Origin of the sequence: Pseudomonas sp. GV047 (assembly GCF_003058245.1) — a bacterium.
Lineage (GTDB): Bacteria > Pseudomonadota > Gammaproteobacteria > Pseudomonadales > Pseudomonadaceae > Aquipseudomonas > Aquipseudomonas marginalis.
In genome coordinates, this window is the sequence record NZ_QCWA01000001.1 from 1 (window position 1) to 57,083 (window position 57,083).

General features: G+C 62.8%; 50 protein-coding genes (1 of these 50 running past the window's edge). 21 read left to right on the forward strand and 29 right to left on the reverse strand.

The window, feature by feature from the left end; all coding sequences use genetic code 11:
• The first annotated feature begins 139 nt into the window (after positions 1-139).
• On the forward strand, positions 140-397 hold the full coding sequence (locus tag C8K58_RS32185; RefSeq protein WP_133822091.1) for a hypothetical protein: 258 nt from the start codon (positions 140-142) through the stop codon (positions 395-397).
• Between the two features lie 8 nt (positions 398-405).
• Here C8K58_RS32185 and C8K58_RS00005 read toward each other — a convergent pair whose 3' ends face one another.
• A complete protein-coding gene (locus C8K58_RS00005) occupies positions 406-1,440 on the reverse strand; it encodes an AraC family transcriptional regulator (protein ID WP_027606250.1) in 1,035 nt (344 codons plus the stop codon).
• 4 nt (positions 1,441-1,444) lie between these two features.
• The gene (locus C8K58_RS00010; RefSeq protein WP_027606251.1) at positions 1,445-2,575 is read right to left on the reverse strand and encodes a carbon-nitrogen hydrolase family protein; all 1,131 of its coding nucleotides are present in this window, start codon (positions 2,573-2,575) and stop codon (positions 1,445-1,447) included.
• Positions 2,576-2,786: 211 nt separating this feature from the next.
• On the opposite strand from C8K58_RS00010, the gene C8K58_RS00015 reads away from it, so the two are divergent.
• Together C8K58_RS00015 and C8K58_RS00020 are read left to right on the forward strand one after the other, a co-directional pair.
• Complete coding sequence (locus C8K58_RS00015) at positions 2,787-4,826, forward strand: NADPH-dependent 2,4-dienoyl-CoA reductase (RefSeq protein WP_027606252.1); 2,040 nt, start codon at positions 2,787-2,789, stop codon at positions 4,824-4,826.
• A 57-nt stretch (positions 4,827-4,883) separates the two neighbouring features.
• Complete coding sequence (locus C8K58_RS00020) at positions 4,884-5,774, forward strand: 1-aminocyclopropane-1-carboxylate deaminase/D-cysteine desulfhydrase (RefSeq protein WP_027606253.1); 891 nt, start codon at positions 4,884-4,886, stop codon at positions 5,772-5,774.
• On the opposite strand, the gene C8K58_RS00025 is transcribed toward C8K58_RS00020, so the two are convergent.
• From C8K58_RS00025 to C8K58_RS00035, 3 genes are all read right to left on the reverse strand, one after another.
• Entirely contained in the window at positions 5,764-6,321 is a 558-nt protein-coding gene (locus C8K58_RS00025) for a cytochrome b (RefSeq protein ID WP_092357678.1), read from the reverse strand. The two genes, C8K58_RS00020 and C8K58_RS00025, sit on opposite strands and share 11 nt — an antisense overlap.
• Positions 6,322-6,434: 113 nt before the next feature.
• Entirely contained in the window at positions 6,435-7,262 is an 828-nt protein-coding gene (gene phnX / locus C8K58_RS00030; RefSeq protein ID WP_108572642.1) for a phosphonoacetaldehyde hydrolase, read from the reverse strand.
• Positions 7,263-7,289: 27 nt separating this feature from the next.
• Positions 7,290-8,399 (reverse strand): 2-aminoethylphosphonate--pyruvate transaminase, encoded by a 1,110-nt coding sequence (locus C8K58_RS00035; protein ID WP_108572644.1) that lies wholly within the window; start codon positions 8,397-8,399, stop codon positions 7,290-7,292.
• Positions 8,400-8,511: 112 nt separating this feature from the next.
• Between C8K58_RS00035 and C8K58_RS00040 the strand changes: the two genes are divergently transcribed.
• Both C8K58_RS00040 and C8K58_RS00045 read left to right on the forward strand, forming a co-directional pair.
• Positions 8,512-9,369, forward strand: a complete 858-nt coding sequence (locus C8K58_RS00040) for a LysR substrate-binding domain-containing protein (RefSeq protein ID WP_027606257.1) — start codon at positions 8,512-8,514, stop codon at positions 9,367-9,369.
• A 98-nt stretch (positions 9,370-9,467) separates the two neighbouring features.
• Complete coding sequence (locus tag C8K58_RS00045) at positions 9,468-10,175, forward strand: YebC/PmpR family DNA-binding transcriptional regulator (RefSeq protein WP_027606258.1); 708 nt, start codon at positions 9,468-9,470, stop codon at positions 10,173-10,175.
• Between the two features lie 76 nt (positions 10,176-10,251).
• Here the strand turns inward: C8K58_RS00045 and C8K58_RS00050 are convergent, their stop codons facing one another.
• From C8K58_RS00050 to C8K58_RS00065, 4 genes are all read right to left on the reverse strand, one after another.
• Positions 10,252-11,556: a protein kinase gene (locus C8K58_RS00050; RefSeq protein ID WP_108573301.1), complete on the reverse strand. Its 1,305-nt coding sequence runs from the start codon at positions 11,554-11,556 to the stop codon at positions 10,252-10,254.
• Between the two features lie 39 nt (positions 11,557-11,595).
• A complete protein-coding gene (zapE, locus tag C8K58_RS00055; RefSeq protein WP_092357670.1) occupies positions 11,596-12,690 on the reverse strand; it encodes a cell division protein ZapE in 1,095 nt (364 codons plus the stop codon).
• A gap of 62 nt (positions 12,691-12,752) precedes the next feature.
• On the reverse strand, positions 12,753-13,490 hold the full coding sequence (locus C8K58_RS00060; RefSeq protein ID WP_098479148.1) for an anti-sigma factor: 738 nt from the start codon (positions 13,488-13,490) through the stop codon (positions 12,753-12,755).
• The gene (locus tag C8K58_RS00065) at positions 13,487-13,993 is read right to left on the reverse strand and encodes an RNA polymerase sigma factor (RefSeq protein ID WP_027606262.1); all 507 of its coding nucleotides are present in this window, start codon (positions 13,991-13,993) and stop codon (positions 13,487-13,489) included. The genes C8K58_RS00060 and C8K58_RS00065 overlap by 4 nt, the downstream gene beginning before the upstream one ends.
• 169 nt (positions 13,994-14,162) lie before the next feature.
• Between C8K58_RS00065 and C8K58_RS00070 the strand changes: the two genes are divergently transcribed.
• Positions 14,163-15,245, forward strand: coding sequence for a catalase family peroxidase (locus C8K58_RS00070; RefSeq protein ID WP_108572646.1), 1,083 nt, complete (start codon positions 14,163-14,165; stop codon positions 15,243-15,245).
• On the forward strand, positions 15,242-15,781 hold the full coding sequence (locus C8K58_RS00075) for a cytochrome b (RefSeq protein ID WP_027606264.1): 540 nt from the start codon (positions 15,242-15,244) through the stop codon (positions 15,779-15,781). The genes C8K58_RS00070 and C8K58_RS00075 overlap by 4 nt, the downstream gene beginning before the upstream one ends.
• 18 nt (positions 15,782-15,799) lie before the next feature.
• On the opposite strand, the gene C8K58_RS00080 is transcribed toward C8K58_RS00075, so the two are convergent.
• The gene (locus tag C8K58_RS00080; protein WP_027606265.1) at positions 15,800-16,951 is read right to left on the reverse strand and encodes a M14-type cytosolic carboxypeptidase; all 1,152 of its coding nucleotides are present in this window, start codon (positions 16,949-16,951) and stop codon (positions 15,800-15,802) included.
• A 464-nt stretch (positions 16,952-17,415) separates the two neighbouring features.
• Positions 17,416-17,766, reverse strand: a complete 351-nt coding sequence (locus C8K58_RS00090; RefSeq protein WP_027606266.1) for a DUF6124 family protein — start codon at positions 17,764-17,766, stop codon at positions 17,416-17,418.
• Between the two features lie 131 nt (positions 17,767-17,897).
• Here C8K58_RS00090 and C8K58_RS00095 point away from each other — a divergent pair, with 131 nt between their 5' ends.
• Complete coding sequence (locus C8K58_RS00095; RefSeq protein WP_092357664.1) at positions 17,898-18,533, forward strand: LexA family transcriptional regulator; 636 nt, start codon at positions 17,898-17,900, stop codon at positions 18,531-18,533.
• Here C8K58_RS00095 and C8K58_RS00100 read toward each other — a convergent pair.
• The 4 genes from C8K58_RS00100 to C8K58_RS00115 are packed head-to-tail and all read right to left on the reverse strand — an operon-like array spanning position 18,530 to position 24,055.
• Positions 18,530-20,455 carry an acetyl/propionyl/methylcrotonyl-CoA carboxylase subunit alpha gene (locus C8K58_RS00100; protein WP_092357662.1) on the reverse strand — a complete coding sequence of 642 codons (1,926 nt, stop codon included), beginning with the start codon at positions 20,453-20,455 and terminating at the stop codon, positions 18,530-18,532. The genes C8K58_RS00095 and C8K58_RS00100 overlap by 4 nt on opposite strands.
• A complete protein-coding gene (locus tag C8K58_RS00105) occupies positions 20,452-21,258 on the reverse strand; it encodes a gamma-carboxygeranoyl-CoA hydratase (protein WP_027606269.1) in 807 nt (268 codons plus the stop codon). The genes C8K58_RS00100 and C8K58_RS00105 overlap by 4 nt, the downstream gene beginning before the upstream one ends.
• Before the next feature lie 14 nt (positions 21,259-21,272).
• Positions 21,273-22,880 (reverse strand): carboxyl transferase domain-containing protein, encoded by a 1,608-nt coding sequence (locus C8K58_RS00110; RefSeq protein ID WP_108572649.1) that lies wholly within the window; start codon positions 22,878-22,880, stop codon positions 21,273-21,275.
• A gap of 11 nt (positions 22,881-22,891) precedes the next feature.
• Positions 22,892-24,055 carry an isovaleryl-CoA dehydrogenase gene (locus C8K58_RS00115; protein WP_027606271.1) on the reverse strand — a complete coding sequence of 388 codons (1,164 nt, stop codon included), beginning with the start codon at positions 24,053-24,055 and terminating at the stop codon, positions 22,892-22,894.
• A 150-nt stretch (positions 24,056-24,205) separates the two neighbouring features.
• Between C8K58_RS00115 and C8K58_RS00120 the strand changes: the two genes are divergently transcribed.
• Positions 24,206-25,843 (forward strand): AMP-binding protein, encoded by a 1,638-nt coding sequence (locus C8K58_RS00120; protein ID WP_108572651.1) that lies wholly within the window; start codon positions 24,206-24,208, stop codon positions 25,841-25,843.
• A 541-nt stretch (positions 25,844-26,384) separates the two neighbouring features.
• Here C8K58_RS00120 and C8K58_RS00125 read toward each other — a convergent pair.
• The 3 genes from C8K58_RS00125 to C8K58_RS00135 form a co-directional block, all read right to left on the reverse strand.
• The gene (locus tag C8K58_RS00125; RefSeq protein WP_027606273.1) at positions 26,385-27,284 is read right to left on the reverse strand and encodes a hydroxymethylglutaryl-CoA lyase; all 900 of its coding nucleotides are present in this window, start codon (positions 27,282-27,284) and stop codon (positions 26,385-26,387) included.
• Positions 27,285-27,300: 16 nt separating this feature from the next.
• Positions 27,301-27,693 (reverse strand): MerR family DNA-binding transcriptional regulator, encoded by a 393-nt coding sequence (locus tag C8K58_RS00130; protein WP_027606274.1) that lies wholly within the window; start codon positions 27,691-27,693, stop codon positions 27,301-27,303.
• A gap of 114 nt (positions 27,694-27,807) precedes the next feature.
• A complete protein-coding gene (locus tag C8K58_RS00135; RefSeq protein WP_027606275.1) occupies positions 27,808-28,743 on the reverse strand; it encodes a LysR family transcriptional regulator in 936 nt (311 codons plus the stop codon).
• Positions 28,744-28,894: 151 nt separating this feature from the next.
• Between C8K58_RS00135 and C8K58_RS00140 the strand changes: the two genes are divergently transcribed.
• On the forward strand, positions 28,895-30,124 hold the full coding sequence (locus C8K58_RS00140) for an acyl-CoA dehydrogenase (protein ID WP_027606276.1): 1,230 nt from the start codon (positions 28,895-28,897) through the stop codon (positions 30,122-30,124).
• A 122-nt stretch (positions 30,125-30,246) separates the two neighbouring features.
• Here C8K58_RS00140 and C8K58_RS00145 read toward each other — a convergent pair whose 3' ends face one another.
• Both C8K58_RS00145 and xthA read right to left on the reverse strand, forming a co-directional pair.
• Positions 30,247-31,581 (reverse strand): substrate-binding domain-containing protein, encoded by a 1,335-nt coding sequence (locus C8K58_RS00145; protein ID WP_108572653.1) that lies wholly within the window; start codon positions 31,579-31,581, stop codon positions 30,247-30,249.
• Between the two features lie 149 nt (positions 31,582-31,730).
• Complete coding sequence (xthA, locus tag C8K58_RS00150) at positions 31,731-32,543, reverse strand: exodeoxyribonuclease III (RefSeq protein WP_027606278.1); 813 nt, start codon at positions 32,541-32,543, stop codon at positions 31,731-31,733.
• Positions 32,544-32,711: 168 nt separating this feature from the next.
• Here xthA and C8K58_RS00155 point away from each other — a divergent pair, with 168 nt between their 5' ends.
• From C8K58_RS00155 to C8K58_RS00185, 7 genes are all read left to right on the forward strand, one after another.
• Positions 32,712-33,356, forward strand: coding sequence for an N-acetyltransferase (locus C8K58_RS00155; RefSeq protein ID WP_027606279.1), 645 nt, complete (start codon positions 32,712-32,714; stop codon positions 33,354-33,356).
• Positions 33,357-33,420: 64 nt separating this feature from the next.
• The gene (locus C8K58_RS00160; protein WP_108572655.1) at positions 33,421-35,148 is read left to right on the forward strand and encodes an autotransporter assembly complex family protein; all 1,728 of its coding nucleotides are present in this window, start codon (positions 33,421-33,423) and stop codon (positions 35,146-35,148) included.
• Positions 35,148-38,819 (forward strand): translocation/assembly module TamB domain-containing protein, encoded by a 3,672-nt coding sequence (locus C8K58_RS00165; RefSeq protein ID WP_108572657.1) that lies wholly within the window; start codon positions 35,148-35,150, stop codon positions 38,817-38,819. The genes C8K58_RS00160 and C8K58_RS00165 overlap by 1 nt, the downstream gene beginning before the upstream one ends.
• A 205-nt stretch (positions 38,820-39,024) precedes the next feature.
• A complete protein-coding gene (locus C8K58_RS00170) occupies positions 39,025-39,498 on the forward strand; it encodes a MarR family winged helix-turn-helix transcriptional regulator (protein ID WP_027606282.1) in 474 nt (157 codons plus the stop codon).
• Complete coding sequence (locus tag C8K58_RS00175; protein WP_027606283.1) at positions 39,495-40,946, forward strand: efflux transporter outer membrane subunit; 1,452 nt, start codon at positions 39,495-39,497, stop codon at positions 40,944-40,946. Before C8K58_RS00170 ends, C8K58_RS00175 begins: the two co-directional genes overlap by 4 nt.
• Positions 40,947-40,961: 15 nt before the next feature.
• The gene (locus C8K58_RS00180) at positions 40,962-42,161 is read left to right on the forward strand and encodes an efflux RND transporter periplasmic adaptor subunit (protein WP_065927031.1); all 1,200 of its coding nucleotides are present in this window, start codon (positions 40,962-40,964) and stop codon (positions 42,159-42,161) included.
• A complete protein-coding gene (locus C8K58_RS00185) occupies positions 42,161-43,690 on the forward strand; it encodes a DHA2 family efflux MFS transporter permease subunit (protein ID WP_027606285.1) in 1,530 nt (509 codons plus the stop codon). The genes C8K58_RS00180 and C8K58_RS00185 overlap by 1 nt, the downstream gene beginning before the upstream one ends.
• Positions 43,691-43,844: 154 nt before the next feature.
• Here C8K58_RS00185 and lpxH read toward each other — a convergent pair whose 3' ends face one another.
• Both lpxH and C8K58_RS00195 read right to left on the reverse strand, forming a co-directional pair.
• Positions 43,845-44,594 carry a UDP-2,3-diacylglucosamine diphosphatase gene (gene lpxH / locus C8K58_RS00190; RefSeq protein WP_027606286.1) on the reverse strand — a complete coding sequence of 250 codons (750 nt, stop codon included), beginning with the start codon at positions 44,592-44,594 and terminating at the stop codon, positions 43,845-43,847.
• Entirely contained in the window at positions 44,591-45,094 is a 504-nt protein-coding gene (locus C8K58_RS00195) for a peptidylprolyl isomerase (RefSeq protein ID WP_027606287.1), read from the reverse strand. Before C8K58_RS00195 ends, lpxH begins: the two co-directional genes overlap by 4 nt.
• Before the next feature lie 249 nt (positions 45,095-45,343).
• Here C8K58_RS00195 and C8K58_RS00200 point away from each other — a divergent pair, with 249 nt between their 5' ends.
• Complete coding sequence (locus C8K58_RS00200) at positions 45,344-47,044, forward strand: glutamine--tRNA ligase/YqeY domain fusion protein (protein WP_027606288.1); 1,701 nt, start codon at positions 45,344-45,346, stop codon at positions 47,042-47,044.
• 20 nt (positions 47,045-47,064) lie between these two features.
• Positions 47,065-48,453 (forward strand): cysteine--tRNA ligase, encoded by a 1,389-nt coding sequence (gene cysS / locus C8K58_RS00205; RefSeq protein ID WP_027606289.1) that lies wholly within the window; start codon positions 47,065-47,067, stop codon positions 48,451-48,453.
• A 389-nt stretch (positions 48,454-48,842) separates the two neighbouring features.
• On the opposite strand, the gene C8K58_RS00210 is transcribed toward cysS, so the two are convergent.
• The 7 genes from C8K58_RS00210 to C8K58_RS00240 all read right to left on the reverse strand — a co-directional run bounded on the left by C8K58_RS00210 (position 48,843) and on the right by C8K58_RS00240 (position 55,936).
• Entirely contained in the window at positions 48,843-49,181 is a 339-nt protein-coding gene (locus C8K58_RS00210) for a Na+/H+ antiporter subunit G (protein ID WP_027606290.1), read from the reverse strand.
• Entirely contained in the window at positions 49,178-49,456 is a 279-nt protein-coding gene (locus tag C8K58_RS00215) for a K+/H+ antiporter subunit F (protein ID WP_005789171.1), read from the reverse strand. Before C8K58_RS00215 ends, C8K58_RS00210 begins: the two co-directional genes overlap by 4 nt.
• The gene (locus C8K58_RS00220) at positions 49,453-49,941 is read right to left on the reverse strand and encodes a Na+/H+ antiporter subunit E (RefSeq protein WP_108572659.1); all 489 of its coding nucleotides are present in this window, start codon (positions 49,939-49,941) and stop codon (positions 49,453-49,455) included. Before C8K58_RS00220 ends, C8K58_RS00215 begins: the two co-directional genes overlap by 4 nt.
• Positions 49,938-51,620: a monovalent cation/H+ antiporter subunit D gene (locus C8K58_RS00225; protein ID WP_108572661.1), complete on the reverse strand. Its 1,683-nt coding sequence runs from the start codon at positions 51,618-51,620 to the stop codon at positions 49,938-49,940. The genes C8K58_RS00220 and C8K58_RS00225 overlap by 4 nt, the downstream gene beginning before the upstream one ends.
• The gene (locus tag C8K58_RS00230; protein ID WP_003192163.1) at positions 51,617-51,961 is read right to left on the reverse strand and encodes a Na+/H+ antiporter subunit C; all 345 of its coding nucleotides are present in this window, start codon (positions 51,959-51,961) and stop codon (positions 51,617-51,619) included. Before C8K58_RS00230 ends, C8K58_RS00225 begins: the two co-directional genes overlap by 4 nt.
• Positions 51,961-54,882, reverse strand: a complete 2,922-nt coding sequence (locus C8K58_RS00235; protein WP_027606293.1) for a monovalent cation/H+ antiporter subunit A — start codon at positions 54,880-54,882, stop codon at positions 51,961-51,963. The genes C8K58_RS00230 and C8K58_RS00235 overlap by 1 nt, the downstream gene beginning before the upstream one ends.
• A gap of 124 nt (positions 54,883-55,006) precedes the next feature.
• Positions 55,007-55,936, reverse strand: a complete 930-nt coding sequence (locus tag C8K58_RS00240; RefSeq protein ID WP_027606294.1) for a DMT family transporter — start codon at positions 55,934-55,936, stop codon at positions 55,007-55,009.
• A 92-nt stretch (positions 55,937-56,028) separates the two neighbouring features.
• On the opposite strand from C8K58_RS00240, the gene C8K58_RS00245 reads away from it, so the two are divergent.
• Both C8K58_RS00245 and C8K58_RS00250 read left to right on the forward strand, forming a co-directional pair.
• Positions 56,029-56,592 (forward strand): helix-turn-helix domain-containing protein, encoded by a 564-nt coding sequence (locus C8K58_RS00245; protein WP_108572662.1) that lies wholly within the window; start codon positions 56,029-56,031, stop codon positions 56,590-56,592.
• Positions 56,593-56,746: 154 nt separating this feature from the next.
• Positions 56,747-57,083: the 5' portion of an SfnB family sulfur acquisition oxidoreductase gene (locus tag C8K58_RS00250; protein WP_092357640.1), read on the forward strand. The gene runs 860 nt beyond the window's last position; the window shows 337 of its 1,197 coding nt (coding positions 1-337); the start codon lies at positions 56,747-56,749; its stop codon lies beyond the right edge, outside the window.

The following is a 57,083-nucleotide window of genomic DNA, read 5'->3' on the forward strand; positions in this document are numbered from 1 at the left end:
GAGGCTTGGACGAGGTATGACCCGCGTCCAGGCCTCAAATGTGTAAACGATGTCCCCGGTTTCAGATGTAAACGATGTCTACGGTTCTACACCCCTCCCACATTGGAATGCATTCCCGTCCATTTCCGTGCATCCCTGATTGCAATCGCGCCTCAAAACCCCGGTGCTAAATTCGTACAACGCTGCTACGTTTAATCCTGGAGTGCAGGAACGTCATGACGTCGACATTTTTTCGTCATCACGGCACTTTAGGCTGGCTGTGCAGGTCATTTATCTGCAGCCGCTTTTAATTCAAAACAAGGAGCCCACCATGGACGAATACCAGGAAGAACTGCTGGAGTACCAGGCCTTTGAACTGGATCCTCTGGATCCGGCCGATGACGCCACCGAGCTATAAGACCGACTTCAGGCGGAATGCCGCTGACTGCGGCGAAATTCCCCTGGGGTCTGGTTGTTCCATCGCCTGAACGCCCGTTGAAACGCCTGGGCCGAGGCAAAACCGAGCAAGTACGCGATTTCGCCGAATGCCAGTTCCGTATCGCGAATGTAGGTCATGGCCAGGTCGCGGCGGGTATCGTTGAGAATCGCGCGAAACTGTGTGCCTTCTTCGGCCAGTTTGCGGCGCAGTGTCCAGGTCGGCAGCTTCAAGCGCGCCGCCACTTCTTCCAGGTCGGGTTCCCGGCCGCCATTGAGCATCGGCCCGAGCAAGCGGGTAATGCGCTCGCGCAGGCTGCGGGTGCGGGTCAACTGCTCCAGTTCCCGTTCACACAGTTGCAGCAACAGGTGCCAGGTACTCGGACAATGCTGCGGGTTGCGCAGGGCCAGGGTTTGCTGGCTCAGGCGCAGTTGATTGGCGTCGGCGCCGAACTGGATCGGGCCATCGCCCAGCAGCGCGTACTGTTCGCTGTAGTCCGGCGCTGCAAATTCGATTTCAATCCGTTGCGCCTGTACCGTTTGCTGGGCCAGGCTCGAGAGTTGCTGCAGCCAGCCGGCGATGATCGAGTCCACCACGAAGCGGTTGTAGGCGTTATAGGGGCTGATGGAATAGAACCGCAGCCAGGCGCCTTCGGCGTCCTCGTGGAAACTCGATTGCCCGCGATAGTTGGAGCCGTACAGCGCCTCGAAGCGGGTCAGGGTGCGCGCTGCCTCGCGCACATTGGGCGCCTGGGCGGCGGTGACCCCGGCCAACCCGGCCTGGCTCAGGCGGCTGAGCTGGCCCATGCGCAGGCCCAGGCCGGGGTCGCCGGTGAGTTGGATGGCCCCATGGCCCAGGCGCATATAACGCGGGATCGACAAGCGTGCACCCGCTTCGGCGAGGCGCGCGGGGTCGAGGCCGTATTGCAGCAGCAGCGGTTGCGGGTCGAGGCCGTGGCTGTGGATCGCGTCGGCCAGGGTGTGCACGAAGCCCACCGACAAATCACCCAGGCGCACCGGCTTCACGGGGCTACAGCCAGATATTCAGCAGGCGCGCGCCACGGGCGTCGCCGTCGGCGCTGATCTGCCCGTTGCTGCTGAGAAAACTGTGCCCGGCCGTGCCCAGGTCCCAGAACTGCCCACGCAGGAATACGCTCATGCCCGCGGTTGCCTGGCTGACGGGTTGTTGGCTGATCAGGGTGAGGCGTCGCCAGGCCTCACCTTCGCTGAGCTCTTCAGGCTTGAGGCTGATTTCCGGTGGCGTGGACACGCTCTTGAAGCCGCGCCATGGTCGATCCCAGGTATCGCGACCCAGCACAAAGGCCGGCACCGCAATCAATTGCGCACCTTGCTCGTTGAGCTTGCGATAGTTGTCCGGGTACCAGCTGTCACTGCCGACCAACACGCCGAGGCGCCCGGCCGGGGTGTCGACCACGCTGACGATGTTTTCGTCACCGGGTTCGATAAAGCCGCGTTCATCGTAGATCGGATAAAGCTGGCGCTGGGGATCGCCGAGGGGTAAGCCGTCCGCCGCGAACACCACGCTGGCGTTGTACAAGGCGCCATGGCCGACCTGCAGTTGGCCCTGGCTGACGCTGGGGTTGGGCAGGGCGATGGAGCCGGCCACCAGCGTGACGCCAAACTCCTTGGCCAGGCCGCCGAACAGCACCTGGTAGTCCCGCGCCATGCCGGAGGCTTTCATACGCAGGTAGGCGTCATCGGTGCGGTTATCGCCGGTTGCGCTGATCCAGGCACGGGCAAACAGCAGCGGGTTGCTGACCGATAGCCAGTTCATCGCATCCTTCACGTGCAGCGCCTGGTACACCTCATTTTTTTCACCGGTCAACATCAGCCAGGTACCGATATGTTCAGGCAGCACTACGATGGTTTTTTCGTTGATCAACCCCTGGTCCCGGGCCTTTTGCAGATAGGCCGCGAGCTTCAGGTGCAGGCGTTCCAGGCTCTGGTAATCGGCGGGAAACAGCTCCGGCTGGATGCCCAGCAAGTTGCCGCGATCGGCGGGCAGGCCTTCGTTGACGGCGAGGGTGATGCGCAGGTCCGACAGGTAATGCGCCACAGGGCGCTCCTGGGTCCAGACCAGATACGCGGCGACGGCGGCAACCAGGGCCATGGAGACGGTAAAAGCGAGAAGTTTACGCATGGGGCAACAGACAACAGACCGGGTGCAGGGTTCGCGACTAGGGTAGGGCCCCTGCAACGGCTTGCCAAGGGGCGCTGTGCATTTGGATCAATAACTTGTCAGTTTCAGTCATTGAGCCGTCGTCCACCGCCTCTTAGTCTGTGGGACATAAACCGATGAGGTGCCATTCGAGCCCCTCACGTCCCGTGATGATCCGTTGTGGAGCTGTACCATGACCGCTGCTGCCTACCCGCACCTGCTGGCCCCGTTGGACCTGGGTTTTACCACCTTGCGCAACCGCACCCTGATGGGCTCGATGCACACGGGCCTGGAAGAAAAGCCCGGTGGTTTCGAACGCATGGCGGCCTACTTTGCCGAGCGCGCCCGTGGCGGCGTGGGCCTGATGGTCACTGGCGGCATTGGCCCGAATGATGAAGGCGGGGTGTATTCCGGCGCGGCCAAGCTCACCACCGAAGAGGAAGCGCAGAAGCACAGGATCGTCACACAGGCCGTGCATGAGGCGGGCGGCAAGATCTGCATGCAGATCCTCCACGCCGGCCGTTACGCCTACAGCCCAAAACAGGTGGCGCCGAGTGCGATCCAGGCGCCGATCAACCCGTTCAAGCCCAAGGAGCTGGACGAGGAAGGCATCGAGAAGCAGATCCAGGATTTCGTCACCTGCTCGCTGCTGGCCCAGGTCGCCGAGTACGACGGCGTGGAAATCATGGGTTCCGAAGGTTACTTCATCAACCAGTTCCTCGCCGCCCACACCAACCATCGCACCGACCGTTGGGGCGGTAGCTACGAAAACCGTATGCGCCTGGCGGTGGAGATCGTGCGCCGGGTGCGCGAAGCCGTTGGCCCGAACTTCATCATTATCTTCCGCCTGTCGATGCTCGACCTGGTGGAAGGCGGCAGCACCTGGGAAGAAATCGTGCAGTTGGCCAAGGCCATCGAGCAGGCCGGCGCGACCATCATCAACACTGGTATCGGCTGGCACGAAGCGCGTATCCCGACCATCGCCACCAAAGTACCCCGTGGCGCGTTCAGCAAAGTCACGGCCAAATTGCGCGGTGCGGTGCAGATCCCGCTGATCACCACCAACCGCATCAACACACCGGAGATTGCCGAGCAGATCCTCGCCGAAGGCGATGCCGACATGGTCTCGATGGCGCGGCCGTTCCTCGCCGACCCCGAGTTCGTCAACAAGGCCGCCGCCGGCCGCGCCGATGAAATCAACACCTGCATCGGCTGCAACCAGGCCTGCCTGGACCACACCTTTGGCGGCAAGTTGACCACCTGCCTGGTCAACCCACGCGCGTGCTACGAGACCGAACTCAACTACCTGCCGGTCAAGCAGATCAAGAAAATCGCCGTGGTCGGCGCCGGCCCCGCAGGCCTGGCCGCCGCGACCGTGGCGGCTGAGCGTGGCCACCAGGTGACCTTGTTCGATTCGGCCAGTGAGATCGGCGGCCAATTCAATATCGCCAAGCGCGTACCGGGCAAGGAAGAGTTTTTCGAGACCCTGCGCTACTTCAATCGCAAGTTGCAGACCACCCACGTCGAGCTGTGTCTCAACACCCGGGTCGACACCGCGCAGCTGGTGGCGGGCGGTTACGACGAGATCATCCTGGCCACGGGCATTGCGCCACGCACGCCGGCGATTGCGGGGATTGAAAACCCCAAGGTGCTGAGCTACCTGGACGTGATCCTCGAGCGCAAGCCGGTGGGCAAGCGCGTCGCGGTGATCGGCGCCGGCGGCATTGGTTTTGACGTGTCGGAATTCCTTGTGCACCAGGGCGTGTCCACCAGCCTCGACCGCGAAGCGTTCTGGAAGGAATGGGGCATCGACACCCAGTTGCAAGCCCGTGGCGGCGTGGCCGGGATCAAGCCTCAGCCCCATGCCCCGGCCCGTGACGTGTTCCTGTTGCAACGCAAGGCTTCCAAGGTCGGCGACGGCCTGGGCAAGACCACCGGCTGGATCCACCGTACCGGCTTGAAGAACAAGCGCGTGCAGATGCTTAACAGCGTCGAGTACCTGAAGATCGACGATGACGGCCTGCATATCCGCATCGGCTCCGAGGGTGAGCCGCAGCTGCTGGCCGTGGACAATATCGTCATCTGCGCCGGGCAAGACCCGCTGCGCGAACTGCAGGACGGCCTGGTCGCCGCCGGGCAGAACGTGCACCTGATCGGCGGCGCCGATGTGGCGGCCGAGCTGGATGCCAAGCGCGCGATCAACCAAGGCTCGCGCCTCGCCGCCGAGCTGTAAGACGACGCAAGGGGCGGTGTTAGACTACCGCCCCTTTTTCCATGCAGATGCCGCCCGATGGGTCCCTTTGACTGGCTTCCCCACACGCCCCTTGAAGCCATGCGGCTCGATTGGTTGAACGGCGTCGAACTGGCCGTGCTGCGCCTGGACCGCATCGACCCGCTGATCAGCGGCAACAAGTGGTTCAAGCTCACCAAACATCTGGCCCAGGCACGACAGGCCGGTGCCAGCGGCGTCATCAGCCTTGGCGGGGCGTACTCCAACCATCTTCACGCGCTGGCAGCGGCGGGCAAGCGTTTTGGTTTCGCCACTGTCGGCCTGCTGCGTGGCCATCCCCAGGACACCCCCACCGTCCTCGACCTGAAAGCCTGCGGCATGCACCTGCATTGGCTGGGCTACGGCGGTTATCGCGCGCGCCATGAGCCGGGTTTCTGGCTGCCGTGGCGCGAGCGCTATCCCGATCTTTACCCCGTGCCCGAAGGCGGAGGCGGGATGGCCGGGGCATTGGGTTGCGGGGTCTTGGTCGAGCAGGCACGCCGGCAATTGAGCACCGTGGGCTGGGCCGATTACGACGCCTGGTGGCTGGCGGCGGGCACCGGTACGACGTTGGCGGGGTTGGCGCTGGCGGAGGCGGGCGCGCATCCGGTGTATGGCGCAATGGCGGTACCGGATGATCATGGCGTGGCGCAGAACGTGAGTGCCCTCGTGCAGGGCGGTTATGAATTGCTGGACGCCAGCCGGGGTGGCTTTGGGAAGGTTGATCCGCTATTGCTCGAGTTTATCGAGAGCACTGAACAGGCCTGCGGTGTACCGCTGGAGCCGCTCTATACCGGCAAGGCGTTGCTGGCGTTGAAGCAGCAGATCGAGGCCGGGCGTTTCGTGCCCGGCACTCGCCTGATCTTCGTGCATACCGGTGGCTTGCAGGGCCGCCGAGGGTTTACAGCCTAGCGCGCTTACCCGGCATCATCCGCAACGCCGTGTTATCACGCATCACATAATGATGAAAGATCCCCGCCAACGCATGCAGGCCGATCAGCCAGTAACCGATCTTGCCGAACAGCACATGCCAGCCCTCGATCTGCTTGGCCAGCGCCTTGTTTTCAGCAATCAGCGGCGGCAACTCGATCCCATAGAACATCACCGAATGCCCCTCGGCACTGACGATCAGCCAACCGGCAATCGGCATGCCGATCATCAAGGCGTACAGCGCGAAGTGCATCAGCGTGGCCAGCAGGCTTTGCCATTGTGGCGGGGCGGGGACGATCTTGGGTGCAACCCCCAGGCTGCGCGCGAACAGGCGCAGCCACACCAGCACAAACACGGTGAGGCCGAACATGAAGTGCATCTCGACGATCAACGTCCGTGCACCGCTGCCTTTGGGGAACTGGCCGCGTAACTCAATGCAGGCGTAGACCACCGCCAGCAGCACCACCATCAACCAGTGCAGCGCAATCGACATGGTGCTGTAGCGCGTATCGGAATTTTTCCACGGCATCGCTGGGTTCCTCACTCATCAGGGCGAACCTTCGTTCTTTGGCGACGAAGTCCTTTTACTGTAAGCCTGTTTTGCGCGGTTTGCCCGACGCGATGCCGTTGTCTTGACCTCTATCAGTCGCTTTGCGGCATTTCACCGCGGGCCAGGCGCTGGTTGATGTCGGCGATGACGGCCGGCAGGTCGGTAATGGTGTCGATCAGGTAATGGGGGCGCGAGCCTTCGAACATCGCTTCGATACGCGTGCGTTCGCTGGCCAACGTGGCACTGTCGAGGGCGCGAAACTGCGCGTAGGTCAGGCCCAGGGCATTGCCGGAGCAGGTCAGGGCCACGGTCCACATCCCGGCGCGGCGGCCTTCGAGGATGCCTGGCACGGTGTCGTCGACCTTGACGCACGCCGCCACATCGTCGATGCCCAGGGCGATCACGTTGGCGAGTGCCTGGGCTGGCCATGGGCGGCCGTTGGGCACTTCGTCGGTGGCGACCACGTGGTCGGCGACGTAGCCGTTGGTGGCGGCCAGGGCGACCACTTTGTCCATGACTTGCTTGGGATAGCCCGAGCAGGAGCCGATTTTGATACCTTGCCCGCGCAGCTGGCCGATGGTGTCGAGGGCACCGGGGATCAGCGCCGAGTGCTCGGCGATTTTCTCGATCTGCAACGGCATGAAGCGCTGGTAGATGGCGGTCACGTCGTCATCGGTGGGCGTGCGGCCGAATGCCTGGCGGTAGCGCTCGGCGACTTGCGGCTGGTCGCACAAAGTGCGGATATGGTCCCACTTGCCCATGCCCATCGGGCCACGGGCTTCTTCGATGGAAACCTGCACATCGAATTCGGCGAAGGCCTCGACAAAAATCTGCGTGGGGGCGAAAGAGCCGAAGTCGACCACGGTGCCGGCCCAGTCGAGGATGACGGCCTGGAGGGTGTTGGGGTTTTGATAGTTCATGGTTCAGATCCTGTGGGTAAGGGGCAATCAGATGTCCGACACTTCCATTTCTTCCAGCACCTCGGCGATCGCCTTGACCGCTGCGCGCATCCCTTGCGTATCGACATGGCCGATGCAGCCCACGCGGAACGTCTCCACCTGGGTCAATTTGCCGGGGTACAGAATGAAACCCTTGGCCTTGACCCGTTCGTAGAAATCCTTGAACTGGTAGCGCGGGTCTGTCGGGGCATGAAAGGTCACGATGATCGGGGCCTGGATCGCCGCGGGCAGGAAGCTGCGCAGGCCCAGTGCGGCCATGCCGTCGAGCAAGGCCTGGCAGTTGTCGGCATAGCGTCGGTGGCGCGCGGGCAGGCCGCCTTCTTCCTGGTATTGCAGCAGCGCTTCGTGCAGGGCGGCGACCACATGGGTCGGCGGGGTAAAGCGCCATTGACCGGTCTTGGCCATGTAGCTGTGCTGGTCGAACAGGTCCATCGCCAGGGAATGGCAGTTGCCCTGGGCGGCGGCCAGCGTCTGTTTGTTCGCGAAGACGAAGCCCATGCCCGGCACGCCTTCCAGGCACTTGCCGGAGGCGGCGATCAGTGCGTCGAACGGCACCTCGCGGGCATCGATCGGCAGGGCGCCGAAGGAGCTCATGGCGTCGATGATCAGGCGCTTGCCGTGGTGTTTGACGACCTCGGCGATCTGCGGCAGCGGGTTGAGGATGCCGGTGCTGGTTTCGCAATGGATCAACGCAACGTGGGTGATGGCGCTGTCTGCCGCCAGCAGGCGGTCCACATCGGCGGCGGTAGCAGGCTCGTCCTCGGCGGTTTCAAAGGTGCTGAAATCACGGCCGAGCACTTCGCAGATCCTGGCCAGGCGCTTGCCGTAGGCGCCGTTGATCAGCACCAGCACCTTGCCGTCACGCGGTACCAGGGTGCCGATGGCCGCCTCGACCGCAAAGGTGCCGCTGCCTTGCAACGGCACGCAATGGTGGCTGCCTTCGCCGTAGAGGATCGCCAGCAATTGTTCGCAGACGCTGGCGGTGAGTTGGTTGAAGCGGTCATCCCATGAACCCCAGTCCACCATCATGGCCTGGCGGGTGCGGTTCGATGTGGTCAGGGGGCCCGGGGTCAGCAGGATCGGTGCGGCAGTGGTCATCTCAAGTCCTCGCAAGGCATCGGGGTTGAAGCTACGGCGCCTAAATTGCAGTTTGGCTTGTCATCAATCAAATTGTTTGTTGTTATGCGAGCTATCAGTGAGGCCGATAACCATGAACCTGTTCCAACTGCGCGCGTTCGACGCCGTGGCCCGTGAGGGCAGTTTTACCCGTGCTGCCGCGCGGCTGTTCATCAGCCAGCCGGCGGTGACCGGGCATATCAAGGCCTTGGAGGAGCACTACCAGATTCCGTTGCTGCGCCGCACCGCGCGGCGGGTGGAGTTGACCGAAGAGGGCGCGCGGCTGGCGGCGATCACACGGGCGATCTTTGGCCTGGTGGACGAAGCCCAGACCATGCTGGAGGCCAACCGCCAACTGCTGAGCGGGCGCCTGGAAGTCGCGGCGGACGGCCCGCACCTGGTGATGCCGATGATTGCCAGCCTGCGCGCGCGCTACCCCGGGATTACCGTCAACCTGCGCCTGGGCAATGCCCAGGAAACCCTGGCCGCGCTGTTGTCCGAACATGCCGATGTGGCGGTACTCACCGAAGTGGAGCCGCGCAATGGCCTGCACCTGCAACCGTTGAGTGAGTCGCGGCTGTGCGCATTGGTGCCGGCCAGCCATGCGTGGGCGCAGCAACCCGAGGGTATCCGCCTTGAGCAACTCAATGATGTGATCATGGTGCTGCGCGAGCCCAGCTCGATCACCCGGCGTACCTTCGATGACGCCTGCATGGCCGCGAATGTGCAGCCCAAGGTGTTGCTGGAACTGGACAGCCGCGAGGCGGTGACCGAAGCCGTCGCCGCTGAGTTGGGGGTGGGCGTGGTCTCGTCCATGGAAGTCAGCCCCGACCCACGGGTGCAGGCGGTGCCGATTGAGGGCGAGGGGCTGGTCAACCGGCACCTGCTCGGTTGCATGGAGCGGCGCCGCTCGTTGCGCCTGATTCAGGCGGTTTTCGAGTTGGCGCCCTGAGGGTTTTTGGTGGAACGATGCGTTCTTGCGCTATAAACTCTGCCCCCAAAGCGCCGGCCAGTAGACGTTTCGGCGCGATGTATAGAAGAGAGTGAGTCATGGGCGCACAGTGGAAAGTCAAACATAAAGAAGCGGCATCCAATGCCAAGGGCAAGATCTTCGGCAAGCTGGTGAAAGAAATCACCATCGCCGCCCGCAACGGTGCCGACACCGCGACCAACGCCCACCTGCGTCTGGTGGTGGAACAGGCCAAAAAGGCCTCGATGCCCAAGGAAACCCTGGAACGCGCGATCAAGAAGGGCGCCGGTCTGCTCGGTGAAACCGTGCAATACCACCGCGTGACCTACGAAGGGTTCGCCCCGCACCAGGTGCCGTTGATCGTCGAGTGTGTGACCGACAACATCAACCGCACCGTGGCGGAAATCCGCGTGGCGTTCCGCAAGGGGCAGCTGGGTGCTTCCGGCTCCGTGGCCTGGGATTTCAACCATGTCGGCCTGATCGAAGCCTCGCCGGACACCCCGGATGCCGATGCGGAAATGGCCGCGATCGAAGCCGGTGCGCAGGACTTTGAAGACGGCGAAGAAGAAGGCACCACCCTGTTCATCACCGAGACCACTGACCTGGACGCCGTGCAAAAAGCCCTGCCGGAACAGGGGTTCACCGTGCTGTCGGCCAAGCTGGGCTACATCTCGAAGAACCCGGTGAGTGGTTTGACCGATGAGCAGATGGCTGAAGTCGAAGCCTTCCTCGAAGGTTTGGACAACCATGATGATGTGCAGGACATGTTCGTCGGCCTGGCGGGCTGATTTATCAACTGAAGAAACGCGATCCAAATGTGGGAGGGGGCCAGTCGAGTCGTCGCACCGCCCCTCCCACATTTGTTTAGTGGTGTTGGATGGATTGCAGCATGGCGTTGATTTCTTCGAAGCTCGGCCGTGCCAACACGTCGGGCTGGCAACAGCTTTTCTGCAACGCTACCAGCGCCTCGTCAATCAACCCCGCTTCAACCCGCTCCAGCAACTCCCCCAGCAGCACCCCGAACGCGCGCACTTCAATACGTTGCAAGGCTCGTGTTTCCAACGTGTCTGCCTTGGCATGGAACGACGCCGCGCCAAAGTCCCCGAGCAAACAATCGCCCGCTTCATTCCACAGGATATTGTGCCCGTACAGGTCGCCATGGGTGATGCCGTGCCGGTGCAGATGCGCCGCCACGGAGGCGATGCCCCGGGCCATGCGCAAGGCTGTGTCGAGGCTGAAGCGGGTGGCGGGGTCGTAGACGTCGCGGGTGCAGGAGGCCAGGCTCGGCAGGGCGGCGAGGTTGCGGTAGCTCGGGTCGATCAGGTCCATGACCAATGCGGCCTGGTCCTCGGGGGCACCCACCACGCGGCCTTGCACCTTGATCAGGTTAGGGTGCAACCCGGCGGCGATGCAGGCCTGCATTTCGTGCAGCGGCGAGCCGTCGCTGGTGATCGTGCCTTTGTACAGCTTGACGGCGACGGGCTTGGCCATGGGTGTCCACAGGGCCTTGCGAATCACCCCCGAGGCACCTTCGCCCAGCACCTCGGCCAGTTCCAGTTCCGTCCAGGGAATAGCCGCTGTCGCGTCGTCCACCGCCACATCCACGGCCATTTCCACCGGGTTGCCCGCATAGGCCAGCCACGTCAGGCTCGGCAGGGTCAACATCCACTCGGGCAGGCGCGTGAGGCGGTTGGAGGCAATGCGGATCAGCTCCAGATTGCTACAGTTGGCCAGGCTCTGCGGCAACTGCGTCAGTTGGTTCCCGGCGAGCATCAGTTTCTGCAGCAGCGGCCGCTCGCCCAACTCGCTGGGTAACTGGCTGATGCGGTTGTCGGTGAGGATCAGCCAGCGCAGCAACGGCGGCAGCGCGGCGGCGGGCACGTGGCTGATCTGGTTGGCCTTGAAGCCGATCATGCTCAATTTGGCGCACCGGCCCAGGCATTCCGGCAGTTCGGTAAAGGCGTTGTCCGAGCAGAACAGCACGCGCAGGTGCGGCAGGCGGTGCAGGTCGTCGGGTAGGCGGCTCAGGGCATTGCCGCTGAGGTTGAGGATTTCCAGGGAGTCGGCCAGCCCGAAGATTTCCTCAGGAAATTCGGTGAGCCCGCAGGACAGGTCCAGGCGCGTAATGCCGGCCAAGTGGCCGGCCTTGAGTTGGGCGAGGGTATTCATGAACGGCGCGGTCACTCGGCAAGGGGGCGTAAAAGGCGCTCATGATACCGGGTCGCACGCCCGTTGCGGGTCGGCCTGTTGCAATTGGTTCAGGCGGCTGGCGGTGCGCGCCAGGTCGATGGCCTGGCCGCTCATGGCCTGTGCCAGCGGTTGTTCGCCGATCAGGATCAGGTGCTTGTCCTTGTCGTAAAGCACGTCCACCAGGTTGATAAAACGTTGCTGCACGGCGATCGGGCAGTCTGCCAGGCGGGGCAGTCCGTCGATGACCCAGTGATCGAACGCCTCGCACAGCAACAGGTAGTCCATCACCGCCGTCAGCTGTTCGCACAGGTCGTTGAAGGTGAATACGATGGTGCGTGCATGATGCTGGCGGCAGATCAATGTGCGGTTGCCCACCGTCAGCGTCTGCGTCGGGCCGCCGCTGACAGGCAGGCCGAGCGCCGCACGCTGGGCCTGCGTGCCAGGCCACAGGTAACAGCCGGTGGTAAAGCGCTGCACGGCATGGGCCTGGGGCAGGCTGCGAAAGTCCTCGGGCGAACTGACTTCCAGCACGTCCATACGCGCGGCAATCAAGTCGATCACCGGCTTGAAACGCTCGTGGTACAGCGGGTTGGGCAACAGCCCTTCGGGTGGATAGTTGGAGGTGACCAGCACCCACACGCCACGCTGGAACAGGGCCTTGAACAGCCGGGTAATCAGCATGGCATCGCCGATGTCGTGCACGTGGAACTCGTCGAAACAGAGCACACGGCAGCCGTCGAGCAGTTCGTCCAGGGTCATGGCCAAGGCATCGTCCGTCGCCTGGTGCGTGAACATACCGCGGTGCAGTCGGGCGAAAAACTCATGGAAATGCACCCGTTGTTTCTCGGCGATGGGCAGCGCCTGGAAGAAACCGTCCAGCAGCCAGCTTTTGCCGCGCCCCACCGGGCCGTGCAGGTACAGGCTGCGGGTCGGCTGGCTGGCGAGCAGGTGCCGGGTCTGGCGCGCCATCGCGGTGATGGCCTGGGCTTGACCAGCACTGAGGGTGTAACCCTGTTGCCGGGCTTTGTCCTGAAAGAACGTCTGGATGGGCGTGTCGTCCAGTGTGTCGGTTTTTTTACCGAGCAAACGACGGATAAGGGGGAGCACGGCCAATGCGAGTCACTCTGTAGTGCGGTGGTCGCTTACTTTAGGGCGCCGATGGCGATTTGACCAATCTAGAACGGCTGCAGGGGTGGCGTCGGCTGGCCGGCCGGGCTGACCACCGCATAGTTGTAGCCGCCGCCGGACCAGTATTGCGCTTGCAGTCCATCCGCCGTGCGCTCGCCACGGGGCAGGAAACCGTTGTCCGGGCCCGGTGGGCGGATGTAGAAGCTGATGCGCCGACCTTGTGCGTCCTGGTACAGCACCATGGCGGCGGCGCCTTGATCGGTGGTGAGCAGTCGTCCGCTGACGGGCGTGAAGCCCGCCTGGCTCAAGTCCGGCAGGCGATGGGCTTGATTGAAGTAGCGGTCGAGCCACGCCTGCATCGTGCCGCGGTCCTGGCCGTTGTAGTCGGCGGGCATGATGCCCTCCTGGGCAAACAGGCGGAACGCTTGCATCGCATCGGCCATCGGCAGCAGCGGCGGTTGCGTGGCTTCACGGGCCTGCCAGCCGCCGAGGCCACCGAGGCTGACGGCCATCAGCAGCACTGCGGCGGTGGCAAAGCGGCGGCGCGTCTGGTGCTTGAGGCGCTGGCGAATCAGTGCCGGGTCCAGCGCCGGGTTGGCCGGTTGTTGCAGGGCGCCGCTCAAGGACGCGCGCAGCAATTGCGCGTCCTGCTGCCACGCCTGCACTTGGGCCGCGACCTCGGGGTGGGCGGCCAGGTAGGTTTCGAGCACACGGCGATCACTGTCCAGGAGTTGGTGATCGACGTAGGCATGCAGGTCGCGTTCGCTGGGGGGCAGGCTGATCATTTGAGTATCCGCAGGGAAGGGCTGGCGATGTCGCCATCGCTGAGTTGACGCAACGCTTGGCGCGCCCGGGACAGGCGCGACATCACGGTGCCGATCGGCACCTCGAGTATTTGCGCGACTTCCTTGTAGCTCAAGCCCTCCACCGACACCCACAACAGCAGTGCGCGTTGTTCGGTGTTGAGTTGGTCGAAGGCTTGCAGGGTCGCCTGGGCGATGACGGTGCGCTCCACCGACGGCTGCGCGTCATCGCGGCCGGTAAAGAATTCCAGCATGCGTGCATAGCGCCGGGTGCGGCGGTGGGCATCGAGGAACTGCCGGTAGAGGATCGAGAACAGCCAGGCGCGCAGGTCGCCCTCGATGCGCTTGTCGGCCCAACGGGTGATCGCCCGCTCCAGGGTCGCCTGCACCAGGTCGTCGGCACTGCTGGCGTTACGGGTCAGGGACACAGCGAAACGCCGCAGCCTGGGGATGAGTTCACGTAACGGTTCGTCGAGTTCATGCATGGGTGTCTGGCTGGTCACTACGCTGGGACTAGAGAGACGTCCGGCGTGAACGGTTATTCCCGGCCGTGGAAAATAAATCCAGGGCCTGGGAATAGAGCGGATCGGCGTTCGTCTTAATGCTCCGACCTTATGGTTACCCCCAAAGGCCTTCAGGCCCTGGAGTCTGTTCATGGTAGATCACTCATCACCGCCACGTCCCCCGTTAAGCACGGCGAGCCTGATCGCACGACTCGCGGGAATTGGCGCCGTGGTTGCGGTTATGGCCGGGGCATTTGCCTACGTCAACGGCAGCCTCGACCCACAACGCCTGCGTCCGAAAACCCTGGTCAATGCCCTGGAAACCAACAACGGCGTGCACCCGGGATTCCGGCGTAACCATGCCAAGGGCGTGTGCGTGGCCGGGTATTTCGAAAGCAGTGCCGAGGCGCGTGCCTACTCCCGCGCCCAGGTGTTCAGCGCGGCCAGGACCCCATTGATCGGCCGCTTCGCCCTGCCCAGCGGCAACCCCTATGCGCCGGATAGCAGTGTGCCGATCCGCAGCTTTGCCGTGCAGTTCAGTCTGGCTAATGGCCAGCAATGGCGCACCGGCATGAACAGCATGCCGGTGTTCCCGGTGGGCACGCCCGAGGCGTTCTACCAGATGCTCAAGGCCGGCGCGCCGGACCCGGCCACCGGCAAACCGAACCCGGCGAATATGTCGGCGTTTTTTGCCGCACACCCTGAGGCGGTGCCATTCCTGGCGTGGGTCAAGACGGCCAGGCCATCGGCCAGTTATGCGACCGAAACCTATAACGGTATCAACGCGTTTTACCTGGTGAGTGCCGAGGGCAAGCGCCAGGCCGTGCGCTGGGGCGTAGTGCCCCAGATTCAGGATGCAGCGGGGGAGACCGCACCAGCGGGCGCCGACTTTCTGGAGAAAGACCTGGTGCAACGCCTGGCCTCAGGGCCGTTGCGTTGGCAATTGAACATGACCCTGGCCAACCCCGGCGACCCGCTGGATGATGCGAGCAAACCCTGGAGCGGTGAGCACAAGGTGCTGAATGCCGGCACCCTGGTGCTGCAAAGCAGCCAGCCCCAGGCCGACGGCGATTGTCGCGACATTAATTTCGATCCGTTGATTTTGCCCAGCGGCATCGAAGCCTCCAATGATCCGTTGCTGGCTGCACGTTCGGCGGCGTATGCCAGTTCGTACCTGCGCCGTGCCGGTGAAGTCAGCCCCTTGCACAGTGCCCCAGCGGAGTCGAAGCCATGAATGCCCAACCACGGTTTTTTGCGCCCCTGGCGCGCCTGCTGCACTGGTTGATGGCGCTGATGGTCATCGCCATGTTGTTTATCGGCGCAGGCCTGGCGGCGTCAGTGTCGGAGCGGCATGAGTGGTTGATCCACCTGCACAAGCCGCTGGGGATCGCGATCCTGGTGCTGGTGATCGTGCGCCTGGCGGTGCGCTTCTCCACCCGCCAGCCGCCGTTGCCGTCTGACTTGCCGCTGTGGCAGGTGCTGGCAGCCAAGGTGTCCCATCTGGTCTTGTATGGGTTGATGCTGGTGTTGCCGCTGCTGGGCTGGGCGATGATTTCGGCGGCGGGCGACCCGGTGATGCTCAGCAGTTCGGTGCAGTTGCCGGCGCTGGTGGCGGCGGATGCACCGCTGTTTGCGCTATTGCGCAAGGCCCATGGGTATCTGGCCTACCTGCTGTTCCTGACGGTACTGCTGCACCTGGCGGCGGCGCTGTTCCATGGGTTGATTCGGCGCGATGGTGTGCTGCAGAGCATGACCGGCACCAAGGACTGATGCCGGGGGCCAGGGGCGTTAGCGCAGGACCGTGACGATATCGGCCACGCTGCTCAAGACGTCCTTGGCCAGCTGTTTGGAGCGTTCGCCTGACCAACCTGTTTTCGGATTGGGGGCGTCGTCGTTGTCCTTGAACGGCATTTCCAGGGTCAGGGACAGGCAGTCGTACTGCTCGCCGACGGCATTGCAGGCCAGGGTCATATTGGCTTCGCCCGGCAAGTCGCGGGTGTAGCCGTGGGTGGTTTGGAAGTCACGGGTCAGCGAACTCAAATGGCTGCGGAAGCGTTTTTCCAGCGCTTCGATACGCGGGGTGTAGCCGGGGTTGCCTTCGCAGGCAGCGGTAAACACGTAGGGGATTTCTTCGTCGCCGTGGATGTCGAGGAACAGGTCGACACCGTATTGCTGCATTTGCTGTTGCACGAACAGGACTTCCGGGCTGATCTCCTGGCTGGCGCTTTGCCAGGCGCGATTGAGGTCCTGGCCCATGGCGTTGGTGCGCAGGTGACCGTGGAAGGCGCCGTCGGGGTTCATGTTCGGCACCAGGTACAGGTCGGCAACGGCCAGGAGCTTTTTCATCTCGGCATCGCCATCCTGTTGCAGGCGTTCGATGATGCCCTCCATGAACCATTCGGCCATGTGCTCGCCGGGGTGCTGCTGGGCAATGATCCAGACATTGCGCCGGCCTTCGCCGCCTTTGCCACGTCGCAACAGTTGGATATCGCGGCCCTCGACACTTTTGCCGGTGGCCAGCAGTTGGGTGCCGGCGTACTTCAGGGCCTGGTCGATCAGCCAGTCGTGGCGTTCGCGGCTGTAGGGCTCGAAGTAGGCCAACCAGGCATGTTTCTCACGGGTTTCGAGGCTGATGTGCAGGATCTCGCCGTCGAAGCGGGTAGGGACTCGGAACCAGTTGACGTGATCATAAGACGCGACAGCGTTGTAGCCGCTCCAGGCGTGCTTATACGAAGAACCACCGGCGTTGCTCAGGCGAAAATTATGGGTGTGACCCACGTGCATGCCTTCGGCTTTGAAGTGGAACCATTGGTAATGGTGGCTGCGGGTATCGGGCTGGATGGCCAGCAGCAACTGGTAGGCGTCGCTGGCGTCGAGCACCTGGATATTGCCACTGTCGAAGTCGGTGCTGATCTTGATGGAGGTCAAGGCCACGGTCATAGTCTGGTTGCCTGAATATGAGTGTTGTGGCGGCTATATTACACAGGAGTCTGGTAAAGCCTGGATGCAAAATTGTTGCGGGGGAGGGGGGCGTCGTCCGTGACGCCGCCGCAGCTTAGAATCTATGAGATTGATTCTCAAGCGCTATTTCGCAGAGATGTGCGCTGGAGCACTGGACTGGCTTTCTTTTGGCGATGGTCTTTTGCTACCATGCGCGCCATCAAGCAACACACAGTCTTCATTAGCCTGAAGCCATGCCAGGGAAACTGGCAAAAAAAAGACCCGGCCAAAGAGCCGGGTCAAAAACCGTGATTAGCCTGATGAGGAGATATTCCAAGAGTCCGACCTAAGGTCCCTTGGTCTATCGACTGATCTCGCGATCAGCTGGGTCCAATAATAATCATTATCATTTGCAAGTCAAATGTTTTTATCCGTGGGATAGAAATATTTTTCCTTCGCGGCTGTTATCCGTTCGCCCGAACCTCCGGTGCCCGCAACGACCGCTCGACCATCGCCTTTGCCATATCAATCAAATACACCACTGAAAACGCCAGGTCGCGCTGGTTGCCCTGATGGCTGCTCGCTGATTCGTAGGCCGTGGCGGCGGCACTGCGCAACAGGTCCGAGGCGTGCACCAGGGCTTCCTCCTGGCTGATGCCGGGCTTGATGGCGAAAAAGCTGTCATCCGGGACGGGTGCTGACATATTTTCTTTCAAGTAGAAGTCCAAGGCACGCTGGGCAGCACCGCTGCTGCGCAGGCCTTGCACGTCATCGTTTTCGGGTGTTTCAGGCAGGGGATACGGGCTCGTCGTCATAAGGGGCGGTACTCTGGGTGGGTGTCGAAAACCTTATGCCCGATGATAGTACGTATCGTATTTATGTCGTTTTATGGATTACTACAAACTGTTTATTGCCCTGGAAACTGGCTGACGTATTGTCGGCGGCCATGGATAAATGGATAGCGTTGGTCAAGGCCAACATGAAAGACCGCAAGGTCACCCAGGGTGAGTTGGCTGAACGCTTGGGCATGTCCCAGGGGGGCGTTGGCCACTGGCTCAACAAGCGCCGCGTGCCGAGCCTGGCGGATATGAACCGGGTGCTGGCAGAGTTGGGGCTGGGCGACCTGGAAGTGGTGCAGGAGCTGCGTGAGAAGGCCGACGAGGTCGTAGACCCGGCAAGACAGTACACGGCGTATTTTCGCTACCCGGTCAGCGAGTGGAAAGGCCTGGGCGAAATCCGCGAAGAGCGCCCGGCCTATGGTGCCGCGCGCTTCGAACCGACGGATTACCACGCCCGGGGCGACGCCTACTGGCTGCCGGTGACGAGCGACGCCATGACCGCACTCAGCGGCCCGAGCATCGCAGCAGGGATGATGATCCTAGTGGATCCGGCCATCGCCGCCGAACCCGGCAAATTGGTAGTCGCCCAACGGGCCGGCAGTACCCAGGCGACCTTCCGGCAGTTGCTGGAAGAGAGCGGCCAGCTCTACCTGGTGCCGCTCAACCCCACCTACCCGAAACTGCTGTTCACCGTTGATTGCCGCATCCTCGGCGTCGTCGTGCAGGCCACGGTGAAGTTCTAGTCCGCCGTTTCGAGCTCCACCAACGCACACCCCTCGGCAACCATTTCGCCCTCCTGGCAGAACAGCGCCTTGACTACCCCGGCCTGGGGCGCGCGGATACTGTGCTCCATCTTCATCGCTTCGAGCACCACCAACTGGGTGCCGGCCTCGACCGTTTGGCCGACGTCCACCAGCACCCGCACGATGCTGCCGTTCATCGGTGCCGTGAGGCCGCCCTGGTGCGACTGGCTGGCCTCGACAGCAGCAATCGGATCGAACAGGCTCACGCCCTGCATCTCGCCGTCCCAACGCAGGAAAACCCTGTGCTCGTTGCGCACTGCCAGATGTGAACGACGGACGCCCCGGTGTTCGATCACTAACTGTTCGCCCTGCAATGTCGCGGCGATGGCGGCCAGTGTCACCAGGCGGTCCTGGCCATTGCAGCTCAAGTGCAGCGAGACCTCGGCGGGCAGTCCTGCACGGAATCCACGGGTGTCCGCCCATGGCCCGTCACCTGGGGGCAAGCTCTGCATGAAGGCAGAACCTGCGGCCTGCCAGAATTCATCGCTCAACGTCCCGGCCACCGGCAGAAGTTCGTCCTGGTAGCGCGGAATAAATCCGGTATCCAACTCGGCCGCCGCAAATGCCGGATGACCAATAATGCGCCGCAGGAAGCCCAGGTTGGTCTTCAGCCCACCCACGGCAAACTCGTCGAGCATGCTCAGCAAGCGCAGGCGTGCCTGTTCACGGTCTTCACCCCAGGCAATCAGCTTGCCGAGCATCGGGTCGTAGAACGGCGACACGTCGTCTCCTTGCGCGACACCACTGTCCACGCGGCGCCCCGGGCCCGGCGCGGACTCGCGATACAGCGCCAGGTGCCCGGTGGCGGGCAGGAAGTCATTGGCCGGGTCTTCGGCGTACAAGCGCACTTCAATCGCATGGCCGATCAGCGGCACCTGCTCCTGGGTGATCGGCAGCGCCTCGCCCTGGGCGACGCGAATCTGCCAGGCCACCAGGTCCAGGCCGGTAATCGCTTCGGTGACCGGGTGTTCCACCTGCAGCCGCGTGTTCATCTCCATGAAGAAAAACTCGCCGCGCGCATCCAGCAAGAACTCCACCGTGCCCGCGCCGACATAACCGATGGCCTGGGCCGCACGCACCGCCGCTTCGCCCATGGCCTTGCGCTGTGCAACGCTCAGCCCCGGTGCCGGGGCTTCCTCGACGACCTTTTGGTGGCGGCGTTGGATCGAGCAGTCCCGCTCATTGAGGTACAGGCAATGCCCGTGCTGATCGGCAAATACCTGGATCTCTACGTGGCGTGGCTTGAGCAGGTATTTCTCCACCAGCATCTGCCCATTGCCGAAGGACGACAGCGCCTCACGCTGGGCCGAGGCCAGGGCGTCGGCGAGCTGGCTGACATCCTCCACCACCTTCATGCCCTTGCCGCCGCCCCCGGCCGTGGCCTTGAGCAGCACCGGATAGCCGATGCGCTCACAGGCGTCGCGGAAGGTTTCCAGGTCCTGTTCCGTGCCGTGATACCCCGGCACCAGGGGCACGCCGGCGGTTTCCATCAGGGCCTTGGCGGCGGACTTACTGCCCATGGCGTCGATGGCCGAGGCGGGCGGCCCGAGGAAGATCAGCCCCGCCGCCTCGATCGCACGGGCAAACCCGGCGTTTTCCGACAGGAAACCGTAGCCTGGGTGAATGGCCTGGGCACCGCTGGCCTGGGCGGCGGCGATCAATTTGTCGATTTGCAGGTAGCTCTCGGTGGCTTTGCTGCCCCCCAGGTCGACGCGAATATCCGCCTCGCGGCTGTGTCGCGCATCACGGTCGACGGCGCTGTGCACCGCCACGGTGGTCAGGCCCATGGCCTTGGCGGTGCGCATCACCCGGCAGGCAATCTCGCCGCGGTTGGCCACCAGCAGGGTGGTCAGCGTGCTCATGAACGCGGCTCCTGGGGCTGCCAGCTGGGCGGGCGTTTTTGCAGGAACGCGCGTAAACCCTCCTGGCCTTCGGCGCTGACACGGATGCGCGCAATGGCATTTTCGCAATAGCGGCGCAGGGCTGGGGTGAGCGCGCCGTTACCGACTTCGCGCAGCAGGTCCTTGCTGGCGCGCATCGCCGCCGGGCTGTTATGCAGCAGGTGGGTGATCCACTGTTCCACCTGTTGGTCCAGTTCGCCAATCGGGTAGCTTTCCGCCAGCAGGCCGATTTCCCGGGCACGCTGGCCGCCAAACCGCTCGGCGGTCAGGGCATAGCGACGCGCCGCACGTTCGCCGATGGCCTGCACCACGAACGGGCTGATCACGGCCGGGGCCAGGCCGATGCGGACTTCCGACAGGCAGAACTGCGCGTCATCGGCGCCGATGGCCATGTCGCAGCAACTGATCAGGCCCAGCGCGCCACCGTAGGCCGCGCCTTGCACCACCGCCAGGGTGGGGATTTTCAGCTTGGCCAGGTTGTACATCAGCTCCGCCAGTTCGCGGGCGTCGTCCAGGTTGGTGTGGTAATCCAGTTCGGCCGACTGCTGCATCCACGCCAGGTCGGCACCGGCGCTGAAGTGCCTGCCGCGCCCCCGCAGGACCAGGAAACGCAGGGATGCATCACCTTGCACATGGTCGAGGGCGATGATCAGTTCGCGGATCATCTCGGCGTTGAACGCGTTGTTCTTGGCTTCTCGGCTGAGCCACAGCGTGGCAAAGCCACGGCTGTCGGTGATCAGTTCGAGGGTATTGAAATCGCTCATGGGTACGGCTCCATTTACATGCGGAACACGCCGAAGCGGCTCGGCTCGATGGGGGCATTCAGCGCGGCGGACAAGGCCAGGGCCAGCACATCGCGGGTCTGCATCGGGTCGATGACGCCGTCGTCCCACAGGCGTGCGCTGGAGTAATAGGGGTGACCCTGGGTTTCGTACTGGTCGAGGATCGGCTGCTTGATCGCCGCTTCCTCTTCAGCGCTGAAGCCGACGCCTGCCCGTTCAGCCTGTTCACGCTTGACCTGCACCAGCACGCCCGCAGCCTGTTCGGCACCCATCACGCCGATGCGTGCGTTGGGCCACATCCACAAAAAGCGCGGGTCATAGGCGCGGCCGCACATGCCGTAGTTGCCGGCGCCGAAGCTGCCGCCGATGATCACCGTGAATTTCGGCACCTTGGCGCACGCCACTGCAGTCACCAGCTTGGCGCCGTGCTTGGCGATGCCACCGGCTTCGTATTTCTGGCCGACCATAAACCCGGTGATGTTCTGCAGGAACAGCAGAGGAATCCCGCGTTGGCAGGCCAGCTCGATAAAGTGCGCGCCTTTTTGCGCGGCCTCGGCGAACAGAATCCCGTTGTTCGCCAGGATCGCGATCGGGTAGCCGTGCACATGCGCGAAGCCGCACACCAGGGTGGTGCCGAACAGCGCCTTGAACTCATCGAACACCGAGCCATCCACCAGCCGTGCGATCACTTCGCGCACATCGAACGGCTGCTTGGCATCGGCCGGGATCACGCCGTAGAGCTCTTCGCTGCTGTACAACGGCGCCACGGGCGTGCGTTGCAGCAATTGGCCTTGCTTGCGCCAATTGAGGTTGGCCACGCTGCGGCGGGCCAGGGCCAGGGCGTGTTCATCACTGTCGGCATAGTGGTCGGCCACGCCGGATATCCTGCAGTGCACGTCGGCACCGCCGAGGTCTTCGGCGCTGACCACTTCACCGGTAGCCGCCTTCACCAATGGCGGGCCGGCCAGGAAGATCGTCGCTTGGTTACGCACCATGATCGCTTCGTCGGCCATGGCCGGCACGTAGGCGCCACCGGCGGTGCACGAGCCCATCACCACGGCGATCTGCGGGATGCCCTGGGCACTCATGTTGGCCTGGTTGAAGAAGATCCGCCCGAAGTGTTCGCGGTCGGGAAACACTTCATCCTGGCGCGGCAGGTTGGCGCCGCCGGAGTCCACCAGGTAAATGCACGGCAGGCGGTTCTGTTCGGCGATGGTCTGGGCGCGCAGGTGTTTTTTCACCGTGAGTGGGTAGTAGGAGCCGCCTTTGACCGTGGCGTCGTTGGCGACGATCATGCATTCGACGCCTTCCACGCTGCCGATGCCGGCAATCACCCCGGCGGCCGGCACGTCTTCGCCATACACCTGATGGGCGGCCAGTTGGCTGAGTTCAAGGAACGGCGAGCCCGGGTCCAGCAGGCGATTGATGCGCTCGCGCGGCAGCAGTTTGCCGCGTGAGGTGTGACGCTCCTGGGCCTTGGCGCCGCCGCCTTGCTGCACGTGGGCGAGCAGAGTGTGCAGGGCGTCGACCTGTTGGCGCATCGCCGCGCTGTTGCTGGCGAACTCCGCTGAGCGTGGGTTGAGCTGGGTGTGCAAGGTGGCCATGGGACGCTCCTTCAGCGGGTTTCGTTGAAGAGTTCGCGACCGATCAGCATCCGCCGAATCTCACTGGTGCCGGCGCCGATTTCATACAGCTTGGCGTCCCGCAGCAGGCGCCCGGCGGGGAATTCATTGATATAGCCATTGCCGCCGAGGATCTGGATCGCGTCGAGGGCCATTTGCGTGGCGCGTTCGGCGCTGTACAGGATCACCCCGGCCGCGTCCTTGCGCGTGGTTTCGCCGCGTTCGCAGGCCTGGGCCACCGCGTAGAGGTAGGCGCGGCTGGCGTTGAGCTGGGTGTACATGTCGGCGACCTTGCCCTGGATCAGCTGGAACTCGCCGATGCTTTGACCGAACTGCTTGCGATCGTGGATGTAGGGCACGATCAGGTCCATGCACGCCTGCATGATCCCGGTGGGGCCGCCGGACAACACCACGCGCTCGTAATCGAGGCCGCTCATCAGCACTTTCACGCCGCCGTTGAGCACGCCGAGGATGTTTTCCTCCGGCACTTGCACGTCATCGAAGAACAGTTCGCAGGTGTTGGAGCCACGCATGCCGAGCTTGTCGAACTTGTTGCTGCGGCTGAAGCCTTTCCAGTCGCGCTCGACGATAAACGCGGTGATGCCGTGGGGGCCCCTTTCCAGGTCGGTCTTGGCGTAGATCACATAGGTGCTGGCGTCGGGGCCATTGGTGATCCAGGTCTTGCTGCCGTTGAGCACATAGTGGTCGCCGTGTTTGTCGGCGCGCAGTTTCATCGAGACCACGTCGGAACCGGCGTTGGGTTCGCTCATGGCCAGGGCGCCGACGTGTTCGCCGCTGATCAGTTTGGGCAGGTACTTGAGTTTCTGTTCGTGAGTACCGTTGCGGTTGATCTGGTTCACGCACAGGTTGGAGTGGGCGCCGTAGGACAACGCCACCGAGGCCGAGCCACGGCTGATTTCTTCCATGCTCACCACGTGGGCCAGGTAGCCCAGGCCGGCGCCGCCGTATTCTTCCGGTACGGTGATGCCCAGCAGGCCCATGTCCCCGAACTTGCGCCACAGGTCGGCGGGGAACAGGTTGTCGATGTCGATCTGTGCCGCACGGGGCGCGATTTCCTTGGCCACGAAGGACTGCACCTGGTCGCGCAGCATGTCGATGGTTTCACCGAGGGCGAAGTTCAGGGACGGGTAACTCATGGACAGGCACCTTAATGTGAGCTTTGTTGTTGTGTGGATGGCGCGCCAGGGAAGGGCGCTCACCTTTACGTTAACGTAAGCTTGCGTTACGGTGCTGTCAATCGTAGTTTACGTTTACGTCAACCTACAAAAAAGACAACAGGGGTCGTTATGGATCAACTGCATCCGAGCTACAGCCGTGGCTCCCAGGACAAGGCCTTGCTGGCCATGACCATTGGCCAGGCCTTCGATCACACCGTGGCGCAGCACCCCGATGGCGAGGCCCTTGTGGTACGCCATCAGCAGCGTCGCTACACCTGGCGGCAACTGGCCGAGACCGTCGAGGTGCACGCTCGCGCGTTCCTGGCCTTGGGTATGCAGACCGGCGACCGCCTGGGTATCTGGGCGCCCAATTGCGCCGAGTGGTGCATCAGCCAGATCGCCAGCGCCAAGATTGGCGTGATCCTGGTCAATATCAACCCGGCGTACCGCAGCAGTGAACTGGACTACGTGCTCAAGCAGTCCGGCTGCGAGTGGCTGGTGTGCGCCGGCGCGTTCAAGACCTCCGACTACCACGCGATGTTGCAGGCATTGCAGCCTGAGCTGCGCGGCATGATCAGCCTCGACCCCAGCCCGCCCCCGGGCTTCCTGCCCTGGTCGGAACTGGCGGCCCTCGGTGCGGGCCTGCCGCCCGAGCAGCTGCACAGCCGCCAGGCCAGCCTGCACTTCGATCAAGCCGTCAATATCCAGTACACCTCCGGTACCACCGGTTTCCCCAAGGGCGCCACCCTCAGTCATCACAACATCCTCAATAACGGCTATATGGTCGGCGAAAGCCTGGGCCTCACCGCGCAGGACCGCCTGGTGATCCCGGTGCCGCTGTACCACTGCTTCGGCATGGTGATGGGCAACCTGGGCTGCATCACCCATGGCACCACCATGATCTACCCGAATGACGGCTTCGATCCGCTGCTGACCCTCACCGCCGTCGCCGAAGAACGTGCCACCGGCCTGTACGGCGTGCCCACCATGTTTATTGCCCTGCTCGATCACCCGCGCCGGGGCGAGTTCGAGCTGTCCACCCTGCGCACCGGCATCATGGCCGGCGCCACGTGCCCCATCGAGGTGATGCGCCGGGTCATCGGCGAATTGCACATGGGCGAGGTGCAGATTGCCTACGGCATGACCGAGACCAGCCCCGTATCCCTGCAAACCGGCGCGGATGACGATCTGGAGCGCCGCGTGACCACCGTCGGCCGCACCCAGCCGCAACTGGAAAGCAAGATCATCGATGAAGCCGGTAACACGCTGCCCCGTGGCCAGGTCGGCGAACTCTGCACCCGTGGCTACAGCGTGATGCTCGGCTACTGGAACAACCCCGACGGCACCCGCGAGGCCATCGACGCTGCGGGCTGGATGCACACCGGCGACCTGGCCACCATGGATGCCCACGGCTATGTGTGCATCGCCGGGCGCAACAAGGACATGATCATTCGCGGTGGCGAAAACGTGTACCCGCGCGAGGTGGAAGAGTTTTTCTTCACCCACCCGGCGGTGGCCGATGTGCAGGTCATCGGCATTCCGGACGAGCGCTACGGCGAGGAGATCGTGGCCTGGGTCAAGTTGCATCCGGGCCATGTGGCCAGCGAACTGGAACTGCAGGCCTGGTGCAAGGGCCGCATCGCGCATTTCAAGACGCCCCGGTACTTCAAGTTCGTGGAGGAGTTTCCGATGACGGTGACGGGCAAGATCCAGAAATTCCGCATGCGCGAGATCTCGATCGAAGAGCTGGGGGCAGGGCAGGGTTAAAGGCCAGAAAGCACAAAGGGGACCCGAAGGTCCCCTTTAATTTGTCGTTGCGTGCTCTTTTTTTATTATTGAGGGGCGGTCTATTGTTGTTTTTGGCGACCGTTACCCTTACCGCTGTTTTTGGCGACCCCCATCCGGGGTCAAGAGCAAACGTATTTTTTTGAGCGCTGACCTGCTTCTTCGTTAACGATCCAACCAGTGGGTAGCTACCTGAGGTAGTTTTATTTTTCTCTAACCGGTTGCGGGTTTCGGCATGCCGTACCCTGCGAAGCACATCTTCTCCAAAAAAATCTGTTAGCTGCGTCTCTGCCGTGTTGTTTTTGTTATGTCAGAGTCGTTTCGTCTTATTTTTATTAGGTTTGGCGCTTTTTATTCTTGTTATGCCATAGAGATAGCAGAAGGCGTGCCAACTTTTAAAATCCATTTAAAATCAATAAGTTAATTTTTTAGTAGGACTTGGCCTACAGAAAATACGACAAAATATGTTCCCGTGTTACTCGATGTGTAGCCGTGCGGTAACACATTGTCACGGCTACGCTACTCAACCGGCTGTCCGCGCCTTGGCTACGCGCGAGCCCGTGGGGCGGCCGAGGACATGGCTGATGTGCAGGCCCGCGCGAATCAATGCATCCAGGTCGATGCCGGTGTCGATCCCGAGGCCATTGAGCAGGTACAGCACATCTTCGGTGGCGACGTTACCGCTGGCGCCCTTGGCATAGGGGCAGCCGCCGAGGCCTGCAATAGAGCTGTCGAATACCGTGATGCCTTCCAGCAGGCCGGCATAGATATTGGCGATGGCCTGGCCATAGGTGTCATGGAAGTGGCCCGCCAGTTTGTCCCGTGGCACCTGCGCGCCGACCACCTCGAACAGCCGCCGCGTGGTGCCCGCCGTGCCGGTGCCGATGGTGTCGCCCAGGGAGACCTCGTAGCAGCCCATGGCATACAGCTCCCGCGCGACCGCCGCCACCTGTTCCGGCGCAATCTCACCTTCGTAAGGGCAACCCAGCACACAGGACACATAGCCGCGCACGCTGATGCCGTGCTGCCTGGCCGCCGCCATGATCGGCGCAAAACGCTCCAGGCTTTCGCTGATGGAACAGTTGATATTGCGCTGGGAAAACGCCTCGGAGGCTGCGGCAAACACCGCCACTTCCTTTACGCCCGCCGCCAGCGCGTCCTCGAAACCACGCAGGTTTGGCGCCAGCGCACCGTAGGTTACGCCGGGCTTGCGCTGGATCTGCGCGAACACGTCGGCGGAACCGGCCATTTGCGGCACCCACTTGGGCGAGACAAAACTGCCGACTTCGATATAGCTCAGGCCCGCCGCGCTGAGGGCATCCACCAATCGGACCTTGTCGGCCACGCTGATGGGCTGGGCTTCGTTCTGCAAGCCGTCGCGCGGGCCGACTTCCACCAGGCGCACATGGGAGGGGAGGGACATGGCAGCTACCTTCTGATCAATGGCCAACCTGGCCCATGGTTTGCGCCAGGGCCTGGGTGCAACGCTCTTCGGCGGTGTCCAGCTCCAGCTTCATTTGTTCGATATCCAGCAGTTGCTGTTCCAACTGCTCACGGCGCTCGGCGATCTTGGCCAGCATGCTGTTGAGTTGGATCTGGTTGCCGCCGGTGGGGTCGTAGAGTTCGATCAGCTCACGGCACTCGGCCAGGGAAAAACCGATGCGTTTGCCCCGCAGGATCAGTTTGAGGCTGACCTTGTCCCGCGCCGAATAAATGCGCTCCTGGCCCCGGCGTTCCGGGGCCAGCAGGCCTTGTTCCTCATAGAAGCGAATGGCGCGGGTGGTGATGTCGAGCTCACGGGCGAGGTCGGAGATGCTGTAGGTCGTGCTCATGGGGGCGCTCAAGAAGGTCTTGGCGCTAAGCTAATGTCAGGTTGACGTAAACGTCAAGGGGCGCTGCGCAGCCCATCGGGGCAAGCCCCCTGCCACAGGGGGCGCTCTTCAGCCTCAGGCCTGTTGCTTATCCAGCTTCTTCTCATGGGCGGTGACTTGCTGGCACAACTCGATCATCTGCTCGCGCATCCAGCGGTTGGCCGGGTCCTGGTCGGTGCTTTCGTGCCAGTACAGGTGGGTTTCCACCGGTGGCACGTCATTGACCGGCAGGTTGAACCAATGCAGTTCATGGCGGCGGGCGAAACGTTCGGGCACGGTCATGACCATGTCGGTCTGCTGCAACACTTGCGAGGCCATCAGGTAATGCTGGGAGCGCAGGGCGATCTTGCGCTGGATGCCCATCTTGCCCAGGGCCAGGTCGACATGGCCCAAGCCGTTGCGGCGGCTGGAGATATGGATATGGGTCAGCGACAGGTAGTCATCCAGGGTGAACTTGTCCTTGCCCGCCATGGGATGGCCCTTGCGCATGGCGCACACGTAGCGGTCTTCCATCAGCTTGACGTGGCGTACCTGCGGGTCGGTGTTGAGCGGCGCGTCCACGGCAAAATCCAGGCGCCCGGCCGCCAGTTCCTTGGTGGTCTCGCGGCGTTTGGACAGGAAACTCTCGATCACCACGGTGGGCGCCAGGCGGCGCAGGCGTTGGAACAGCAGCGGCAGAATCACCGCTTCGGTGAGGTCGGTCATGCTGATGCGGTAGGTCTTGGCCGCCTGCTGCGGGTTGAAGATGCGGCTTTCCTGCACCGACACCCGCAGCAACGACAGCGCATTGCGCACCGGGCCGATGATGTTCTGCGCCATCGGCGTGGGCACCATGCCTTGGGCGGTGCGCACGAACAGCGGGTCGTTGAACGTCTCGCGCAGGCGCGCCAGGGCGTTGGACACCGCCGGCTGGGTGATGCCGACAATCTGCCCGGCGCGGGTCAGGTTGGCTTCGGTGTAGATCGCGTCGAAGACGATAAAGAGGTTGAGGTCGACCTTGCTCAGATTCATTTCGTTGCGCTCTTATTGTTAGTTGGCCATACGTCGATCATATATCGGTGATGAATGTTAATACACGCCGAGAATAGGCTAGGTAAATTATCAACGCTGTTCTAGCATCGATTGCATGACCTAAACAACCTCTCAAAGAAGGGAGCTGCTCATGGATTTCGCCTATTCGCCCAAGGTTCAGGAACTGCGTGAACGTGTTACAGCGTTCATGGACGCTTACGTTTACCCGGCCGAGCCGGTGTTCGAACGCCAGGTCAGCGAAGGCGACCGCTGGCAGCCCACCGCCATCATGGAAGAGCTGAAGGCCCGGGCGAAAGCCGAAGGCCTGTGGAACCTGTTCCTGCCCGAGTCCGAACTGGGCGCCGGCCTGACCAACCTTGAATACGCCCCCCTGGCCGAGATCATGGGCCGCTCGCTGCTGGGTCCGGAACCGTTCAACTGCTCCGCCCCCGACACCGGCAACATGGAAGTGCTGGTGCGCTACGCCAACGAAGAGCAGAAACAACGCTGGCTCGAACCGCTGCTGCGCGGCGAGATCCGTTCGGCCTTCGCCATGACCGAGCCCGATGTCGCCTCTTCGGACGCCACCAACATGGCCGCCCGCGCCGAGCGCCAGGGCGACGAGTGGGTGATCAACGGCAAGAAATGGTGGACCTCCGGCGCCTGCGACCCGCGCTGCAAGATCCTGATCTTCATGGGCCTGAGCAACCCGGATGCACCGCGCCACCAGCAGCACTCGATGATCCTGGTGCCGGTGGACGCCCCTGGGGTAAAAATCGTACGCCCGCTGCCGGTGTTCGGCTACGACGACGCGCCCCACGGCCACGCCGAAGTGCTGTTCGACAATGTCCGCGTGCCTTACGAAAACGTACTGCTGGGTGAAGGCCGAGGCTTCGAGATTGCCCAAGGCCGCCTTGGCCCAGGCCGTATCCACCACTGCATGCGCTCCATCGGCATGGCCGAGCGCGCGCTGGAACTGATGTGCAAACGCTCCGTCAGCCGCACCGCGTTCGGCAAGCCTTTGGCGCGCCTGGGCGGCAATATCGACAAGATCGCCGACTCACGCATGGAAATCGACATGGCGCGCCTGCTGACCTTGAAAGCGGCGTACATGATGGACACCGTGGGCAATAAAGTGGCAAAAAGTGAAATCGCCCAGATCAAGGTGGTGGCGCCGAACGTGGCGTTGAAGGTGATCGACCGCGCGATCCAGATCCACGGCGGCGCCGGCGTCTCCAACGACTTCCCGCTGGCCTACATGTACGCCATGCAACGCACCCTGCGCCTGGCCGACGGCCCGGACGAAGTGCACCGCGCGGCCATCGGCAAGTTCGAGATCGGCAAGTATGTGCCTAAGGAGTTGATGCGCGGCGGGCAGTAACAGCGCGTCGCCTGCAATCGGGGGCAAGCCCCCTCCCACACTTTGAATGTATTCCCAAATCAAAATGTGGGAGCGGGCTTGCCCCGATGAGGCCGGATCAGGCCCTGAAGATCCAGCAGCCCTCAGTAAACCCAAACCTCCACGCGCCGATTCTTGATCCGCCCCTCATCCGCCGTATTCGCCGCCACCGGCATCTGTGCGCCGAAGCCGCGAATATCGCGCAATACCACGCCGTTCTTGACCAGCTCCCGGCGTACCGCCATCGCCCGCAGCTTCGAGAGCAGCGCGGCCCGTTGCGGGTCATTCTTGGCATCGCCGAATCCCACCAGCGTTACCTGCTTGTCGAGTTGGTTGTGGCGCTTTATATAGGCCACGACGCGCTGCACGTCCTGGCGCGCCTTGTTGTCCAGGCTGGCGCTGCCTTCCTCGAAGCGAAAATTCACGCTCAAACGCTGGGCGTCACGGGCAATCGCCTGGTAGTCGTCGGGCATCGAAGGGCGCGGCTCCACCGTCATCGCCTGCACCTGCTGCGCAATAAACCCATTGGCCGCCACAATCGCCTGGCCTTTGCTGCTCTGGGCAAAGTCCACCAGCGCCTTGGCCCACGGGTTGCTGGAGGAGGGCGGCAGGTAGAAGAACAGCCGGCGAGACAGCGGGTAATCCTCGGTGGCAATCAGGCTGTTCAACGGCAACATCGGTTGCGAGTCGCCATCGACAATCGCCACCGCCTTGGCCTGGCGCACGTAAGGCAAGCCGATAAAACCGATGCCCTGGGGATCCCGGCTCACCGCATCGGACAACGCTTCGCTGGACTCGAAGCGCTTGGCGGACGCGGCCAGGGGCTTGCCGCGCAGGCGCAGCACCAGGTCCTTGAAGGTGTCATAGGTGCCGGATTGGTCATCCCGCGCGTACAGATGAATGGTTCCGCCGATCCCGCCCAATGCTTCCCAGGTGTTGATTTCGCCGTTGAAAATCTGCGCCAGTTGCTCGGTGTTCAACGTATTCAGCGGGTTGCGCGGGTTGAGGATAATGGCCAGGCCGTCGATGGCGATCACCTGTTCGGCCTCGGGGCTTTTCAGGTCGCCGAGCGCTTCGAGGTCCACCAGTTCGCTGTCTTTTATTGGCCGGGACGAGGCGGCCAGGTCGGCGCTGGCGTTTTTCAGCGCGACAAACCCCGTGCTGGAACCATGGGCCGCCACCTCGACGGTCACCGTCCTGCCCTGGCGCGTCTTGCCGATCACGCGCTGTTCATTGGTGCCCTCGGCCGGTTCGCTGTGCACCGCCTGCAGGCCCTGATGCTCCATCAACCCCTTGACCAGCGCGGGCCCCAGCGCCGCGCCAATGGTGTTGGAACCCTGGATGCGCAAAGCCGGGCCTTGGTCGGGAACGGGGAGGGGGGCAGCCACGACGCAGAGGGACAACGCGCTACACAACAGGAACAGAACGCGCAGCATCATGCCGGCACCTTCTCAAGCCAAAGGGAGTGCCGCGAGATTAAGTCACTTGGATTTCAATAATGTGACTGACAGTCAGCTTATCTGTTACTGATACACCGCGATCGGGGGCAAGCCCCCTCCCACATTTGGCCCGAGTACAGTCAGGGGGATCAGCTGAGTTCGAGCCAGATCGGCGCATGGTCAGACGGTTTCTCCAAGCCCCGCAGGTCGTAATCCACCCCGGCATCCTTGACTCGTGGCAACAAGCCATTGGAGGCCATGATCACGTCAATGCGCAGCCCACGCTTGGGCTCATCCTCGAACCCACGGCTGCGGTAGTCGAACCAGCTGAAACGGTCGGCCACCTCGGGGTTGAGGTGGCGGAAACTGTCCACAAGGCCCCAGTTCTTCAGGCGCGCCATCCACTCGCGCTCTTCGGGCAGGAAGCTGCACTTGCCGGTTTTCAGCCAGCGCTTGGCGTTGTCGGCGCCGATGCCAATGTCGCAGTCCTCCGGGGAAATGTTCACATCGCCCATCACCACCAGGGCCTGGTCGTTGCTGAACTGGCTTTCCAGCAGGTGCTGCAAATCTGCGTAGAAGCGCTGCTTGGCGGGGAACTTGGTCGGGTGGTCGCGGCTTTCACCTTGTGGGAAATAGCCGTTCATGATGGTCACCGGCTGGCCGTTTTCATCGGCGAAGGTGCCCCAGATAAAACGGCGCTGGGCGTCTTCTTCATCGCTGGCAAAGCCCTTGTGCACGCTCAAGGCTTCTTTGCGCGAGAGCAGCGCTACACCGTAGTGGCCTTTTTGCCCGTGGTAGTACACGTGATAGCCCAGGGCCTGCACTTCGGCCAGGGGGAACTGGTCGTCGTGGACCTTGGTTTCCTGCAGGCCGATGACGTCGGGTTGGTGTTTTTCAATCAGTGCCGCCAGCTGATGAGGGCGGGCGCGCAGCCCGTTGATATTGAAGGAGACGATTTTCATGGTCGGCGGTCCAGTCTGGCAAAAGGGCGATGCTAGCGGACAAGTCGGACGGGGGCCAGCGTGGCGGTAGGACAGATGCACTGCTAATGTCTGGGAACGACTGGTGCTGCGTAGGTTCGTACCCATAAGAACGCCATCTATTGAGTGGCGCCCAGGGAGATTGACTGTATGACTGACACTGCCATTGGCGAAGTTCGCCTGCTCAACAGCGGCTACTCCCGCGAAGCACGCTCGCTGCTGTACCAGGCCTATCGGCATGAGCCGACGTTTGCCTACATCTTCGAGGCGGAACGCGCAGGTTATGAACAGCGGGTACGTGCCACCGTGCGCGAACTGGTCAAGCAGCATTTCTTCCAGAAACTTCCCGCCATCGGCCTGTTCGTCAACGACCGCCTGATCGGCATCGCGCTGATCGCGCCCCCGCAGCGGCGCCTGGGGATTACCGAAAGCTGGGCCTGGCAATTGCGCATGTGGCTGAGCACCGGCGTGCGCGGCACCCGGCGCTACCTGGACTACCACTATGCGGTGATGGCCTGCCTGCCCAACGAATCGGTGCATGTGTTGCCGCTGCTGGGCATTCATCCGCAATTCCAGGGCAAGCACTACGGTGAACAGCTGCTGGAGGCGGTACACAATTGGTGCGCGGAAGACCCGCACTCGTCCGGTGTGGTGTTGGACACGGGGAATTCGCGCTATCTGGAGTTCTACAAACGCCAGGGCTATGAGGAGATCGGCGAAGTGGCGGTAGGACCGATTCTGGAGCACGTATTTTTCCACCCCAATCCGCAGGTGTTACATGCTGCAACGGCTTAGCGCAGAATTTTTCAGAATCCTCTGAGTTCTAAGTTTCTCCCCAGCTCGTGTAGCATCCGCGCCTATGAAGTTTCCAGGAAGATTTACCAGCGGCTTGGTTCTGCTGTTCACAAGCTGCGGCGCATTCGCGCAAAGCGAATTGGACGTGCGGATCAAGCCAAAAAACGACGCGTTGAAAGCCAACATCGAAGGCTATATCGGCGGGGTGGGCGAGCGTGATGAAGAGGCCTTGCTGCGGTTCAGCCGTGGGGCCGAAGAGCAGGCGCGCAAAGCCGCCCAGGCTTTAGGTTTCTATCAGCCCCGGATCGAAAGCGATGTGAAGGGCGGCAAGAACCCGCGCCTGATCCTCACCATCGACCCCGGCGAACCGGTGCATCTGCGCAACGTGACCATTCGGGTCGACGGCCCGGCCGCGGACCTCAAGGCCTTTCGCGTACCCGCCAGCGACGACCTCAAATCCGGCGCCGTGCTCAACCACGGCCACTACGAAGACGCCAAGCGTCTGATCCAGAACCAGGCCTCGCGCTACGGCTTTTTCAGCGGGCGCTTCACTCACCAGAAACTCTCGGTAGACCCCCAGGCCGGTGTCGCCGATATCGAACTCATCTATGACAGCGGCCCGCGCTACACCTTGGGCAAGGTCAGCTTTGCCGGCGATACGCCGTTTGACGAAGAGCTGCTGCAACGCATGGTGCCGTTTAAAAGTGGCGCCCCCTACGATTCCGAACTGATCGCCGAACTCAACCAGAACCTGCAAGCCAGCGGCTTTTTCGAAGGCGTGCGCGTCGACGCCGCACCCGCGGCTTCGGCCAATGACGTGATCCCGGTGGCCGTCAACCTGGAGACCCGCAAGCCACGCACCATGGGCCTGGGCCTGGGTTTCTCCACCGACGTCGGCCCGCGCGGCAAGGCCAACTGGACGCGCCACTGGGTCAATCCCCAGGGCCACAGCTATGGCTGGGAAGCCGAGTTGTCGGCGCCACGGCAGAACGTCGGGTTGTGGTACGACATCCCGCTGGACCCGCCGCTCACCGATAAACTGCGTTTCGCCGGCGGTTACCAGAATGAAGAAATCGCCAACACCGACACCTTGAGTAAATTGCTCACCCTCGGGCCCGAATGGCACAGCAAGTTGCCCAGTGGCTGGACCCGGGTGATCTCGCTCAAATACCAGCGCGAAGAATACCGCCTGGGCAATGACTCGGGCCTCAGTAACCTGGTGATGCCGGGTGTGAGTTATTCCTACCTGCGCAGCGATAACCGCATCGACCCCCATAACGGCTACCGCCTGCAATTCGACAGCAAGGTGGCGAAGGAGGGACTGGGCTCCGACACCAACCTGTTGTACGGCACGGCCATGGTCAAGGGCCTGACCACCCTGTGGGACAACCACCGCTTCCTGGCGCGGGCCCAGGTCGGCGGCAGTGCCACTAATGGCTACAAGTCGGTGCCGCCGTCGCTGCGGTTCTTCGCCGGTGGCGACCAGAGCGTGCGCGGCTACGAGTACCAGACCCTGTCGCCGGAGAATGACCGGGGCGACCGTATCGGCGGCCGCTACATGGTGGCCCTGAGTGCCGAGTATCAATATTCCATCGCCGAAAAATGGCGGATTGCGACCTTTATCGACCAGGGCAACTCGTTCAACTCCCTGGAGTTGCCCAGCTTGAAGACCGGTGTGGGTGTCGGCATCCGCTGGGTCTCGCCGGTCGGGCCGATCCGCCTGGACCTGGCCCACGCCCTGGAAGACCCGGGCGGCGTTCGATTGCACTTTTCCATGGGGCCTGAGCTGTGATGCGTGGTGTGAAAATAGCGGGGCTGGCCGTGTTGGCCACCCTTGTCGTGCTGTTGCTGGCCCTGTGGGCGGTCCTCGGCACCCAGGCGGGCAGTCGCTGGGCGCTGGGGCGTGTACCGGGTTTGAGCGTAGAGAATTTCCACGGCCGTCTGGGCGGCCAGTGGCGCGCCGATCATCTGCTGTGGGCGCAGGACGGCAGTCGCGTCGAACTCGATGCGCCGACGTTTGACTGGTCGCCGGCGTGCCTGTTGCGCATGACCCTGTGCATCAATCGCCTGGATGTGGAGCAAGTCCGCCTGGACGTTGCGCCGAGCACTGAAGAGAGCAGTGGGCCGATTCAATTGCCGGACCTGAAGCTGCCCGTTTCCATTCAGTTGGGCGACGTTCGTGTCGGCAGCCTGCTGCTTAACGGCAGCGAACAACTCAAGGGCCTGCAACTGGCCGCGCACTGGACCGCCGCCGGCATGCAGATTGACGCGGTGCACCTGCAACGGGACGGCCTGGTGCTGGACCTGAACGGCCTGTTGCAACCCAGCGGCGACTGGCCGCTGACCGCCAGCGGCAACCTGAGCCTGCCCTACGCCCCCGGCGGCGCGCCGTGGACGGTGGCGCTCAAGGTCGAGGGCGACCTGCTCAAGACCCTCAGGCTCGACGCCGACAGCAGCGGCTACCTGCCGGCCAAACTCAAGGGCGAGCTGCAACCCCTGGTGGACAACCTCCCGGCCCAGGTGCATATCACCGCCGATGGCTTCAAACCCAGCGCCGATCTGCCCGACACCCTGCAACTCAATCAACTGGACCTCACCGCCAAGGGCGACCTGGGCAGCGGCTACCAACTGCTGGGCAAGGCTGTGCTGCCGGCGGAAAAAGGCCCGGTGGACCTGCTGCTGCAAGGCAAGGTCGACGCCAAGGGCGCGCAGATCGCCGGCCTGGACCTGAATGCCGGCGACAAACAAAGCCTCAAGCTCACGGCGCAGTTGGACTGGCAACAAGGCTTCAGCGCCGAGGCCAAGATCGACTGGCTGGACTTTCCCTGGCATCGCCTCTACCCGCTGATCGACGAGCCACAGGTGGTGTTGCGCACCTTCAACGGTGAGGTTTCCTACAAAGACGGCAACTACCTCGGCAACCTCAAGGCCGACCTGGACGGCCCGGCGGGCAAATTCAATCTGGTCACGCCGTTCAGTGGCGACCTCACGCAAATCTTCCTGCCTGAGCTGAAGCTGACTGCCGGCCAAGGCAAGGCCGAAGGGCATTTGAACCTGCAATTTGCCGATGGTATTGCGTGGGATACCGCGTTGGACCTGTCGGCGCTGAACCCGGCGTACTGGGTGGCGGAATTGCCGGGCACGCTGGCTGGCCCCTTGCGCAGCAAAGGTGAATTCAAAAACGAGCAGCTCAAGCTCAACGCCGACCTCGACCTCAAGGGCCGCCTGCGTGGGCAAACCGCCGTGCTGGCGGCCAAGGCCGAGGGCGCGGGCGAGCAATGGACCCTGGCCAACCTGGATGTCCGCCTGGGCGACAACCGCATCAACGGCAGCGGCAGCCTGCAGCAACGCCTGGCCGGGCAGATCGATATCAAGCTGGCGCGCCTGGCCCAGCTGTGGCCGCAATTGCGTGGGCAGGTCAATGGCCGACTCGACGTGGCCGGCAGCCTCAAGGCGCCCCAAGGCCAACTCGACCTCAAGGGCCAGCAACTGGCGTTCGCCGATAATCGCCTGCAAAGCCTGAGCCTGGACGCGACCCTGGACAGTGCCCAGCGCGGGAAAATCGACCTCAAGGGCAGCGGCATTCAAAGTGGTGACACCCAGGTTGGCGCGCTCACCGCCAGCGCCCAGGGCGATATCAGGAACCAGAAGGTCCAACTCGACCTGGCCGGCCCCTTGGTCAAGCTGGCTCTGGCCTTGGACGGCAACCTCGACAAAGGCAACTGGCGCGGTCGCCTGGCCAGTGGCGATGTGCAGGCGGGTGGCCAGGACTGGAAGCTGCAGGCGCCGGCAAAAATCGAGCGCATGGCCGACGGCAAGCTGACTTTTGCGGCCCACTGCTGGGTCTCCGGTGCGGCCAGCCTGTGCGGTGAAGACCAGCGCCTGATGCCCGAACCCAAATTGCGCTACCACCTCAAGCAATTCCCCATCGACAGCCTGGCGGCGTTTCTGCCCAAGGACTTCGCCTGGCAGGGCAAGCTCAACGCCGACGTCCAACTGGACCTGCCCGACAGCGGCCCCAAAGGCGTGGTCGCGGTGGATGCCAGCGGCGGTACCCTGCGGGTCAAGGACAAGGACCAGTGGCTGGATTTCCCCTACGACACCCTCACGCTGGAAACCACCCTCAACCCCAAGCGTATCGACACCCAGTTGAACTTCCGAGGCGGCAAGCTCGGCGAGTTGCTGTTGCAGGCGCAGATCAACCCATTGCCGAAAAACAAGCCGATCAGCGGCAATTTCAGCCTGACCGGGCTGGATCTCGCCGTGGCGCGGCCGTTTGTGCCGATGGTCGAGAAACTCAGCGGCAAGCTCAACGGCAGCGGCCGGATCGCCGGTGGCCTGCTGGCGCCGCAGGTCAACGGCAACGTCAACCTGGTGGGCGGTGAAGTCTCCGGGCCAGAGCTGCCCATCAGCCTTGAAGGCCTGAACGTGCAGGCGCTGATTGCCGGTGAAAGTGTGCAATTGAATGGCGCATGGCGCAGTGGCAAGGCCGGGCAGGGCAGCCTCAAGGGCCAGGTCGACTGGGGCCAGGCCCTGGTGGTGGACCTCAGCCTGCAAGGCTCGCAACTGCCGGTCACGGTGGAGCCCTATGCGGTGCTGGAAGTGGCCCCGGACCTGAAGATCAGCCTGAAGAACGACAAACTGGCGATTGCCGGCAAGGTGCGGATCCCCCGCGGTGACATCACCGTGCGCGAACTGCCGCCGTCCACCGTCAAGGTCTCGGATGACACCGTGATCGTCGGCAGCCAGACCGAAGAGGGCAAGCCACCGATGGCCATGGCCATGGATATCGACGTGGCGGTGGGCGAAGACCAGCTCAACTTCTCGGGCTTCGGCCTCACCGCCAAGGTGCAGGGCCATGTGCACATCGGCGACAACATGGACACCCGTGGCGAGTTGTGGCTCAACGACGGCCGCTACCGTGCCTATGGCCAGCGCCTGGATGTGCGCCGCGCACGCCTGCTGTTCGCCGGGCCGCTCGACCAGCCATACCTGGATATCGAAGCGATCCGCAAGACCGACGATGTCGTCGCCGGTATCCGCCTCAGCGGCAGCGCCGAGCAGCCCACCACGCAGATCTTCTCGGAACCGGCCATGAGCCAGGAACAGGCGCTGTCCTACCTGGTGCTGGGCCGTCCGCTGAGTTCTACTGGCGAAGACAACAACATGCTCGCCCAGGCCGCCCTCGGCCTTGGCCTGATGGGCAGCGCCGGGGTCACCTCGGATCTTGCCAACAAACTGGGGATTCGCGACTTCGACCTCGACACCCAGGGCAGCGGCAACAATACGGCAGTGGTGGCCAGCGGCAAGATCACCGAGAAACTCAGCCTGCGTTACGGGGTAGGGGTGTTCGAACCGGCCAGCACCATTGCCTTGCGCTACCTGCTGAGCAAGAAGGTGTACCTGGAAGTGGCGAGTGGCGTGGCCAGTTCCCTCGACATCTTCTACAAGCGCGATTTCTAGATCCTTTCGCGGTACAAAATGTGTGAGGGGGCTTGCCCCCGATAGCAGTCGTTCAGTCAACACATCAGTGACTGACCCAACGCTATCGGGGGCAAGCCCCCTCCCACATTAGCAAGCAAGCTAATTATTCCATTTGACTTTAGCTGCCTAGGCAGTAACATCTCGTCATGCATTCACTGCCTAGGCAGTAATAAGGTGACTTCCGATGCCCCACTTCACCCCTGAAAACTTCCACAACTGCCACCTCGGGCTGTTGCTGGGCCGTGCGGCGCTCCTCAAGGACCGCATCATCGACACCCACATGGAACCCCACGGCATCACGGCCGCGCAGTTCAAGGTGCTGATCATCATGGCCCAGTTCGGCGTCGACACCCCGGCCGAACTGTGCCGCAACCTGTCCCTGGACAGCGGTTCGATGACCCGCATGCTCGACCGCCTCGAGCAGAAAGGCCTGCTGGACCGCAAACGCTCCGAGCAGGACCGCCGCCAGGTGCAGTTGGTGCTGACTGCCGACGGCCAGCGCCTGGCAGACATGCTGCCGCACATAGGCGCCCAGGCGTTGAACCAACTGGCGGGCGTACTTGAGGCTGGCGAGCTGGAAACCCTGGAACGGATTCTCAAGAAAATTCTGATAGCTGCCGGTGATCCCATCACCCTGCAGCGGGTAGGTAAAGCATGAACACACGTGCCCTATGCCTGGTGCTCGTGGCCATGAGCATGGCCGGTTGCGCCAACTACAGCGGCCTCGACACCCAGGGCCGGCGCCTCGACGCCAACACCTTGCAGACCGGTAAATCCCTGAGCGGGGTGACCCTGTCGAGTGCCGCCTGGCCCAGCGCCGACTGGTGGAAAAACCTCGGCGACCCGCAGCTCGACGGTTTGATCCAGGAAGCCCTGCAAAACAGCCCCGACATGCAAGTCGCCAGCGCCCGTGCCCATCAGGCCGAAGCCGCCGCCTATGCCGCGAATGCCGCACGCATGCCGACCCTGGATGCCAGCGCCGGCGTGAGCCGTTCACGCCTGGCCAAGGACCAGGACCCGCGCGGCGAGGGCGATGCTTACTCGACCGTGCGTAATATCGGCGCCAGCTTCAATTACAACTTCGACCTCTGGGGTGGCCAGCGCGCCGCCTGGGAAGCCGCGCTGGGCCAGGCCCGCGCCGCCGAAGTCGACCAACAGGCCGCGCGCCTGACCCTCGCTGCCGATGTGGCCAAGGCCTACAGCGACCTGGGCCAGGCGCACATCGTGCGCGACCTGGCCGGCGATGACCTCAAGCGCACCCGGCAAATGCTCGACCTGAGCAAGCGCCGCCTCGCTGCGGGCATCGACAGCCAGTACCAGTACCAGCAGACCGAAAGCCTGGAAGCCAGCTCCCAGTCGCAATTGATCGATGCCGACAAGCAACTGCAGAGCGCCAAGATCGCCCTCGCCGTATTGCTCGGCAAAGGCCCGGACCGAGGCGGCGAACTGGCCCGTCCGAATGTGCTCAAGCCCGCCGCTGTCGCCGTGCCTTCGGTGTTGCCCGCCGAGCTGCTGGGCCGCCGCCCGGACCTGATCGCTGCGCGCTGGCGAGTCGAGGCTGCGAGCAAGGACATCGCCGCCAGCAAGACGCGCTTCTACCCGAACCTCAACCTCAGCGCGAGCGCCGGGGCCGAGTCGTTGCTGGGGGATGCGATGTTCGGCTCGGCCAGCCGCTTCTTCAACATTGCGCCGACGATCTCGCTGCCGATCTTCGATGGCGGCCGCCTGCGCGCCGACCTCGATGCGCGCGATGCCGACTACGACCTGGCCGTGGCCCAGTACAACAAGACCCTGGTGCAGGCCTTGGGCGATATCGGCAACACCCTTTCGCAACTGCGCGAAACCGGTCGGCAGATCCAGGCCCAGCAACACGCCACGGACATTGCCCAGCAGTCCTACGACACCGTGGTCCAGCGCTACGGCTCAGGGGTCGGTAACTACCTGGACGTGCTAAGCATCGAGCAGCAATTGCTGCAGGCCCAGCGTCAGCTGGCGACCCTGAATGCCGGGCAAATCGATCTGTCGATTCAATTGATGCAGGCCCTGGGTGGCGGATACAGCGCCGACAACGTGGCGTCGACCACCCCAGCCACCCGCACGGAATAATTTGAGGTATTTGTCATGGCCACTGCCGAAAACACCAACGCTACAGAACAACCCAAAGACAACAACCCACGCAAACGCAAGGTCATGCTGATCGGCCTCGCGCTGATCGTCATCCTCGGTGTCGTGGGCGTATGGGGCTGGTATGAATTCTACGGGCGCTTCAACGAGAGCACCGACGACGCCTATGTGAACGGCAACGTGGTGGAAATCACCCCGCTGGTCACCGGCACCGTGGTCAGCATCGGCGCGGACGATGGCGACCTGGTCCACGAAGGCCAGGTGCTGATCAACTTCGACCCCAACGACGCCGCCGTCGGCCTGCAAAGTGCCCAGGCCAACCTGGCCCGCACCGTGCGCCAGGTGCGGGGCTTGTACAGCAACGTCGATGGCATGAAAGCCCAGGTCAACGCACAGAAAGCCGATGTGCAAACTGCCCAGGACAACTTCAATCGTCGCAAGACCCTGGCCCAGGGCGGCGCGATTTCCCAGGAAGAACTGTCCCACGCCCGTGACAGCCTGACCGCTGCGAAAAACGCGCTGACCAACCTTGAGCAGCAACTCAAGACCAGCAATGCGCTGGTGGATGACACCGTGATCTCGTCCCACCCGGACGTGCAGGCCGCCGCCGCGCAACTGCGCCAGGCCTACCTGGCCAATGCGCGCAGCACCTTGATCGCGCCGGTCACCGGCTACGTGGCCAAGCGCACCGTGCAACTGGGCCAGCGCGTGCAGCCGGGTACGGCGTTGATGGCGGTGATCCCGCTGAACCAGCTGTGGATCGACGCCAACTTCAAGGAAACCCAACTGCGCGACATGCGCATTGGCCAGCCGGTGGACATCGAGTCGGACATCTACGGCAGCGACGTGAAATTCAGCGGCACCGTGGATAGCCTTGGCGCCGGCACCGGCAGTGCGTTTGCCCTGCTGCCGGCGCAGAACGCCACCGGTAACTGGATCAAGATCGTGCAACGGGTGCCGGTACGCATCCACATCAATGCCGAAGAACTGGCCAAGCACCCGCTGCGGGTCGGCCTGAGCACTGTCGTCAATGTCGACCTGCATGACCAGAGCGGCCCGGTGCTGGCGCAACAGGCGCCGCAGAAGGCGACCTTCACCACCAACGTGTACGACCGCCAATTGGCCGAGGCTGACGCCATGATCACCGAGTTGATCCATGCCAACAGCATCGCCGCGCCCAAGGCTGTGCAGCGCTGATGAGCAATAACGCCTCCTTCACGCCGCCCAGCCTGTTGATGGCCACCATTGGCCTGTCGCTGGCGACCTTTATGCAGGTGCTCGACACCACCATCGCCAACGTGGCCTTGCCGACCATTTCCGGCAACCTCGGCGTGAGTTCGGAGCAGGGCACCTGGGTGATCACCTCGTTTGCGGTGAGCAACGCCATCGCCTTGCCGCTGACCGGTTGGTTGAGCCGGCGGTTTGGCGAAGTGAAGCTGTTCCTGTGGGCCACCATGCTGTTTGTGCTGGCCTCGTTCCTCTGTGGTATTTCCACTTCGATGCCCGAACTGATCGGCTTTCGGGTGCTGCAAGGCCTGGTGGCCGGGCCGTTGTACCCGATGACCCAGACCCTGCTGATCGCGGTCTACCCGCCGGCGAGGCGTGGCATGGCCCTGGCGTTGCTGGCGATGGTCACGGTGGTGGCGCCGATTGCAGGGCCGATCCTCGGTGGCTGGATCACTGACAGCTACAGCTGGCCGTGGATCTTCTTTATCAACGTCCCCATCGGCATCTTTGCGGTGATGGTGGTGCGTGCGCAATTGAAGAAGCGCCCGGTGACCACCAGCTACCAGCCGATGGATTACGTCGGGCTGTTGAGCCTGATCGTGGGCGTCGGCGCGTTGCAGATCATCCTCGACAAGGGCAACGACCTGGACTGGTTCGAATCCAACTTCATCATTGTGGGCGCGGCGATTTCGGTGATTGCCCTGGCGGTGTTCATCATCTGGGAAATGACCGACAAGCACCCGGTGGTCAACCTGCGGCTGTTTGCCTACCGTAACTTTCGCATCGGCACGATTGTGTTGATCCTCGGCTACGCGGGCTTCTTCGGCATCAACCTGATCCTGCCGCAGTGGCTGCAAACCCAGATGGGCTACACCGCCACCTGGGCCGGCCTGGCGGTGGCGCCGATCGGCATCCTGCCGGTGCTGATGTCACCGTTCGTGGGCAAGTACGCGCACAAGTTCGACCTGCGCCTGCTGGCGGGCCTGGCGTTCCTGGCGATCGGCTTGAGCTGCTTTATGCGCGCGGGCTTCACCAATGAGGTGGACTTCACCCACATTGCCCTGGTGCAGTTGTTCATGGGCATCGGCGTGGCGCTGTTCTTCATGCCGACCTTGAGCATCCTGATGTCCGACCTGCCACCGCACCAGATTGCCGACGGCGCCGGTCTTGCGACCTTTCTGCGGACCCTGGGCGGCAGCTTTGCGGCCTCGCTGACCACCTGGATCTGGATCCGCCGGGCGGACCAGCACCATGCGTACATGAGCGAGAACATGACCACCTATGACTCGGCCACCCGCGACGCGCTGCAGGCGCTCGGTGGGGCAGGGCACAAGGCCTACGCGCAACTGGACCAGATCCTCACCAGCCAGGCGTACATGATGTCCACCGTGGATTACTTCACGTTGCTGGGGTGGATGTTCATGGGGTTGATGTTGCTGGTGTGGCTGGCCAAACCGCCGTTTGGCGCCAAGGCAGGGCCGGAAGCGTCCGGCCACTGATTGGCAAAGACTGAAATGCAATCAATTGTGGGAGGGGGCTTGCCCCCGATGAGGGAGTGTCAGTTGAACATCTTTTACTGACCCGCCCTAATCGGGGGCAAGCCCCCTCCCACATTTTGATCTCTGTTCACATTGGATCAGGGGGATTCGAGGATCAGGCGCCAGGCAACGCCAGCTGCGGATTGACGAAGTCAAACGCCGCCAACTGAAAGCCTTGCTCATCCGCCTGCAACGCCCAGCCCTGCTTGTCCCAATCCCCCAGCACAATGCGCTTGGCCGCCTGGTCGCCAATCTGCAGTTTATGGATCGCCGGGCGATGCGTGTGGCCGTGGACCAGGGTGCGCACGCCGAACTGCTGCATCACCCGCGGCACTTCCTCGGGCGTGACATCGACAATGTCGTTGGCCTTCATGCGCGTTTGCGCACGGCTTTCACTGCGCAGCTTGCGCGCCAGCCGATGGCGGGTGCGCAACGGCAGGTGACGCAGGATAAACAGCACGATGGGATTACGCAGGATGCGCCGCAGCTTCATGTAGCCAAGGTCGCGGGTGCAGAGGCTGTCGCCGTGCATCAACAGCACGGGTTCGCCTGCGAGCTGCACGACACTCGGGTCCTTGAGCAAGGTGGCGCCTGCCGCTTTGCAGAACGCCTTGCCGAGCAGGAAGTCGCGGTTGCCATGCATGATAAAAATCGGGGTACCGCTGTCGCTCAGCTCGCGCAGAGCCTCGCAGATCGAACGCTGGAAGGGCGTCATCCCATCGTCGCCAATCCAGGCTTCAAAGAAGTCCCCCAGAATGTACAACGCCTGGGCGCCACGGGCGCGGTTGTGGAGCAGATCCAGAAACGCCCGGGTAATGTCCGGGCGCTCCTCTTCCAGATGCAAATCTGAAATCAGTAATATCACTCAACGATCTCGGCTTTCTCGACGATCACGTCTTCGACCGGAACGTCCTGGTGACCGGCCTTGGAGGTGGTCGACACGCCTTTGATCTTGTCGACTACGTCCTGGCCTTCGGTGACTTTACCGAACACGGCGTAGCCCCAGCCCTGTACGTTCTTGCCGCTGTGGTTCAGGAAGGTATTGTCGGCCACGTTGATGAAGAACTGCGCGGAGGCCGAATGCGGCTCCATGGTACGGGCCATGGCGACGGTGTACTTGTCGTTGGAAAGGCCGTTGTCCGCTTCGTTCTGGATGCTTGGGCGCTTGTCTTTCTTTTCTTTCATGCCAGGCTCGAAACCGCCGCCCTGGACCATGAAGTTACCGATGACACGGTGGAAAACCGTGTTTTCGTAGTGGCCGGCCTTAACGTACTCGATGAAGTTGGCGACGGTGATCGGCGCTTTCTCGGCGTTCAGCTCGATGACGATGTCACCGTGGTTGGTGGTCAGTTTGACTTGAGTCATGTTCACTACTCTTTTCAGGGAATTCGTGGGTTTGGACGCCTGGGGCGCCTTACCTGTCTGGCTAAACGGCGGCCAAGGCGCGCAGTTTAGCGTGCCCGGCAGGAATTTCGAGGTGGTTTTTTACCGCCTGGTTAATTAAAGCAGCAGTTTTTGGTCGTGACCTGTCAGTGTCTTGACAGCATCAGCTATGATATCGCCTTTGTTTTATCTGGCCCCAACCGGCCACGAACCTGTCTGTTCAAGGATCCTATGAGCAAGCCCACTGTCGACCCTACCTCGAATTCCAAGGCCGGACCTGCCGTCCCGGTCAACTTCCTGCGCCCGATCATCCAGGCGGACCTGGATTCGGGCAAGCACACGCAGATCGTCACCCGCTTCCCGCCAGAGCCCAACGGCTACCTGCACATCGGTCACGCCAAGTCGATCTGTGTGAACTTCGGCCTGGCCCAGGAGTTCGGTGGCGTCACGCACCTGCGTTTCGACGACACCAACCCGGCCAAGGAAGACCAGGAATACATCGACGCCATCGAAAGCGACATCAAGTGGCTGGGCTTCGAATGGTCCGGTGAAGTGCGCTATGCCTCCAAATACTTCGACCAGCTGTTCGACTGGGCCGTCGAGCTGATCAAGGCCGGCAAGGCCTACGTCGACGACCTGACCCCCGAGCAGGCCAAGGAATACCGTGGCACCCTGACCGAACCGGGCAAGAACAGCCCGTTCCGCGACCGCTCCGTAGAAGAGAACCTCGACTGGTTCGCCCGCATGCGCGCCGGTGAGTTCCCGGACGGCGCCCGCGTGCTGCGCGCCAAGATCGACATGGCCTCGCCGAACATGAACCTGCGCGACCCGATCATGTACCGCATCCGCCACGCCCATCACCACCAGACCGGCGACAAGTGGTGCATCTACCCGAACTACGACTTCACCCACGGCCAGTCGGACGCCATCGAAGGCATCACCCACTCCATCTGCACCCTGGAGTTCGAGAGCCATCGCCCGCTGTACGAATGGTTCCTCGACAGCCTGCCGGTCCCGGCGCACCCGCGTCAGTACGAATTCAGCCGCCTGAACCTCAACTACACCATCACCAGCAAGCGCAAGCTCAAGCAACTGGTGGATGAAAAGCACGTCAATGGCTGGGACGACCCACGCATGTCGACCCTGTCGGGCTTCCGCCGCCGTGGCTACACCCCGGCGTCGATCCGCAACTTCTGCGAGATGGTCGGCACCAACCGCTCAGACGGTGTGGTCGACTACGGCATGCTCGAGTTCAGCATCCGCCAGGACCTCGACGCGAACGCGCCACGGGCCATGTGCGTGCTGCGTCCGTTGAAAGTCGTGATCACCAACTACCCGCAAGACAAGGTCGACCACCTCGAACTGCCGCGTCATCCGCAGAACGAAGCACTCGGCGTGCGCAAGCTGCCGTTCGCCCGTGAAATCTACATCGACCGCGATGACTTCATGGAAGAGCCGCCAAAAGGCTACAAGCGCCTGGAGCCGAACGGCGAAGTGCGCCTGCGCGGCAGCTACGTGATCCGCGCCGACGAAGCGATCAAGGACGCCGAGGGCAACATCGTCGAACTGCGTTGCTCCTATGACCCGGAAACCCTGGGCAAGAACCCTGAAGGCCGCAAGGTCAAGGGCGTGATCCACTGGGTGCCGGCCGCTGCCAGCATCGAGTGCGAAGTGCGCCTGTACGATCGCCTGTTCCGTTCGCCGAATCCTGAAAAGGCCGAAGACAGCGCCAGCTTCCTCGACAACATCAACCCTGACTCCCTGCAAGTGCTCACCGGTTGTCGTGCCGAACCCTCTTTGGGCGACGCACAGCCGGAAGACCGTTTCCAGTTCGAGCGCGAAGGCTACTTCTGCGCGGATATCAAGGACTCGAAACCTGGTCAGCCGGTATTCAACCGTACCGTGACCTTGCGTGATTCGTGGGGCCAGTGATTCTGTCTTAAGGAACTGTCGTGCTAACGATCTACAACACACTCAGCAAGACCAAAGAAGTCTTCAAGCCGCTGGATGGCAACAAGGTGCGCATGTACGTGTGCGGCATGACCGTGTACGACTACTGCCACATCGGCCACGGCCGCAGCATGGTTGCCTTCGACCTGGTGACCCGCTGGTTGCGTTTCAGCGGCTATGACTTGACCTATGTGCGCAACATCACCGACATCGACGACAAGATCATCAACCGCGCCAACGAGAACGGCGAGTCGTTCGACGCGCTGACCGAGCGCATGATCGCCGCCATGCACGAGGACGAGGCGCGCCTCAACATCCTCAAGCCGGACATGGAACCGCGTGCCACGGACCACATCCCCGGCATGCACGCCATGATCCAGACCTTGATCGACAAGGGTTACGCCTACGCTCCTGGCAACGGTGACGTGTACTACCGCGTCGCCAAGTTCATGGGCTACGGCAAGCTGTCGCGCAAGAAAATCGAAGACCTGCGCATCGGCGCGCGCATCGAAGTCGACGAAGCCAAGCAGGATCCGCTCGACTTCGTGCTGTGGAAAGGCACCAAGCCCGGCGAGCCGAGCTGGGAATCGCCATGGGGCGCCGGGCGTCCGGGCTGGCACATCGAATGCTCGGTGATGTCCACCTGCTGCCTGGGCGAGACCTTCGACATTCATGGCGGCGGCAGCGACCTCGAGTTCCCGCACCACGAAAACGAAATCGCCCAGAGCGAAGCCGCCACCGGCAAGACCTACGCCAACGCCTGGATGCACTGCGGCATGATCCGCATCAATGGCGAGAAGATGTCCAAGTCCTTGAACAACTTCTTTACCATCCGCGACGTGCTGGAAAAGTACCACCCGGAAGTGGTGCGTTACCTGCTGGTGTCCAGCCACTACCGCAGCGCCATCAACTATTCGGAAGACAACCTCAAGGACGCCAAGGGCGCCCTGGAGCGGTTCTACCACGCGTTGAAAGGCCTGCCATCCGTGGCGCCGGCCGGCGGCGAAGCGTTCGTGGCACGCTTCACCGAAGTGATGAACGACGACTTCGGCACACCGGAAGCCTGCGCCGTGCTGTTCGAGATGGTGCGCGAGATCAACCGTTTGCGTGAGAGTGATCTCGACGCAGCGGCAGGTCTGGCGGCGCGCTTGAAAGAGCTGGCGAGCGTCCTGGGCGTGCTGCAGATGGAAGCCGATGACTTCCTGCAAGCCGGCGCCGAAGGCCGTGTGGATGCGGCTGAGGTGGATGCGTTGATCCAGGCGCGCTTGGCTGCTCGCACCAACAAGGACTGGGCGGAGTCCGACCGTATCCGTGACCAACTGACCGCGATGGGTGTGGTGTTGGAAGACGGGAAGGGCGGGACTACCTGGCGGTTGGCTGATCAGGCCTGATTGGCAAACGCTGGATGAAAAACGCCCCGACTGGTTCGGGGCGTTTTTTTGCACACTGTTTTAGTGAGCGGCTCACCCGATCCCGTGTGGGAGGGGCGGCGCGACGATTCGACTTGCTCCCGATGGCGGTGGGTCAGCCAACATACCTGTCAACAGTGCCGCCGCCTTCGAAGCCTCGCTAAAGCTCGACATCTCCCACAGGGGATTGGCGGTATCCTTGAGATCTACAGCCGGGCTGCTTTCTACCTGTCAACCGCAATCAAATGTGGGAGGGGGCTTGCTCCCGATAGCGGTGTTTCAGCCAACACCTCTACCAACTGTGCCGCCGCCATCGAAGCCTCGCTAAAGCTCGACATCTCCCACATTTTTAACCGTGTTCGCCTCAGCGCTCAGCGGCGGCTGCTGACCTCGGCCGGTACATCATCACCGGCCATGCGCTTGCGAAACAGCGCCGTCCGGGCCAGCAGCAGCGTGGTCACCGGTACGGTGATCGCCAACAAAATCGGAATCAGCCACCCGTGCAGCACCGGCCCGGACTTGAGCACCGAAAAATAGATAATCGATGCCAGCGCCACACACCAGGCGCCCAATGTCGAGGCCAGCGCCGGCGGGTGCATGCGCTGGAAGAAGTCTTTCATGCGCAGCAAGCCAATCGCGCCGATCAGTGCGAACACGCTGCTCAATACCAGCAGCACCGCGACGACGATTTCCATCCATAACGGCATCATTCAATCACCTCCCCACGCAGCAGGAATTTGGCCAGGGCAAACGAGCCCACGAAGCCGAACAGCGCAATCAGCAGCGCCGCTTCAAAGTAGGTGTCGCTGGCATAGCGAATACCCAGCACCAGCATCATCAGCATCGCCAGAATGTACAGGTAGTCCAGCGCCAGGACCCGGTCCTGGGCCGACGGGCCTTTGAACAGGCGGATCAGGGTCAGCACCATGGCCAGGGAGAACAGGAACAGGCTGAACAGGATCGCATTGGAGAGCAGGGCGCTCATTCGAAGATCTCCATCAGGGGCCGCTCGTAGGTGGTCTTGAAGTGCTCGATAAACGGCGCTTCATCCTCCAGGTCGAATACGTGCAGCAGCAGGATGCTGCGGTCCAGCGCCAGTTCCGACCAGATGGTGCCGGGGACCACGGTGGTGATCATCGACAGGGCGGCGAGGCCATTGGCGTCGCGCAGGTCCAGGGGGATTTTGACGAAGCGCGAACGCGGTGGGCGTGAGCCGCACATCAGCACGCCCCAGGCCACTTGCAGGTTGGAGACGATCACATCGCGGCCGACCAGGAAAAACAGGCGGATGATCACGCCAGGGCGGCGGATGCGGATCGGCAGCGGGCGCAGCGGCGCCATCAGCAGCGGCGCGAGAAAGCCCAGCAGCGCGCCCAGCAGCAGGTTGCCGGGGCTGACGGACAGGTTCAGCACCAGCCACAGCAACCACAACGCGAGGGACAACCATGGGGCAGGCAACAGGCGCTTCATGGTTGAACCTCCAGCGCGGCGGTCTTGGCTTCGGGGCTGGGGACCGGACGCGTGGCCATCACCGCCATCACGTAGTGTTCCGGGTTGTTCAGGCTCTGGGCAGTGGCCTGGGTGTAGCGCATCAGCGGCTCGGCCTTGAAGGTCAGCAGGATGCTCAGGCCCAGCAGGAAGAAGATCGGCACGCACTCATAGCGGCGCAGCAACGGCGACGGGCGCTCTTCCGGGGTCCAGAAGCGCTGGATACCCAGGCGGGCGAAGGCGATCAGCGAGGCAAGGCCCGAGAGGATCAACAGTGCCACCAACCCCCAGGCCGCAGGACGAATGGATTCATCCGCACTGACACCCAGGCCCAACGGGTTAACCAGCGCACTCAACAAACTCAGCTTGCCGATAAACCCGGACAGCGGCGGCATGCCGATGATCAGCAGGGCGCAGGCGACAAAGCTCAAGCCGAGGAAGGCCATGGTCCAGGGAATCACCTGGCCGACCACGGCTTTCTGCTCGTCATCCAGGTTCACGCCAGGACGCGGATGCAGGGATTCCATGGCCTTGGGCAGTGCGTCGATTTCTTCATCCAGCGGCAGGTCGTTGGCCGAGCGCGAACGCTCGATCAATTCGGCCAGCAGGAACAGCGCACTCAACGCCAGGGTGGAGCTGACCAGATAGAACAGCGCCCCGGCGGTCAGGCTTGGCTGGGCGAAACCAACGGCCGACAGCAGGATCCCGGCCGAGACCAGGATGCTCAAGCTGGCCATGCGCTCCAGCCGCTGCGCCGCCACCATCGCCAGCGCCGCGCAGATGATCGTGGCCATGCCGCCGTACACCAGCCAGTCGCCGCCAAACAACGCCGATGCGCCGGCCTGGCCGGAGAACAACAGGGTCCACAGGCGCAGCACGGTGTACACGCCGACCTTGGTCATGATCGCGAACATCGCCGCCACCGGCGCGCTGGCTGAGGAATAGGCGGGGGCCAGCCAGAAGTTCAGCGGCCACATGCCGGCCTTGGCCAGGAATGCGGTGGCGAGGATCGCCGCACCGGCATGCAGCAGGCCGCGATCCGCCTCGGGAACCAGCGGGATTTTCAGTGCCAGGTCAGCGAAATTCAGCGTGCCGGTCACGCCGTAGATCATCGCCGCGCCGATCAGGAACAGCGACGACGCCAGCAGGTTGATCGCGATGTAATGCAGCCCCGACGACACCCGCGCCCGGCCCGAGCCGTGCAGCATCAAGCCGTAGGACGCCGCCAGCAGCACCTCGAAGAACACGAACAGGTTGAACAGGTCCGCCGTGAGGAACGCGCCGTACAGGCCCATCATCTGGATCTGGAACAGCGCATGGAAACTGGTACCGGCACGGTCCCAACGGGCCATGGCGAACAGCAGCGCGCTCACGCCGATGATCCCGGTGAGCACCAGCATCAGCGCCGAGAGCTGGTCGACCACCAGCACGATGCCGAACGGCACCTGCCAGTTGCCCGGCAGGTACACCCCAATCGAGCCGGGGCCGCCTTTTTGCGTCCAGTACAACAGCAGGATCGCGATGCCCAGGCCAATGACGCTGGAGAACAGGTTGATCCTGGCCTTCAGCGGGCGGCGTTTTTCGCCGAGCATCAGCATCAGCGCGGCGGTGAGCAACGGCAGCAGGATGGGGGCGACGATCAGTTGGTTGACCCAATTCATTCCTTGGGCTCCCGGCCGTCCACATGGTCAGTGCCGGTCAGGCCCCGTGACGCCAGCAGCACCACCAGGAACAACGCGGTCATGGCGAAGCTGATCACGATCGCCGTAAGCACCAGGGCCTGGGGCAGGGGATCGGTGTAATTGAGCAGGTCCTGGGGCACGCCGTCCTTGATGATCGGCTCCTTGCCGATAAACAGGCTGCCCATGCTGAAAATGAACAGGTTGACCCCGTACGACAACAGGCACAGGCCCATCACCACCTGGAACGTCCGTGGCCGCAGGATCAACCAGACGCCGGAGGCCGCCAGGACCCCAATGGCAATTGCGATGACTTCTTCCATCAGGCGGCTCCTTCGGTGGCGGCGACTACTTTGGCCTGGTTGCTCGGTTTATGCGCACGCACCGACTGGTGGCCGAGGGCGGTGAGCATCAGCAGCGTCGAGCCGACGACCATGGCGTATACGCCCACATCGAAGAACAACGCGCTGGCAACATGAATATCGCCCAGCAGCGGCAGGCTGAAATGCCAGGTATGGGTGGTGAGGAACGGGTAGCCGACAAACAACGCGCCGATCCCGGTCAGCGTCGCCGAGAACAGGCCGAAGCCCATCCAGCGCATCGGCCGCAGGCTCATCTGCGCCTCGACCCACTGGGTACCGGCAACCATGTACTGCAGGATAAACGCCACCGACATCACCAGGCCGGCGACAAACCCGCCGCCCGGTTGGTTGTGGCCGCGCATGAACAGGTAGAACGACACCACCAGCGCAATCGGCAGCAGCAGGCGCACCAGCACCGCCGGCACCATCATGAAGCCCAGGGCGGTGTCGCTGGCCTGGCGCGGGTTGACCAGGTCGGTGGCCACGTCCGGCGCCAGTTGACGCTGCTGTGGCGGCAGCTCCATGCTTTCCTTGGACGGGCGGAAACGACGCAGCAGGGCGTACACGGTCAGCGCCACGGCGCCGAGCACGGTGATTTCGCCGAGGGTATCGAAGCCCCGGAAGTCCACCAGCATCACGTTCACCACATTGCTGCCACCGCCCTCGGGCAGGGCGCGGCTCAAGTAGAACGAGGAAATATCGTTGGGCGTCTGGCGCGTCAGCATCGCATAGGACAGCAGCGCCATGCCGCCGCCTACCACGGTGGAGAGCAGGAAGTCGCGCAGACGACGGATGCGCGCCTTGCGCAGCGAACTGGGCAGTGGCGAGACTTCTTCGATCCGCCGTGGCAGCCAGCGCAGGCCGAGCAGGATCAGTACGGTGGTGACCACTTCCACCACCAACTGGGTCAGCGCCAGGTCCGGCGCCGAGAACCACACGAAGGTGACGCAGGTCATCAGGCCGCACACGCTGACCATGGTCAGGGCCGCGAGCCGGTGGTACTTGGCTTGCCAGGCGGCGCCCAGGGCACAGGCAATCGCCAGCAGCCACAGGGTGACGAACACGATGGAGCCCGGGATCTTCGGGCGGTCGCCCCAGCTGAGGCCGCTGTTGAGCATCGGGATCATGGCGCCGATCACCGCGACGATCACCAACAGGAACAATTGGGTCTGCAGGCGCTTGGTGCTGATGCGTTTCTCGATCCTGCGCACGCCGCGCATCATCACCACCAGGCTGCGCTCGAAGCCGCGCTTGCCGTTGAAGTAGCTGATGACCGGCGGGTACTTGAAACGCCCGCGCTTCAGTTGTTTGCGTAGCAGCAGGTAGAGCACCACGCCACCGGACATGGCCACCAGGCTCATGATCATCGGTGCATTCCAGCCATGCCAGATCGCCAGGCTGTATTCCGGCAGCACGCCGCCGACCACCGGCAGCGCCGCAGCGGCGAGGATCGAACCGACCACCTGGGCCGGGAAGATGCCCACCAGCAGGCAGGTGAATACCAGCAGCTCAACCGGGGCACGCATCCAGCGCGGGGGTTCGTGAGGCGTGTGGGGCAGATCGGTGGCGGGCGGGCCGAAGAACACATCCACGGTAAAGCGCAGGGCGTAGGCCACGCTGAACGTACCGGCGATGGTCGCGATCAGGGGCAGGGCGATTTCCACCCATTGGGTCGATGAGATAAACACGGTTTCAGCGAAGAACATCTCTTTGGACAGGAAACCGTTGAGCAACGGTACGCCGGCCATGGATGCGCTGGCCACCATCGCCAGGGTCGCGGTAAACGGGATCAGGCGCACCAGGCCACTGAGCTTGCGGATGTCCCGCGTGCCGCTTTCGTGGTCGATGATGCCCGCCGCCATGAACAGCGAGGCCTTGAAGGTGGCGTGGTTGAGGATATGGAACACCGCGGCGACGGCGGCCAGCGGGCTGTTGAGGCCCAGCAGCAGGGTGATCAGCCCGAGGTGGCTGATGGTGGAATAGGCTAAAAGGCCTTTGAGATCATTCTGGAACATGGCGCAGTAAGCGCCGAGGAGGAGGGTCAGGGCGCCGGCACCGCCGACGATCCAGAACCATTCTTCGCTGCCGGACAGCGACGGCCACAGGCGGGCCAGCAGGAACACGCCGGCCTTCACCATCGTCGCCGAGTGCAGATAGGCAGACACCGGGGTCGGTGCAGCCATGGCGTGGGGCAGCCAGAAATGGAACGGAAACTGCGCGCTTTTGCTCAGGGCGCCGATCAGCACCAGGGCGAGCATCACCGGGTACAGCGAATGCGCGCGGATCTGCTCGCCGGCGGCCAGCACCTGGTCCAGGTCATAGCTGCCGACGATATGCCCCAGCAGCATCACGCCCGCCAGCAGGCACAAGCCGCCCGCACCGGTGACCATCAAGGCCATGTACGCACCACGACGCGCATCGGCGCGATGGTGCCAGTAGCCGATCAACAGGAAAGAGAACAGGCTGGTCAGTTCCCAGAAGAACACGATCTGGATCAGGTTGCCGGAAATCACCAGCCCGAGCATGGCGCCCATGAAGGCCAGGAAAAACGCGAAGAAACGCGGCACCGGATCGTCCGGCGACATGTAGTAGCGCGCATACAGCGACACCAGCGCGCCGATGCCGAGCACCAGCATCGAGAACAACCAGGCGAACCCATCCATGCGCAGCACGAAGTTCAGCCCAAGGCTGGGCAACCACATGAATTCTTCGCGGATCACGCCACCGTGGGCGATCTGGGGGTAGAGCAGGGCGACTTGAACGGTTCCGACCAGGGCCACAAGGCCAGCCAGCAGGGATTCGGTGTTACGTGCATTGTGCGGCAGCAAGGCCGCCAGACAGCTGCCGATAAAAGGCAGAAGCAGTAGAACTATCAGGGACATAGGCTTCTAATCTGCGGGAGTTTGGGATGCATCATACGTGCCGCTTTGTCGATCACCAAACGGCAACATGTGGCAGGATCCTACAAAGTAGGTCGAAAACTCCCGTTTGGCATTGTTTCGGACCCTAGCCCTGTTGCTCCTGTTCCCGCTCATCCTGCAACTCGATGGCCTTTTGCCCTTTTGTCTTGATCTCACTCACAATCACCGCCACGACAATCAACGCCGCCCCCAGCATGGCAATCGGCGGGAATCGCTCGCCGGCGATCCGCCCGACTACCCCGGCCCACACCGGCTCACCGGCATAGATCAATGTGGCCCGTGTCGGCGAAACGCTTTGCTGCGCCCAATTCATGGCGACCTGGATCACCGCACTGGTCAGGCCCAGGCCCACGGCGCTGAACAGCAGCAGCCAGGAGAACCCCGGCAGTGCCTCGCCCATCGGCACCACCATCAAAAACGACAGCAGCGACGCCGTCGCCAGTTGCACCACCGTCACCCGGCGTACGTCCACTTGCCCGGCGAACGCACTGATCAAAATGATTTCCGCCGCTATCGCCACGGCACCGATCAGGGTGGCGATTTCCCCGGGGCTGAAATTCAGCGAAGCCCCGGCGGGACCGGTCAACAACATCAACCCGGCAAACGCCAGCATGATGCCGATGCTTGGCATCAACCCCGGGCGCCGGCCCAGCACCAGCCATTGCAGCAGCGGCACGAACGGCACATACAGCGCGGTAATGAACGCCGACTGGCTGCTCAGGATCGTCTGCAGGCCAATGGTCTGCAGGCCGTAGCCGAACATGATCGCTACGCCGATGAACACGCCCGCCTTCAATTCGAACAACGTCAGGTCGCGCAAGGTACGCAAGGAAAAGAACCCGACCACAATCGCCGCCGCCGCAAAGCGCAGGCCCACGAAAAACATCGGCCCGCTGACAGTCATGGCATGCTGCACCAGCAAAAACGTGCCGCCCCAGATCATGGTGATAAACACCAGGATGCACTCGGCTTTGCTGAAACGGTGGAAACGCGAGGGGGAGTTCGGCGTGGTCATGGCGGCTCGGTCTTGCAAGGGAAAGGCACGGACCGCACAATGCGCCGCACGCTGGGCAGTATACTGCGCACACCCACCCATTGAGCAATATAGTGCACAAAGAAAATCCACAACGGGCCTCGGTCCTGCAGCATGTCAGCCAGAACGTTCGTCGCCTGCGCCACGCCGCCGACCTGAGCCAGACTGCGCTCTCGGAAAAGTCCGGGGTCAGCCGGCGCATGCTGGTGGCCATCGAGGCCGGGGAAAAGAACGTCAGCCTGTCCACCCTCGACCGTGTGGCCGAAGCGTTGGATGTGGCGTTCAGCGACCTGATCCAGGCGCCGGATGTGCGCGATCACAGCCGCATCAACGAACTGGCCTGGGCGGGGGAAATCGACGGCAGCAAGGCGGTGTTGCTGGCCAAGGCCACGGCGCGGCGCGAGGTCGAGTTATGGGAGTGGCGTCTTGAACCGGGCGATCGCTATTGCCCGGACCCCGACCTGGAGGGGTGGAGCGAGCAACTGTTCGTCTTCGAGGGCAGCCTGACGTTGGTGATCGGCGAGCAGGAAAACACCATCGGTGCCGGCGAGTTCTTCATGTTCGCCAGCCACCAGCCCCATGCCTATCGCAATGACGGCGACGTCGCCGTGCGCTTTGTGCGCAATGTGGTGATCTAACTGTTTGCCAGCCAACAGTGGATGCACACTTTGCTGGTTTGAAACTGCGGTTGTACGCCTGTTTACGCGGCAACCGGCTGATTTTACTGACGATTAAATTCAGGCACGACTCCTGCAAACACTCCAGTACCCCCTCGGAGCCTGGAGTCGGCCCATGTCTGCCCACCCTCAACAACCTGCCCATATCATCCGCTCGGACGCGGAGGCCATCGAGGTCGCCAAGCGCCTGGCCGAACGCTTTGCCGTCGACGCCAGCGCGCGCGACCGCGAGCGGCGCCTGCCGGTGGCCGAACTGGACGAGTTTTCCGCCAGCGGCCTGTGGGGCATCACCGTTCCCAAGGCCTATGGCGGCGCCGGGGTGTCCTATGTGACGGTGGCCGAGGTGATCAAGTTGATCTCCGCCGCCGACCCGTCATTGGGGCAAATCCCGCAGAACCACCTGGGCGTGGTGGACATCCTGCTGCAAACCGCCACCGAGGAACAAAAACGCC

Coding starts and splice junctions, on each gene's coding strand:
- C8K58_RS00115 (WP_027606271.1), bottom strand. CDS start 24,055: ATGAGTTACCCGTCCCTGAACTTCGCCCTCGGTGAAACCATCGACATG.
- C8K58_RS00015 (WP_027606252.1), top strand. CDS start 2,787: ATGACCGCTGCTGCCTACCCGCACCTGCTGGCCCCGTTGGACCTGGGT.
- C8K58_RS00160 (WP_108572655.1), top strand. CDS start 33,421: ATGAAGTTTCCAGGAAGATTTACCAGCGGCTTGGTTCTGCTGTTCACA.
- C8K58_RS00215 (WP_005789171.1), bottom strand. CDS start 49,456: ATGAGCGCCCTGCTCTCCAATGCGATCCTGTTCAGCCTGTTCCTGTTC.
- C8K58_RS00060 (WP_098479148.1), bottom strand. CDS start 13,490: ATGATCAGCCTGCCCCCCAGCGAACGCGACCTGCATGCCTACGTCGAT.
- C8K58_RS00065 (WP_027606262.1), bottom strand. CDS start 13,993: ATGCATGAACTCGACGAACCGTTACGTGAACTCATCCCCAGGCTGCGG.
- C8K58_RS00180 (WP_065927031.1), top strand. CDS start 40,962: ATGGCCACTGCCGAAAACACCAACGCTACAGAACAACCCAAAGACAAC.
- C8K58_RS00120 (WP_108572651.1), top strand. CDS start 24,206: ATGGATCAACTGCATCCGAGCTACAGCCGTGGCTCCCAGGACAAGGCC.
- C8K58_RS00240 (WP_027606294.1), bottom strand. CDS start 55,936: ATGACCACGCCGAACTCCCCCTCGCGTTTCCACCGTTTCAGCAAAGCC.
- phnX (WP_108572642.1), bottom strand. CDS start 7,262: ATGAACTATCAAAACCCCAACACCCTCCAGGCCGTCATCCTCGACTGG.
- C8K58_RS00070 (WP_108572646.1), top strand. CDS start 14,163: ATGGTAGATCACTCATCACCGCCACGTCCCCCGTTAAGCACGGCGAGC.
- C8K58_RS00090 (WP_027606266.1), bottom strand. CDS start 17,766: ATGACGACGAGCCCGTATCCCCTGCCTGAAACACCCGAAAACGATGAC.
- C8K58_RS00210 (WP_027606290.1), bottom strand. CDS start 49,181: ATGATGCCGTTATGGATGGAAATCGTCGTCGCGGTGCTGCTGGTATTG.
- C8K58_RS00080 (WP_027606265.1), bottom strand. CDS start 16,951: ATGACCGTGGCCTTGACCTCCATCAAGATCAGCACCGACTTCGACAGT.
- C8K58_RS00130 (WP_027606274.1), bottom strand. CDS start 27,693: ATGAGCACGACCTACAGCATCTCCGACCTCGCCCGTGAGCTCGACATC.
- C8K58_RS00235 (WP_027606293.1), bottom strand. CDS start 54,882: ATGTCCCTGATAGTTCTACTGCTTCTGCCTTTTATCGGCAGCTGTCTG.
- C8K58_RS00165 (WP_108572657.1), top strand. CDS start 35,148: ATGCGTGGTGTGAAAATAGCGGGGCTGGCCGTGTTGGCCACCCTTGTC.
- C8K58_RS00195 (WP_027606287.1), bottom strand. CDS start 45,094: ATGACTCAAGTCAAACTGACCACCAACCACGGTGACATCGTCATCGAG.
- C8K58_RS00105 (WP_027606269.1), bottom strand. CDS start 21,258: ATGAGCGATTTCAATACCCTCGAACTGATCACCGACAGCCGTGGCTTT.
- C8K58_RS00230 (WP_003192163.1), bottom strand. CDS start 51,961: ATGGAAGAAGTCATCGCAATTGCCATTGGGGTCCTGGCGGCCTCCGGC.
- C8K58_RS00040 (WP_027606257.1), top strand. CDS start 8,512: ATGAACCTGTTCCAACTGCGCGCGTTCGACGCCGTGGCCCGTGAGGGC.
- C8K58_RS00220 (WP_108572659.1), bottom strand. CDS start 49,941: ATGAAGCGCCTGTTGCCTGCCCCATGGTTGTCCCTCGCGTTGTGGTTG.
- C8K58_RS00020 (WP_027606253.1), top strand. CDS start 4,884: ATGGGTCCCTTTGACTGGCTTCCCCACACGCCCCTTGAAGCCATGCGG.
- C8K58_RS00185 (WP_027606285.1), top strand. CDS start 42,161: ATGAGCAATAACGCCTCCTTCACGCCGCCCAGCCTGTTGATGGCCACC.
- C8K58_RS00155 (WP_027606279.1), top strand. CDS start 32,712: ATGACTGACACTGCCATTGGCGAAGTTCGCCTGCTCAACAGCGGCTAC.
- C8K58_RS00035 (WP_108572644.1), bottom strand. CDS start 8,399: ATGACCACTGCCGCACCGATCCTGCTGACCCCGGGCCCCCTGACCACA.
- C8K58_RS00225 (WP_108572661.1), bottom strand. CDS start 51,620: ATGAATTGGGTCAACCAACTGATCGTCGCCCCCATCCTGCTGCCGTTG.
- xthA (WP_027606278.1), bottom strand. CDS start 32,543: ATGAAAATCGTCTCCTTCAATATCAACGGGCTGCGCGCCCGCCCTCAT.
- C8K58_RS00045 (WP_027606258.1), top strand. CDS start 9,468: ATGGGCGCACAGTGGAAAGTCAAACATAAAGAAGCGGCATCCAATGCC.
- C8K58_RS00110 (WP_108572649.1), bottom strand. CDS start 22,880: ATGGCCACCTTGCACACCCAGCTCAACCCACGCTCAGCGGAGTTCGCC.
- C8K58_RS00145 (WP_108572653.1), bottom strand. CDS start 31,581: ATGATGCTGCGCGTTCTGTTCCTGTTGTGTAGCGCGTTGTCCCTCTGC.
- C8K58_RS00135 (WP_027606275.1), bottom strand. CDS start 28,743: ATGAATCTGAGCAAGGTCGACCTCAACCTCTTTATCGTCTTCGACGCG.
- C8K58_RS00095 (WP_092357664.1), top strand. CDS start 17,898: ATGGATAAATGGATAGCGTTGGTCAAGGCCAACATGAAAGACCGCAAG.
- C8K58_RS00075 (WP_027606264.1), top strand. CDS start 15,242: ATGAATGCCCAACCACGGTTTTTTGCGCCCCTGGCGCGCCTGCTGCAC.
- C8K58_RS00175 (WP_027606283.1), top strand. CDS start 39,495: ATGAACACACGTGCCCTATGCCTGGTGCTCGTGGCCATGAGCATGGCC.
- C8K58_RS00125 (WP_027606273.1), bottom strand. CDS start 27,284: ATGTCCCTCCCCTCCCATGTGCGCCTGGTGGAAGTCGGCCCGCGCGAC.
- C8K58_RS00010 (WP_027606251.1), bottom strand. CDS start 2,575: ATGCGTAAACTTCTCGCTTTTACCGTCTCCATGGCCCTGGTTGCCGCC.
- C8K58_RS00200 (WP_027606288.1), top strand. CDS start 45,344: ATGAGCAAGCCCACTGTCGACCCTACCTCGAATTCCAAGGCCGGACCT.
- C8K58_RS00170 (WP_027606282.1), top strand. CDS start 39,025: ATGCCCCACTTCACCCCTGAAAACTTCCACAACTGCCACCTCGGGCTG.
- C8K58_RS00050 (WP_108573301.1), bottom strand. CDS start 11,556: ATGAATACCCTCGCCCAACTCAAGGCCGGCCACTTGGCCGGCATTACG.
- C8K58_RS00100 (WP_092357662.1), bottom strand. CDS start 20,455: ATGAGCACGCTGACCACCCTGCTGGTGGCCAACCGCGGCGAGATTGCC.
- C8K58_RS00025 (WP_092357678.1), bottom strand. CDS start 6,321: ATGCCGTGGAAAAATTCCGATACGCGCTACAGCACCATGTCGATTGCG.
- C8K58_RS00140 (WP_027606276.1), top strand. CDS start 28,895: ATGGATTTCGCCTATTCGCCCAAGGTTCAGGAACTGCGTGAACGTGTT.